The 56,122-nt window shown below is 73.2% G+C and carries 54 protein-coding genes and 1 pseudogene (1 of these 55 cut by a window edge); 20 read left to right on the top strand and 35 right to left on the bottom strand.

The features are described 5' to 3' along the window. The 3 genes from J7I94_RS27480 to J7I94_RS27470 form a co-directional block, all read right to left on the bottom strand. A protein-coding gene (locus tag J7I94_RS27480; protein ID WP_215171153.1) for an acetyl-CoA C-acyltransferase crosses the window boundary here: on the bottom strand, positions 1-745 show its 5' portion. It extends 473 nt beyond the left edge of the window; only the first 745 of its 1,218 coding nucleotides appear in the window; its start codon is at positions 743-745; the stop codon falls past the left edge of the window. 100 nt (positions 746-845) lie between these two features. Further along, on the bottom strand, positions 846-1,877 hold the full coding sequence (locus J7I94_RS27475) for a LacI family DNA-binding transcriptional regulator (RefSeq protein ID WP_215171152.1): 1,032 nt from the start codon (positions 1,875-1,877) through the stop codon (positions 846-848). Continuing rightward, entirely contained in the window at positions 1,874-4,243 is a 2,370-nt protein-coding gene (locus J7I94_RS27470; RefSeq protein WP_215171151.1) for a glycoside hydrolase family 2 protein, read from the bottom strand. The genes J7I94_RS27475 and J7I94_RS27470 overlap by 4 nt, the downstream gene beginning before the upstream one ends. A 155-nt stretch (positions 4,244-4,398) precedes the next feature. On the opposite strand from J7I94_RS27470, the gene J7I94_RS27465 reads away from it, so the two are divergent. Genes J7I94_RS27465 through J7I94_RS27455 form a run of 3 tightly spaced genes read left to right on the top strand, consistent with a single transcriptional unit; the run spans position 4,399 to position 7,492 of the window. Further along, positions 4,399-5,721, top strand: a complete 1,323-nt coding sequence (locus J7I94_RS27465; RefSeq protein ID WP_374198426.1) for an ABC transporter substrate-binding protein — start codon at positions 4,399-4,401, stop codon at positions 5,719-5,721. Further along, positions 5,721-6,665 carry a carbohydrate ABC transporter permease gene (locus tag J7I94_RS27460; protein WP_215171149.1) on the top strand — a complete coding sequence of 315 codons (945 nt, stop codon included), beginning with the start codon at positions 5,721-5,723 and terminating at the stop codon, positions 6,663-6,665. The genes J7I94_RS27465 and J7I94_RS27460 overlap by 1 nt, the downstream gene beginning before the upstream one ends. Next, entirely contained in the window at positions 6,662-7,492 is an 831-nt protein-coding gene (locus J7I94_RS27455) for a carbohydrate ABC transporter permease (protein WP_215171148.1), read from the top strand. The genes J7I94_RS27460 and J7I94_RS27455 overlap by 4 nt, the downstream gene beginning before the upstream one ends. Positions 7,493-7,498: 6 nt before the next feature. Here J7I94_RS27455 and J7I94_RS27450 read toward each other — a convergent pair whose 3' ends face one another. The 8 genes from J7I94_RS27450 to J7I94_RS27415 form a co-directional block, all read right to left on the bottom strand. Beyond that, on the bottom strand, positions 7,499-8,782 hold the full coding sequence (locus J7I94_RS27450) for a ribonuclease D (protein ID WP_215171146.1): 1,284 nt from the start codon (positions 8,780-8,782) through the stop codon (positions 7,499-7,501). A 405-nt stretch (positions 8,783-9,187) separates the two neighbouring features. Beyond that, on the bottom strand, positions 9,188-9,703 hold the full coding sequence (locus J7I94_RS27445) for an LpqN/LpqT family lipoprotein (protein ID WP_215171144.1): 516 nt from the start codon (positions 9,701-9,703) through the stop codon (positions 9,188-9,190). An 82-nt stretch (positions 9,704-9,785) separates the two neighbouring features. After that, entirely contained in the window at positions 9,786-10,985 is a 1,200-nt protein-coding gene (locus J7I94_RS27440) for a putative T7SS-secreted protein (RefSeq protein WP_215171142.1), read from the bottom strand. A gap of 9 nt (positions 10,986-10,994) precedes the next feature. Then, positions 10,995-11,309 carry a WXG100 family type VII secretion target gene (locus J7I94_RS27435; protein WP_215171140.1) on the bottom strand — a complete coding sequence of 105 codons (315 nt, stop codon included), beginning with the start codon at positions 11,307-11,309 and terminating at the stop codon, positions 10,995-10,997. Positions 11,310-11,353: 44 nt separating this feature from the next. Next, a complete protein-coding gene (locus J7I94_RS27430; protein WP_215171138.1) occupies positions 11,354-12,049 on the bottom strand; it encodes a hypothetical protein in 696 nt (231 codons plus the stop codon). A 47-nt stretch (positions 12,050-12,096) separates the two neighbouring features. Beyond that, entirely contained in the window at positions 12,097-12,435 is a 339-nt protein-coding gene (locus J7I94_RS27425) for a DUF4333 domain-containing protein (RefSeq protein WP_215171136.1), read from the bottom strand. A 205-nt stretch (positions 12,436-12,640) separates the two neighbouring features. Then, a complete protein-coding gene (locus J7I94_RS27420) occupies positions 12,641-13,303 on the bottom strand; it encodes a response regulator transcription factor (protein WP_003972894.1) in 663 nt (220 codons plus the stop codon). A gap of 311 nt (positions 13,304-13,614) precedes the next feature. Next, positions 13,615-14,301 carry a DUF3000 domain-containing protein gene (locus J7I94_RS27415; protein ID WP_215171134.1) on the bottom strand — a complete coding sequence of 229 codons (687 nt, stop codon included), beginning with the start codon at positions 14,299-14,301 and terminating at the stop codon, positions 13,615-13,617. A 184-nt stretch (positions 14,302-14,485) separates the two neighbouring features. Here J7I94_RS27415 and hemE point away from each other — a divergent pair, with 184 nt between their 5' ends. Beyond that, on the top strand, positions 14,486-15,565 hold the full coding sequence (gene hemE / locus J7I94_RS27410; RefSeq protein ID WP_215171132.1) for a uroporphyrinogen decarboxylase: 1,080 nt from the start codon (positions 14,486-14,488) through the stop codon (positions 15,563-15,565). Positions 15,566-15,656: 91 nt separating this feature from the next. On the opposite strand, the gene J7I94_RS27405 is transcribed toward hemE, so the two are convergent. Further along, positions 15,657-16,481, bottom strand: a complete 825-nt coding sequence (locus tag J7I94_RS27405; RefSeq protein ID WP_215171130.1) for a rhomboid family intramembrane serine protease — start codon at positions 16,479-16,481, stop codon at positions 15,657-15,659. Positions 16,482-16,614: 133 nt separating this feature from the next. Here J7I94_RS27405 and J7I94_RS27400 point away from each other — a divergent pair, with 133 nt between their 5' ends. Next, positions 16,615-16,932 (top strand): hypothetical protein, encoded by a 318-nt coding sequence (locus J7I94_RS27400; RefSeq protein ID WP_215171128.1) that lies wholly within the window; start codon positions 16,615-16,617, stop codon positions 16,930-16,932. A gap of 4 nt (positions 16,933-16,936) precedes the next feature. On the opposite strand, the gene J7I94_RS27395 is transcribed toward J7I94_RS27400, so the two are convergent. Both J7I94_RS27395 and J7I94_RS27390 read right to left on the bottom strand, forming a co-directional pair. Then, entirely contained in the window at positions 16,937-18,334 is a 1,398-nt protein-coding gene (locus J7I94_RS27395) for an FAD-dependent oxidoreductase (protein ID WP_215171126.1), read from the bottom strand. Between the two features lie 38 nt (positions 18,335-18,372). Further along, positions 18,373-19,374 (bottom strand): DUF4349 domain-containing protein, encoded by a 1,002-nt coding sequence (locus tag J7I94_RS27390; protein ID WP_215171124.1) that lies wholly within the window; start codon positions 19,372-19,374, stop codon positions 18,373-18,375. A gap of 305 nt (positions 19,375-19,679) precedes the next feature. Here J7I94_RS27390 and hemG point away from each other — a divergent pair, with 305 nt between their 5' ends. Beyond that, positions 19,680-21,146 (top strand): protoporphyrinogen oxidase, encoded by a 1,467-nt coding sequence (gene hemG / locus J7I94_RS27385; RefSeq protein ID WP_215171122.1) that lies wholly within the window; start codon positions 19,680-19,682, stop codon positions 21,144-21,146. A gap of 4 nt (positions 21,147-21,150) precedes the next feature. Then, on the top strand, positions 21,151-21,882 hold the full coding sequence (gene hemQ, locus J7I94_RS27380; RefSeq protein ID WP_215171120.1) for a hydrogen peroxide-dependent heme synthase: 732 nt from the start codon (positions 21,151-21,153) through the stop codon (positions 21,880-21,882). Between the two features lie 135 nt (positions 21,883-22,017). On the opposite strand, the gene J7I94_RS27375 is transcribed toward hemQ, so the two are convergent. The 12 genes and pseudogenes from J7I94_RS27375 to zapE form a co-directional block, all read right to left on the bottom strand. Next, positions 22,018-23,625: an alpha/beta hydrolase gene (locus J7I94_RS27375; protein WP_215171118.1), complete on the bottom strand. Its 1,608-nt coding sequence runs from the start codon at positions 23,623-23,625 to the stop codon at positions 22,018-22,020. A gap of 127 nt (positions 23,626-23,752) precedes the next feature. Beyond that, the gene (locus J7I94_RS27370) at positions 23,753-24,529 is read right to left on the bottom strand and encodes a TIGR04222 domain-containing membrane protein (protein ID WP_215171116.1); all 777 of its coding nucleotides are present in this window, start codon (positions 24,527-24,529) and stop codon (positions 23,753-23,755) included. Positions 24,530-24,624: 95 nt separating this feature from the next. Beyond that, positions 24,625-25,968 carry a DUF692 domain-containing protein gene (locus tag J7I94_RS27365; RefSeq protein ID WP_215171114.1) on the bottom strand — a complete coding sequence of 448 codons (1,344 nt, stop codon included), beginning with the start codon at positions 25,966-25,968 and terminating at the stop codon, positions 24,625-24,627. Positions 25,969-26,055: 87 nt separating this feature from the next. Continuing rightward, positions 26,056-26,817, bottom strand: coding sequence for a peptidyl-tRNA hydrolase (locus J7I94_RS27360; RefSeq protein ID WP_308114716.1), 762 nt, complete (start codon positions 26,815-26,817; stop codon positions 26,056-26,058). 351 nt (positions 26,818-27,168) lie between these two features. Further along, a pseudogene (locus J7I94_RS38635) lies at positions 27,169-27,388 on the bottom strand (hypothetical protein). A gap of 18 nt (positions 27,389-27,406) precedes the next feature. Beyond that, complete coding sequence (locus tag J7I94_RS27355; protein WP_215171110.1) at positions 27,407-28,243, bottom strand: polysaccharide deacetylase family protein; 837 nt, start codon at positions 28,241-28,243, stop codon at positions 27,407-27,409. Positions 28,244-28,326: 83 nt separating this feature from the next. Then, positions 28,327-29,847, bottom strand: coding sequence for an FAD-dependent oxidoreductase (locus tag J7I94_RS27350; RefSeq protein ID WP_215171108.1), 1,521 nt, complete (start codon positions 29,845-29,847; stop codon positions 28,327-28,329). A 31-nt stretch (positions 29,848-29,878) separates the two neighbouring features. Beyond that, complete coding sequence (locus J7I94_RS27345; protein ID WP_215171105.1) at positions 29,879-31,285, bottom strand: PhoX family protein; 1,407 nt, start codon at positions 31,283-31,285, stop codon at positions 29,879-29,881. Between the two features lie 144 nt (positions 31,286-31,429). After that, a complete protein-coding gene (locus tag J7I94_RS27340) occupies positions 31,430-32,953 on the bottom strand; it encodes a SulP family inorganic anion transporter (protein ID WP_215171103.1) in 1,524 nt (507 codons plus the stop codon). 8 nt (positions 32,954-32,961) lie between these two features. Then, entirely contained in the window at positions 32,962-33,543 is a 582-nt protein-coding gene (locus tag J7I94_RS27335; RefSeq protein WP_215171101.1) for a carbonic anhydrase, read from the bottom strand. A gap of 78 nt (positions 33,544-33,621) precedes the next feature. Then, entirely contained in the window at positions 33,622-33,996 is a 375-nt protein-coding gene (locus J7I94_RS27330; RefSeq protein WP_308114715.1) for a hypothetical protein, read from the bottom strand. Positions 33,997-34,219: 223 nt separating this feature from the next. Next, complete coding sequence (gene zapE / locus J7I94_RS27325) at positions 34,220-35,350, bottom strand: cell division protein ZapE (protein ID WP_374198425.1); 1,131 nt, start codon at positions 35,348-35,350, stop codon at positions 34,220-34,222. A gap of 37 nt (positions 35,351-35,387) precedes the next feature. Here zapE and J7I94_RS27320 point away from each other — a divergent pair, with 37 nt between their 5' ends. The 4 genes from J7I94_RS27320 to msrB all read left to right on the top strand — a co-directional run bounded on the left by J7I94_RS27320 (position 35,388) and on the right by msrB (position 38,850). Next, positions 35,388-36,227: a pyrimidine reductase family protein gene (locus J7I94_RS27320; protein WP_215171096.1), complete on the top strand. Its 840-nt coding sequence runs from the start codon at positions 35,388-35,390 to the stop codon at positions 36,225-36,227. 176 nt (positions 36,228-36,403) lie between these two features. After that, entirely contained in the window at positions 36,404-36,877 is a 474-nt protein-coding gene (locus J7I94_RS27315) for an indole-3-glycerol phosphate synthase (RefSeq protein WP_215171094.1), read from the top strand. A gap of 143 nt (positions 36,878-37,020) precedes the next feature. Further along, complete coding sequence (gene murC / locus J7I94_RS27310) at positions 37,021-38,412, top strand: UDP-N-acetylmuramate--L-alanine ligase (protein ID WP_215171092.1); 1,392 nt, start codon at positions 37,021-37,023, stop codon at positions 38,410-38,412. Positions 38,413-38,436: 24 nt separating this feature from the next. Beyond that, the gene (msrB, locus tag J7I94_RS27305; protein ID WP_215171090.1) at positions 38,437-38,850 is read left to right on the top strand and encodes a peptide-methionine (R)-S-oxide reductase MsrB; all 414 of its coding nucleotides are present in this window, start codon (positions 38,437-38,439) and stop codon (positions 38,848-38,850) included. A gap of 180 nt (positions 38,851-39,030) precedes the next feature. Here the strand turns inward: msrB and J7I94_RS27300 are convergent, their stop codons facing one another. From J7I94_RS27300 to J7I94_RS27285, 4 genes are all read right to left on the bottom strand, one after another. Further along, entirely contained in the window at positions 39,031-42,687 is a 3,657-nt protein-coding gene (locus J7I94_RS27300) for a serine protease (RefSeq protein WP_215171088.1), read from the bottom strand. A gap of 32 nt (positions 42,688-42,719) precedes the next feature. Further along, positions 42,720-43,061 carry a CU044_2847 family protein gene (locus J7I94_RS27295; RefSeq protein WP_215171086.1) on the bottom strand — a complete coding sequence of 114 codons (342 nt, stop codon included), beginning with the start codon at positions 43,059-43,061 and terminating at the stop codon, positions 42,720-42,722. A gap of 65 nt (positions 43,062-43,126) precedes the next feature. Next, entirely contained in the window at positions 43,127-44,593 is a 1,467-nt protein-coding gene (locus J7I94_RS27290; RefSeq protein WP_308114713.1) for a HAMP domain-containing sensor histidine kinase, read from the bottom strand. After that, the gene (locus tag J7I94_RS27285; RefSeq protein WP_215171084.1) at positions 44,590-45,285 is read right to left on the bottom strand and encodes a response regulator transcription factor; all 696 of its coding nucleotides are present in this window, start codon (positions 45,283-45,285) and stop codon (positions 44,590-44,592) included. The genes J7I94_RS27290 and J7I94_RS27285 overlap by 4 nt, the downstream gene beginning before the upstream one ends. A 193-nt stretch (positions 45,286-45,478) precedes the next feature. Between J7I94_RS27285 and J7I94_RS27280 the strand changes: the two genes are divergently transcribed. From J7I94_RS27280 to J7I94_RS27255, 6 genes are all read left to right on the top strand, one after another. After that, positions 45,479-46,762 carry a ferric reductase-like transmembrane domain-containing protein gene (locus J7I94_RS27280; RefSeq protein ID WP_215171221.1) on the top strand — a complete coding sequence of 428 codons (1,284 nt, stop codon included), beginning with the start codon at positions 45,479-45,481 and terminating at the stop codon, positions 46,760-46,762. A gap of 27 nt (positions 46,763-46,789) precedes the next feature. Next, complete coding sequence (locus J7I94_RS27275; RefSeq protein WP_215171082.1) at positions 46,790-47,206, top strand: FMN-binding protein; 417 nt, start codon at positions 46,790-46,792, stop codon at positions 47,204-47,206. 1 nt (position 47,207) lies between these two features. After that, positions 47,208-47,945, top strand: a complete 738-nt coding sequence (locus tag J7I94_RS27270) for an FAD:protein FMN transferase (RefSeq protein ID WP_215171080.1) — start codon at positions 47,208-47,210, stop codon at positions 47,943-47,945. A 196-nt stretch (positions 47,946-48,141) separates the two neighbouring features. Further along, the gene (locus tag J7I94_RS27265; RefSeq protein ID WP_215171078.1) at positions 48,142-49,269 is read left to right on the top strand and encodes an ABC transporter ATP-binding protein; all 1,128 of its coding nucleotides are present in this window, start codon (positions 48,142-48,144) and stop codon (positions 49,267-49,269) included. Continuing rightward, on the top strand, positions 49,266-49,940 hold the full coding sequence (locus J7I94_RS27260; protein ID WP_215171076.1) for an ABC transporter permease: 675 nt from the start codon (positions 49,266-49,268) through the stop codon (positions 49,938-49,940). Before J7I94_RS27265 ends, J7I94_RS27260 begins: the two co-directional genes overlap by 4 nt. Continuing rightward, positions 49,937-50,602, top strand: a complete 666-nt coding sequence (locus J7I94_RS27255; RefSeq protein WP_215171074.1) for an ABC transporter permease — start codon at positions 49,937-49,939, stop codon at positions 50,600-50,602. Before J7I94_RS27260 ends, J7I94_RS27255 begins: the two co-directional genes overlap by 4 nt. Here the strand turns inward: J7I94_RS27255 and J7I94_RS27250 are convergent. Next, complete coding sequence (locus J7I94_RS27250; RefSeq protein WP_215171072.1) at positions 50,579-51,196, bottom strand: TetR-like C-terminal domain-containing protein; 618 nt, start codon at positions 51,194-51,196, stop codon at positions 50,579-50,581. The genes J7I94_RS27255 and J7I94_RS27250 overlap by 24 nt on opposite strands. Positions 51,197-51,355: 159 nt before the next feature. Between J7I94_RS27250 and J7I94_RS27245 the strand changes: the two genes are divergently transcribed. From J7I94_RS27245 to J7I94_RS27235, 3 genes are read left to right on the top strand one after another with little or no spacing between them, the layout of a single operon-like run. Then, positions 51,356-52,603, top strand: coding sequence for an MFS transporter (locus tag J7I94_RS27245; protein WP_215171070.1), 1,248 nt, complete (start codon positions 51,356-51,358; stop codon positions 52,601-52,603). A 55-nt stretch (positions 52,604-52,658) separates the two neighbouring features. Then, positions 52,659-53,480 carry an alpha/beta fold hydrolase gene (locus J7I94_RS27240; protein ID WP_215171068.1) on the top strand — a complete coding sequence of 274 codons (822 nt, stop codon included), beginning with the start codon at positions 52,659-52,661 and terminating at the stop codon, positions 53,478-53,480. Between the two features lie 47 nt (positions 53,481-53,527). Continuing rightward, on the top strand, positions 53,528-54,487 hold the full coding sequence (locus J7I94_RS27235) for an ABC transporter substrate-binding protein (RefSeq protein ID WP_215171066.1): 960 nt from the start codon (positions 53,528-53,530) through the stop codon (positions 54,485-54,487). Between the two features lie 6 nt (positions 54,488-54,493). Here J7I94_RS27235 and J7I94_RS27230 read toward each other — a convergent pair whose 3' ends face one another. The 4 genes from J7I94_RS27230 to J7I94_RS27215 all read right to left on the bottom strand — a co-directional run. Further along, positions 54,494-55,078, bottom strand: coding sequence for an ATP/GTP-binding protein (locus J7I94_RS27230; protein WP_215171064.1), 585 nt, complete (start codon positions 55,076-55,078; stop codon positions 54,494-54,496). Then, entirely contained in the window at positions 55,065-55,424 is a 360-nt protein-coding gene (locus tag J7I94_RS27225) for a DUF742 domain-containing protein (protein ID WP_215171062.1), read from the bottom strand. Before J7I94_RS27225 ends, J7I94_RS27230 begins: the two co-directional genes overlap by 14 nt. Before the next feature lies 1 nt (position 55,425). Further along, positions 55,426-55,845, bottom strand: coding sequence for a roadblock/LC7 domain-containing protein (locus J7I94_RS27220; RefSeq protein ID WP_215171060.1), 420 nt, complete (start codon positions 55,843-55,845; stop codon positions 55,426-55,428). Then, positions 55,842-56,122: hypothetical protein (locus tag J7I94_RS27215; RefSeq protein WP_215171058.1), on the bottom strand; the 281-nt coding region annotated here is incomplete at its 5' end. The genes J7I94_RS27220 and J7I94_RS27215, both read right to left, overlap by 4 nt.

The following is a 56,122-nucleotide window of genomic DNA, read 5'->3' as shown; positions in this document are numbered from 1 at the left end:
TGCCCGCGGTGACCCGGCCGTGCACCCGGAACGGCGTCTTGAGGTTGGCCAGGTTCTCCAGCGTGGTCCCCGGCCGCATCGGCTCGTCGGCGGTGACCAGGCCCCAGCCCGTCTCACCGACGTCGGAGTTGGTACGACGTACGGACACCGGCACCAGGTCGGCCTGGATCTTGCCGTTGGCGTACGCCTTGGCGGCCTTCTCCTGGGAGCGCACCGCGTACTCGTCGGCCCGCCGCTTGGTGATGCTCGGGTAGCGGTCGTGCAGGTTCTCCGCGGTCATGCCCATGAACAGGGCGGACTCGTCGACCAGCTTCTCGGAGACGAACCGCGGGTTGGGGTCCGCGCCCTCGCCCATCGGGTGCCGCCCCATGTGCTCGACACCGCCGGCGATGGCGACGTCGTACGCCCCGAAGGCGACCGACCCGGCCACCGTGGTGACGGCGGTCAGCGCGCCCGCGCACATCCGGTCGATGGCGTAACCGGGCACCGACTGCGGCAGGCCCGCGAGGATGCCGGCCATGCGGCCGATGGTCAGCCCCTGGTCACCGACCTGCGTGGTGGCGGCGACGGCGACCTCGTCGACCTTCTTGGGGTCGAGGCCCGGGTTGCGGCGCAGCAGCTCCCGGATCGCCTTCACGACCAGGTCGTCGGCGCGGGTCTCGTGGTAAATGCCCTTCGGGCCCGCCTTGCCGAACGGGGTGCGGACGCCGTCGACGAAGACGACGTCCCTGACGGTACGAGGCACGATGGCTCTCCTCCAGGGTGCGGGACGCTGAGCGCTTGCTCAAGCCATGCTACTTACCAGTAACGTAGCTGCCCAGTCCCAGGGGGTACAGCGGCGCAGGTCACACCTTTTCGGGGGGAGCGGTTGAGCCGCGCGGAGTCAGCACCGGCGTGGGAACCGGGTGCGACTCGGCGCCCTCCCCGGCGATGACGCCGAACAGTGTCCGGGCCACCTCCGCCCCGAAACCGTGCACGTCATGACTCATCGCCGACAGCGTCGGATGCGTCAACCGGCACAACTGCGAGTCGTCCCAGGCCAGCAGCGACACGTCCCCCGGCACCCGCAGCCCCATCTCCGCCGCCACCGACAGCCCCGCCACCGCCATGATGTCGTTGTCGTACACCACCGCCGTCGGCCGGTCCGCCGGCGCCGCCGTCAGCAGCGACCGGGTGGCCCGCGCCCCCGCGTCCCCCGAGAAGTCCGTGGCGACCTGCCGCGCCCCGGTCAGCCCCAGCGCCCGCGCCGCCGCGTCGAAGGCGGCCGTACGGATCGCGGTGTGCCCGAGCGCCGCCGCGCCGCCGACCCGGGCGATCCGCCGGTGCCCGAGCGCCGCGAGGTACCGCACCGCCTCGGTCACCGCACAGGCGTCGTCGGTCCACACGGAGGTGAGCGATCCGGTCAGCGAGGGGTGCCCGACCGCGACCGCCGGTATGCCGAGCCGCTCCACCGGCTCCACCCGGGGGTCACCGTCCCGGAAGTCGACCAGGATCGCCCCGCCGATCCGCCGCCCCCGCCACCAGGACTCCAGCAGCCCCGCCTCCTCCTCCGCGCCGCGCACCAGCCGCAGCAGCAGCGAGCAGGAGTGCTCCGTCAGGACGCTCTCCACGCCGGACACGAACTCCATGTAGAACGGTTCCAGGCCGAGCAGCCGGGCGGGCCGGCAGATCGCCAGCCCCACCACGTCCACCCGCGATCCCGCCAGCGTCCGGGCGGTGGAGTCCGGCGCCCAGCCCAGCTCCCGCGCGGCGCGGAAGATCCTGTCCCGCGTCGCCTCCGAGAGGCCCGGCTTCCGGTTGAAGGCGAGGGACACGGCCCCCTTGGACACGCCGGCGCGGGCGGCGACGTCCTTGATGGTGACGCGGGGGCTGGTCATCGAGGGGGCTCCAGGCAGTACAGGGCCGACCGGGCGGCGTGCGCGTCGGGAGTCCGCCAGCCGCGCACGCCGATGGTCACCCTCTCGCCGGGGAGCAGGGTGACCAGCCCCCGGTCGGCGCGGGCGGCCGGGTCCAGCCGGTCGGCCTGCAGCAGCAGGTCCCGGACCAGGGTGCGGGCGGTCACCGTGACGCCGCCGGGCGCGAGGGCGACGTCGAACTCCGGGCGTACGTAGGGGATGTCACGGTCGGGCGCGGCAAAGCGCAGGGCACGCAGCCCGTCGGCGTCGGCGACCAGGAACTCCTCGGGCCCGTCGGGCTCCAGCCCCGCAGGAACCGGAACCCGCCCCACCGCCCGCCGCCCCGCCGCGAACGCCACCTGAGCCCGCCCCAGCACCGCGCCCTCGACGGACATCCGCAGCAGCGCCACCGTCCCGGCCCACTCCTCGGCGCCCTGGTTCACCACGGACAGCAGGCCGTCCCGCAGGACCAGCAACCGGTCCGCGTACAGCCGCCGCAGCTCGTGGTAGAGCGGCTTCTCCCGGCCGTCGCCGTCGATCGCCGCCCAACTGGTCACCGGCCAGCAGTCGTTGAGCTGCCAGACGATCGTGCCCGCGCACACCGGCCAGTGCGACCGCCAGTGCTCGATCCCGGCGGCGACCGCGCGGGCCTGGTTGACCTGGGTGAGGTAGTGCCAGCGGTCGAAGTCGCCGTCGTCCGGCAGTACGAAGTGCCGCTCCAGGCCGCGCGCCAGTTTGCCGTTGCCGTCCTCCGCCTTCTGGTGGTGCAGCATCCCGGGGGAGTCCGGCGCGAGCGCCTCACCGGGCAGCGCGCGCCGCAGCGTGGCGTACGCGGGCGGCGCCTGCCAGCCGAACTCGGCCACGAAACGCGGCACGTCGGCCCCGTACTCCGCGTAGTCCTCCCGGTTCCACACCTCCCAGGAGTGGTGCGTGCCGTGCGCCGGGTCGTTGGGGTGACGGTCCCAGGACCCGGACCACGGGCTGCCCGCCGTGTACGGCCGGGTCGGGTCCAGTTCCGCGACCACGCGCGGCAGCACGCCCAGGTAGTACCCCTCGCCCCAGGAGTCCCCGGCCAGCCGCGGCTCCCACCCCCAGTCCCGGAACCCCCACAGGTTCTCGTTGTTGCCGTTCCACAGCACCAGCGAGGGGTGCGGCATCAGCCGTACGACATTTTCCCGCGCCTCGGCCTCCACCTCGCCCCGCAGCGGCTGCTCCTCGGGGTAGGCCGCGCAGGCGAACGGGAAGTCCTGCCAGACCAGCAGCCCCAGTTCGTCGCAGGCGTCGTAGAAGTCCTCGCTCTCGTAGATCCCGCCGCCCCAGACCCGCACCAGGTCCACCCCGGCCCCGGCCGCCTGCGCCAGCCGCTCCCGGTACCGCTCGCGCGTGACGCGGGAGGGGAAGACGTCGTCGGGGATCCAGTTGACGCCCCGCGCGAACAGCCGCTCCCCGTTGACGACCAGGGTGAAGCCGGTGCCGTGCGCGTCGGCGGAGGTGTCCAGCTCCACCGTCCGGAAGCCGATCCGGCGCCGCCACACGTCCAACGGCACGTCCTCGTGCAGCAGCGTCAACTCGACGTCGTACAGCGCCTGTTCCCCGTACCCGCGCGGCCACCACAGCTGCGCGTCCGGCACCCGCAGCCGTACGGTGCCGTGGGTGCCGTCCAGTTCGGCGCGGGCGGTGATGCCGGCCACGCGCGCCTCGACGGTCAGCGGCGCCTCCACGCGGGTGCGTTCGACATCGACGCGGAGTTCGACGTCGCCGGTGCCGTCCTCGACGCTGACCAGCGGGCGGACCCGGGCGAGGCGGGCCGTCGACCAGTGCTCCAGGCGGGCCGGCCGCCAGATCCCGGCGGTCACCAGGGTCGGCCCCCAGTCCCAGCCGAAGGAGCAGGCCATCTTGCGCACGTACTGGTAGGGCTCGGCGTACGCGGCCGGTCGCTCGCCCACCTTCCCCCGTACCGCCTCGGCCTCGGCGTACGCGGAGGCGAACCGCACGGTCAGCCGCCCGCTCAGCCCGGTGACGTCGAAGCGGTGGGAGCGGTGCATGTTCCGGGTCCGCCCCAGCGAGCGGCCGTCCAGCAGGATCTCGGCGACGGTGTCCAGGCCGTCGAAGACCAGGTCGCTCTGCTCGTGCCCGGAGCCCGCGTCGAGACGGCGCTCGTACGTCCACTCCCGGCGGCCCACCCACGCCACCTCGGTCTCGTCGCGGCCCAGGAACGGGTCCGGGATCAGCCCCGCCGCCAGCAGATCGGTGTGCACACAGCCCGGCACCGTGGCCGGCAGCGTGCCACCGGCGCCGTCGGGGTGTCGCAGGGTCCATCCCTCGGTGAGCGGTGTCGCCTGAAGCATGCACACTCCCTTAACCGGTTCACAGCGACGGTCATATGGACGATCACATGTTCTGAGCAGTGTTGGCGGAAACGGGACTTTACCGGTTCAGTACGCGCTGTCAGAGTGCGGAACCGGCCAACCACATGCGTGCTCGTCCGCCCGAAACGGAGCTGATGCACATGAACCGCCGCAACTTCACCGCCGGATCGATCGCCGTCCTCGCCCTGCTGGCCTCGGCCTGCACGGGCACCGGGGGAAGCTCCGAGGGCGCGGACGCCGAGGCGCCCGGCGACCCGGCGAACGTCTCCGGGACCATCACGGTCCTCACCCACCGGACCGACCTGGTGCAGGACGGGACGATGAAGAAGTACGCAGCCGAGTTCAACAAGACCTACCCGAAGGTGAAGGTCGAGTTCGACGGCCTCACCGACTACGAGGGCGAGGTCAAGATCCGCATGAACACGGAGGACTACGGCGACGTCCTGATGATCCCGGCGGTGGTGCGGAAGCAGGACTACCCCCGCTTCTTCGCCTCGCTGGGCAGCCAGGACGAGCTGTCGGAGAAGTACCGCTTCACCGGCTACGCCACCGTCGGCGGCAAGGTCTACGGGCAGAGCTCGATCGGTGTCGTCCCGGGCATGGTCTACAACAAGCGGGTCTGGAAGCAGGCCGGCATCACCGACTGGCCCACCACCCCGGCCGAGTTCCTCGCCGACCTCAAGGCCGTCAAGGCGAAGACCGACGCCGTGCCGTACTACACCAACTTCAAGGACATGTGGCCGCTGACCCAGTGGACCAACGTCAACGGCTCGGTCGGCTGCGACACCGGGGCCACCAGCAGGCTCGCCGAGGGCGACCCGTGGGCCGAGGGCGCCGATCTGCGGGTGGGCGACACGCTGCTGCACGACATCGTCAGCGCCGGGCTGATCGAGAAGGACCCGACCACCACCAACTGGGAGGGCTCCAAGCCGAAGCTGGCCAAGGGCGAGATCGCCACCATGTGGCTCGGCTCCTGGGCCGTGATCCAGATGCGGCAGGCGGCCCAGCAGGCGGGCACCGATCCGGACGACATCGGGTTCATGCCGTTCCCGGCGCAGAAGGACGGCACGTTCTGCGCGGTGACCTCGCCCGACTACCAGCAGGCCGTCAACGTGCACTCCGAGCACAAGGCCGCCGCCCGCGCCTGGATCGACTGGTTCACCGACAAGTCCGGCTACGCGGCGGCCAACCTGGCGCTCTCCCCGCTGAAGGACGCCCCGCTGCCCGACCTGCTGAAGCCGTACGAGGAGGCGGGCGTCGAGCTCATCGACCTCGACGACAGCAAGGGCGCCGAGGTGAAGGCCATCGACAACGCCTCCGAGGTCGGCATCTACCAGCCCGACTACCGCCAGGACCTCGTCGACCTGGCCCGGGGCGCGGCCGACGGTGACCTGGACGGCTTCTTCGAAGGGCTCAGCGAGAAGTGGAACGCGGCCCGCAAGACGGCGGGTTCCTGATGACGGACACCACCGAGAGGATGCCGGTTCCCGTCTCCGGCCCGGTCCCGCGTCCCCGAGGGCGCCGATGGACCCCCACCCCCTGGCTGTTCCTGCTCGCCCCCCTCACCCTCCTGATCGTCTTCACCTACGCGCCCATCGCCAACATGGTCGCGTACAGCTTCACCGACTGGGACGGCGTCAGCCCCGAGCTGCACTTCACCGGCGCCGGCAACTACGCGGAGATCTTCACCCGCGAGGACCTCTTCCGCGTCTTCTTCGTCAGCGGCTACTACCTCGCCGCCTCCGTCGTCCAGATCACCGCCGCGCTGTACTTCGCCACGGTGCTCAGCTTCGACGTCCGCTTCCGGAACTTCTTCAAGGGCGTGCTGTTCTTCCCGTACCTGATCAACGGCGTCGCCATCGGCTTCGTCTTCCTGTACTTCTTCCAGGACGGCGGCACCCTCGACTCGGTGCTGAGCCTCTTCGGCCACGACGGCGACCGCGCCTGGCTCGGGACGTCGACGTCGGCCAACGTCTCGCTCGCCGGGGTGTCGGTCTGGCGCTACACGGGGCTGAACTTCGTGCTCTTCCTGGGCGCCATCCAGTCCATCCCGGGGGAGCTGTACGAGGCGGCCGAACTGGACGGGGCGAACCGGTGGCAGCAGTTCCGGTACATCATCGCGCCGAGCATCCGGCCGGTGATCGGGCTGACCGTGATCCTCTCGGTCTCCGGCTCGCTGGCGGTCTTCGAGATCCCGTACATCATGACCGGCGGGGCGACCGGCACCGAGACCTTCGTGATCCAGACGGTGAAGCTGGCGTTCCAGTTCAACAAGACGGGGCTCGCCTCGGCGGCGGCCGTGGTGCTGCTGCTGATCGTCCTGGCGGTGACCTGGGTGCAGCGGCGGTTGGTGCCGGACGACCCCGACGAGAAGTCCGACCGGAAGGCGGAGCCGGTATGACCCGCCGCGCCGTGGCCCGTGCCCTGGTGTACCTGTCGCTGGCGGGCGCCGCACTGGTGGTGCTGCTGCCGCTGACCGTCGTCCTGCTGACCTCGCTCAAGACGTCCGGGGAGATGGCCGACGGGTCGGGCGCGCTGGACCTGCCCGACGACCCGTTCAACCTTGCCAACTACGTGACCGCCTTCCAGGACGGCCGGATGCTCAGGGCCTTCGGCAACACCGCCTTCGTGCTGCTGTTCGCCATCGGCGGGACGGTGCTCATCGGGTCGATGGCGGCGTACGCGATCGACCGCTTCGCCTTCCGCATGAAGAAGGTGGTGCTGGCGCTGTTCCTGGTGGCCGCGCTGGTCCCGGGGGTCACCACCCAGGTGGCGACCTTCCAGATCGTCAACAGCCTCGGCATGTTCGACAGCCTGTGGGCGCCGGTCCTGCTCTACATGGGCACGGACATCGTGTCGATCTACATCTTCCTGCAGTTCATCCGGTCCATCCCCGTCTCCCTGGACGAGGCGGCCCGGGTGGAGGGCGCCAACGCCTTCACCATCTACCGGAAGATCATCTTCCCGCTGCTGAGGCCCGCGATCGCGACCGTCGTCATCGTCAAGGGGATCACCGTCTACAACGACTTCTACATCCCCTTCCTCTACCTCCCCTCCGAGGATCTTGGCGTGATCTCGACGTCGCTGTTCCGTTTCAAGGGGCCCTTCGGGGCGCACTGGGAGACGATCTCGGCAGGAGCGGTGCTGGTCATCCTGCCGACACTGATCGTCTTCCTCTTCCTCCAGCGGTTCATCTACAACGGCTTCACGCGCGGAGCGACGAAGTGACGGTGGTCAGGATTCCTTCGTCAGCGCCGCCACCAGTACGGGCGTCACCTGCTCCACCTGCCAGGGCCGGGCGCCGTGCGCGGCCAGCGCCGCGGCCACCGACCCGGCGTCGGCCGGCGCCGGGGGCTCCCAGCAGACCCGGCGCACGGTGTCCGGGGTGATCAGGTTCTCCTGCGGCATGTTCAGCTCCTCGGCCAGGGCCGTGATCGCGGCCCGCGCCGCGGAGAGCCGGGCCGCGGCGGCCGGGTCCTTGTCGGCCCACGCGCGCGGCGGCGGGGGACCGGTCACCGGCTGCCCCGGCTGCGGCAGCTGGGACTCCGACAGCTCCCTCGCCCGGTCGACCGCCGCCTGCCACTGCTCCAGCTGCCGGCGGTTGACCCGCCCGAAGCCGCTCAGCTGGGCCAGCGCGTGCACGTTGGGCGGCAGCGCGAGGGCCGCCTCGACGATGGCCGCGTCCCCGATCACCTTGCCCGGCGAAACGTCCCGCCGCTGGGCGATGCGGTCCCGGGTCTGCCACAGCTCCCGGACGACGGCGAGCTGCCGGCGCCGGCGCACCTTGTGCATGCCGGACGTACGGCGCCAGGGGTCCTTGCGGGGCTCGGGCGGCGGCGCGGAGGCGATGGCGTCGAACTCCTGCCGGGCCCACTCCAGCTTGCCCTGCCGGTCCAGCTCCTTCTCCAGCGCGTCCCGCAGGTCGACCAGGAGCTCCACGTCGAGGGCGGCGTAGCGCAGCCAGGGCTCGGGCAGCGGACGGGTGGACCAGTCGACGGCGGAGTGGCCCTTCTCCAGGACGAAGCCGAGGACGCTCTCGACCATCGCGCCGAGGCCGACCCGCGGGAACCCGGCGAGCCGCCCGGCCAGCTCGGTGTCGAACAGCCGCGTCGGCACCATCCCTATCTCCCGCAGACAGGGCAGGTCCTGGGTGGCGGCGTGCAGCACCCACTCGGCGTCCTTCAGCGCGTCGCCGAGCCCGGACAGATCGGGGCAGGCCACCGGGTCGATCAGCGCGCTCCCGGCGCCCTCGCGGCGCAGCTGCACCAGGTAGGCGCGCTGGCCGTAGCGGTAACCGGAGGCGCGCTCGGCGTCGACGGCGACGGGCCCGGACCCGGCGGCGAAGGCGGCGGTCACCTCGGCGAGCGCCTCCGCGTCGGCGATCACCGGCGGAATGCCCTCCCGTGGCTCCAGCAAGGGGATCGGCGCCTCCGTAGCAGAAGTTCCGGTCTCGTCCGGAGGGGCGCCTCCGGTGGTGTGCGGTGCACGGTCTGCTGCGGTTTCGTGGGCGTCGGTCACCTGTCAAGGGTATCTGTACCGGACGCTCTGCTGACCTGCGGTTTCGGTCGAAAGTTCGGCTGACCTGCGAAAACGACTTCTCGGTAGTTGTCGCCGCTATGGGGTGATTCTTGCCCCCGCGAGCCCAGCGGGAGGCCGGTGCCCGGCGTCGGCGGACACCTCCCCGTTCCCGTCAGGCGCGCCGGTCCTCGCCGGCGATCATGCCGACCAGCGTGTCGACGAGATCGTCGGCGCGGATGCCGCCCCACTTCTCATGCGGCAGCCGGCCGCTCGCCTCCGTGCCGACGACGACCCCGAGGAACTCGGTCCGACTGCGCTCGGCCGCACCCGACCGGATCCGGCGGGGCCGCGGCGGCGCGGCACGCGTGACGGGCCAAGTCCGCCGGCCGCCCCCCGCCGCTGACCCTAGGAGCCGGGGGCGGCCGGGCGAAGGGCGGAGACGAAGGCCTGGAAGTCCTCCAGGACGTCCCCGAGCTGGCTCGTCCTCGCCGTCAGCGCGATCTCGATCTCGACGCGTTCACCGCGCTTCCGCTTGTTCTCCAGCACCAGCAGGAACTGGCTCTGCGCCAGCTCCATCGGCTGCCCGTCGACGGTGGCCTGGATACGCACGTTCTGCACGATCCCGGGGGCGTCGATCAGGCCCGGCGCCGGTGAGGTGCCCACCTCGGTGCGCTTGACGACATCGACGGCACCGACGTTCTCGCGCAGCCGCCGCACCGACTCCTCCGCGAGGCCGTGCAGGCTCACCGAGCCCTGGAGGGCGTGGCCGGTGACCGTGATGTTCGGCGTGAAGCCCTGGCCCCGGGAGGCCGTGTGCAGGGCGACGAAGGCGGCCTGCGGGGCGCCGACCTCGTCCGGGGGCGCCGAGTGCCAGCCCGGCGGAAGCTCGATCTCGAGCGGCACCGGAAGTGTGCCCGGCATGGTGGATCAACTCCTTGCGGTACGGATGTCCGACGGTACGGGAAGGGGGTGGGTGAGGTGGGCGGGGCTTCCCCGCGACGGGTCAGTCGCCCCAGTCCCCGATGGCGTCCCAGGCGTCGCCGAGTGTGTCGGTGATCTTGCCCGGGTCGATCTCCACCTGGGCTCCGAGCTTGCCGCCGACGCCGAGACCGACTCCCAGGTCGCCGCCGATGACGAACTTGCCGTCCTTCATCCCGGCGTCCAGGTGCGCCTCGGCACCGGCACCGGCCCATGCTTCCGCCGTGCCGCCGACGCCGACACCGGCGACGGAGGCGTGTCCCTCCGCGGTGGCCTTGGCGCCGGCGAAGGCCTCGCCGCCGACGTGGACGCCGTCCGTGCCGACGGAACCCTTGACGCCGGCCTCGGCGCCTCCGAACACCTCGGCCTTGCCGGAGGTCGCGAACAGACCGGCCTCGTACTTGCCCTCGGCCGTCGCCTGGGCCAGGTACGCCTTGCCGGACGCCTGCGCGGTGGCGTTGCCGTCGAGGAGGCCGACCCCGGCGGAACCTTCGACGCCGAGGAGGTTGACACCGGCCGTGCCGGAGACGTCACCGCCCGCGAACGCGCCGTGGCCCTTGGCCTCGGCGCCCCAGACCTTGGCGTTGCCCGAGGCGGAGGGGCCGGCCACGGCGATGCCCGGTCCCTTGTGCTCGCGCAACGCGTCCCGCTGCTCTTGCGTCAGGTTCCTCTGGTTGCCCCAGGCCCCCAGATCGCGCGGCTCGGGTGCCCTTTCCAGCTCGGCGAACTGCCGAGTGGTCAGACCCGAGTCGTCCTGCGCCGCTTCGGACGCGAAGAAGAGCCAGTCAGGTGCGTCGTCGCTTCCACCGCCCTGCGCCTTGAACTTCCCCGCGGCCGTGTCACCCGCCGACTCGACACGGCCACGCGCCGTCTCCAGCAGTCGCTCGCTGCCGTCCTCGTCGCCCGCCTCGTACAGCAGGATGGCCTGTTCGGCCTGCCCCTGAGCCCACTCCAGTACCCCGGCGTAGTCACGCAGAGCCCGCGCGGCCGCGCCCAGCGCGTCCGCGCTGCGGTACCACTTCGTCTTCTGGCCGGAGAAGTCCTCCCAGAATGCCTCGCTGGCCTGTCCTTGCCATCCGGGGACGCGGACGGAGCCCAGCTCATCCCCGATGCCGTCGAGGGTCGTCGCGTGTCCGTCGAGCCGGTCGGCGTCGCCGCTGAGCTTCGACGGGTTGCCCGGGATCAGTTCGCGCGGGTCCCGGGTCTCGCCAAGTCGTGCCGCCATCATTCCCCGTCAGTGGATGCCGGGGCCGACGATCGCGGGCCCGGTGAAGTTGTTCTGGGACAGTCGCTCGGCCTGCTCGTAGGAGGCGGCGTTGGCGTCGAGCTTGTCCGCCGAGTTGTCCGCGTCCTCCTTCATCGGGCTCTTGATGGCTTCCGTCCAGGTTGCCATCAGCAGACCGAACTCCTCCGCCGCGTCACCGTGGCCGAAGTCGTCGCTGGACTTCCCGAGTTCGGCGAGCTTGACGCCGTCGCTACGGGCTGCGGCGTCCCTGATCTTTTCGGCGGCTGACCGCAGTTCGGACGGCTCGACATCGAACTGGCCCATCCATTTCCCCCTTTTTTGAGCGCGTTGACGATAACGCAGGCGCACTACGGCGCCTGCGCGGGGCGGCCGGGCGCCCTGATCCCCATGACGTTGGCGGCGTCGACGAGATAGTCCAGAGGATCGATGAGAGTCTCGGAACTCAGTGCGGTCCGCTCGCGCCAGGCGAACAGGCGGCCGTCGGACAGGTGGAGCTGTAGTTCGGGAGCACGACGGTCGGACATCAGGAACTCCGCCAGGCCACCGAGCAGTACGGCACGGGCGCGCTCCTCATCGCGGGAGACGATGTGGAAGTCCTTGTCGAGTTTCGGGATGCCCACCTTCATGGCGCGTCCGTGCTCCAGCGTGTCGAGCAAGCCGTCGCGGTGGACGCGCAGGTCCGGAACGTCTGTACCTAGCTCCAGGCACCAGCAGGAATGGACGCTGACTGTCTTGACGGTGTCGTCCATGTCATTGTGGTTCTGATGGACTTCGTAGGCCCGGAAGTCGAAGCCGAGGTGGGTCCCACTGATGACGTTGTTGCCCTGAACGCCTGTGGTCCGGTGCCACCACCGCCCGCCTCCGACGAGGCGCTCCACCACTTCCTCGTAACTCCAGCCCCGTCCCTCGGCGAAGGTCCGCAGCTCCTCGTGGGAGTCCCGTGCCTCCCGCTTCTTGCGGGCCTTGCGCCGGGACACCCACACGACGAGAGTCGCGACACCGGCCCACCACACCAGCATGACGACTGCTTCGATTCCACTCATGCGATCAGCTTCCCCCATGCCCTCTCGCGGAGCCCGTCCGGTCCCGTTCAGGAAACCGTCTCGTCGGCCTGGATGTCGTACTTGATCGTGTCGCCGTCGACGGAGGTGACCTCGACGGTCACGCCGAGACTGGTGCCGTCGGTCGCGGTGAGCTCGCAGCGCATCGTGGTGCCGATCTTGCCGGCCAGGTCCTCGGGGCAGGTGACGTCCGGCTTCGGCTGGCCCGTCGCCGCGGCGAGCTTCTCGGCCACCTGGTCCGCCACCTCGTCCTTGGACAGCTTGGCCTCCGTCCCGAGCGTCACCTCCGCCGAGCAGCCCACCAGCAGTGCGACGCTGGCCGTGGCGGCAAGGCCCCAGCAAGTCGAGACGGACAAGGGTTTGGGCACGACGGCTCCGTTCGGGGTGAGGGCACTGCGAGGGGCTTGAGGTGACGCCCGTCGGTGCGAATTTCTATCAGTTCGCGCGGCCCGCACGACGGGTTTTCACGTCCTCCCGTGCCCGCCTGCCAATGATCTTCACGTCGTGACATGCCTGGTGCCCGCCGACGGAACGTTCCGTCGACGGGCACCAGGTGGGTCGGGGGCGGTCGGGTCAGTGGATGATGCCGGTGCGCAGGGCGACGGCGACCATGCCGGCGCGGTCGCCCGTGCCGAGTTTGCGGGCGATGCGGGCGAGGTGGCTCTTGACGGTCAGGGCGGACAGGCCCATCGAGACGCCGATCGCCTTGTTGGACTGGCCCTCCGCGACCAGTCGCAGCACCTCGACCTCGCGGCCGGACAGTTCGCGGTAGCCGCCCGGGTGGCTCGGGGCACCCGGGGGGCGGCGGTGGAGGCGGGCGGCGGCGGCACCGATGGGGGCGGCGCCGGGTCGGGTGGGGAGCCCGACGTTGGTGCGGGTGCCGGTGACGACGTAGCCCTTGACGCCGCCGGCGAGGGCGTTGCGCACGGCGCCGATGTCGTCGGCGGCGGAGAGGGCGAGCCCGTTGGGCCAGCCCGCGGCGCGGGTCTCCGACAGCAGGGTCAGACCGGAGCCGTCGGGGAGATGGACGTCGGCGACGCAGATGTCGCGGGGGTTGCCGATGCGGGGACGAGCCTCCGCGACGGACGAGGCCTCGATGACGTCGCGCACACCGAGCGCCCACAGATGACGGGTGACGGTGGAACGGACGCGGGGGTCGGCCACGACCACCATGGCGGTCGGCTTGTTCGGGCGGTAGGCGACCAGGCTTGCGGGCTGCTCAAGAAGAACGGACACCAGGCCTCCTGGGTGCGGGGACGGGGCCGGCTCATGGGGAAGAAGCCGGGACGAACCGTGCTTTCAAGGTCACAGTCGTCTTCGGCAATAAACCTGTCCTCCTTTAGAGAATGATCACGATCTGGTGAGTAACAATCCGAGCAATTCGGACATGCGATCGATCATTCGAAGACCGAACGGTTTCGGTCTGCGTCGTTACGCGCCCGAAAGTGGCCGTATCGACAAAGTGACCTGACCTGTTCGAGGGAAAAGAAGGGAAAAAGGAACGGAGGGTACGGCACAAGCCGTACCCTCCGTTCCTTTTCCTCCGGCTAGCGGGACTGCGGCCCCCGGCGCTGCGGCAGTGTCACCACCGACGCGTCGCCCGGACCGGCCGGCGGCAGTCCGCCGACCTGGGCCAGCAGATCGCACCAGGCGCCCAGGTGCGCGGCCGTGTCCGGCACCCCGCCCAGGCCCTCGCGCGGCGTCCAGGAGGCGCGGATCTCGATCTGCGAGGCGGCGGGGCGCGCGGACAGGCCGCCGAAGTAGTGCGAGCTGGCGCGCGTCACCGTGCCGCCGGCCTCGCCGTAGGACAGCCCGCGTCCCTGGAGGGCGCCGGTGAGCCAGGTCCAGCACACCTCCGGCAGCAGCGGATCGGTGGCCAGCTCCGGTTCCAGTTCCGCGCGCACCAGGGTCACCAGCCGGAAGGCGCCCTGCCAGGCGTCGTGCCCGGCCGGGTCGTACAACAGCACCAGGCGCCCGTCCGCCAGGTCCTCGTCGCCGTCGACGACCGCGGCCTCCAGCGCGTACGCGTACGGCGCCAGCCGCTGCGGCGGGCGGGTCGCCTCCACCTCGACCTGCGGGCGCAGCCGCGTCGCCCGCAACGCGTCGACGGCGGCCCGGAACGGCAGCGGAGCCGTACTGTCCGGATATCCGACGCCGTCCGCACCGTCCTTGTCGTCCTTGGGTTCGTCCATTCCGCCCGTGCCGTCCGACAGTCGTCCCTGAGCCGCAGCCATGCGGGGAAGATTAAGCGGAACGCGGCCCCGGCGCAGGGAGGACACCCGCGACGGGGCGCGATGTCCGGATCACGCGGCGCGCGGACGGGGAGGGCGGCGCACGGCCCGGCGCGGCACCGGGGCCGCCCGCCCCGGTGCGCCCCGCGGTCCGGGACGGTGGCCGGGGCGTGCGAGACTTTCCGTCGTGAGTGCCAACCAGAGCCCCGACCAGAGCCCCGTGGGCCAGCCGCCGACCGCCACGTACGACTCCGCCTTCCTCAAGGCGTGCAGGCGTGAGCCGGTGCCGCACACGCCCGTGTGGTTCATGCGCCAGGCCGGACGCTCGCTGCCGGAGTACCGCAAGGTGCGCGAGGGCATCCCCATGCTGGAGTCCTGCATGCGGCCCGAGCTGGTCACCGAGATCACCCTCCAGCCGGTCCGCCGGCACGGAGTGGACGCGGCGATCTACTTCAGCGACATCGTCGTCCCGCTCAAGGCCATCGGCGTCGACCTCGACATCAAGCCCGGCGTCGGCCCGGTCGTCGAGAACCCGATCCGCACCCGCGCCGACCTGGCCCGGCTGCGCGATCTGACCCCCGAGGACGTCTCCTACGTCACCGAGGCGTTCGGCCTGCTCACCGCCGAACTCGGCGAGACCCCCCTGATCGGCTTCGCGGGTGCCCCCTTCACCCTCGCCAGCTACCTCGTGGAGGGCGGCCCGTCCCGCAACCACGAGCACACCAAGGCGCTGATGTACGGCGACCCGCAGCTGTGGGCCGACCTGCTCGACCGCCTCGCCGAGATCACCGCCGCCTTCCTCAAGGTGCAGATCGAGGCGGGCGCCAGCGCCGTCCAGCTCTTCGACTCCTGGGTCGGCGCCCTCGCCCCGGCCGACTACCGCCGCTCGGTGCTGCCCGCCTCCGCCAAGGTCTTCGACGCCGTCGCCGGCTACGGCGTCCCGCGCATCCACTTCGGTGTCGGCACCGGTGAGCTGCTCGGTCTCATGGGCGAGGCCGGCGCGGACGTGGTCGGCGTCGACTGGCGGGTCCCGCTGGACGAGGCCGCCCGCCGCGTCGGCCCCGGCAAGGCGCTCCAGGGCAACCTCGACCCGGCCGTCCTGTTCTCCTCCCGCGAGGCCGTCGAGGCCAAGACCGACGAGATCCTCGCCGCCGCGGCGGAGCTGGAGGGCCACGTCTTCAACCTCGGCCACGGCGTCCTGCCGACCACCGACCCGGACGCGCTGACCCGCCTCGTGGAGTACGTGCACACGCGCACCGCGCGCTGACGTCCCCCCGCCGCCCGCGGACCGCCCCGGCCGCGTCGCCTGCCCGACAGCAGGCGGCGCGGCCGGAGTGTTTCCGGGTGCCCTCGCGTCCTCAGGCCGGCCGCCACCGACGCGCCCGCCTCCCGAAGAGGATGCCGGGCGGGTCCGGGGGCGGGGGAGTGCCGGGCTTGAGGGGCCAGGCCAGCAGCAGGCCGGCCACGAAGCCGACGACGTGGGCCACGTAGGCCACGGTGCCGGCGTCGGAGAGGCCCTGGCCGGCGGAGTAGAACGCCTGGAGGACGAACCACAGGCCCAGGACGATCCAGGCGGGCAGCCGCAGCGGCAGGAAGACCAGGAACGGGACGAGGACCCAGACGCGGGCCCTCGGGTAGAGGAGCAGATACGCGCCGAGGACGCCGGCGATCGCCCCCGACGCGCCGATCAGCGGGGCGCCCGAGCCGGCGTTCAGCAGGGCGAAGCCGTAGGTCGCCGCGTAGCCGCAGACGCCGTAGAAGAGGAGGAACCGCAGGTGGCCCATGCGGTCCTCGATGTTGTTGCCGAAGATCCACAAGAACAGCATGTTGCCCAGCAGGTGCGGCCAGCCGCCGTGCAGGAACATCGCCGTCAGGACGCTCAGCTCCGGGGACTTGTCGTAGTCCGGCGGGGCGATCACGCAGCCGGGCCCCTGGGCGCCGACGCCCACGTCGCCGGTGGGGACGAGCCGGCGCAGCCGGTGGTGGACCAGTTCCTGGGGGACGGCCGCCCAGTGGTCCAGGTACGCCTGGAGATGGCACTGCTGGGCCAGGCCGCCGGCGCCGGTGAGCGAGTCGGCCATGCCGGGCATGGACAGGAACACCGCGAGGTTCGCGGCGATGAGCGCGTAGGTGACCCACGGGGTGCTGCGCACCGGGTTCACGTCATGGACGGGGATGACCACGGATGACTACTGCCCCGGGCGGCGGCGGTGAAGCAGCCGATGGGCTGAACGCCGCCGCCCGGTGACGCGTATGACTCACCGACCGGTCGCGGCACGGCGCAGGCGTGCCGCGCGGACGAGTGAGGAGCAGGCGATGGACGACCGAGTGACTCCCGCGCCGCGGGCCCTGCCCGACGGCGAGGCGGAGATCGCGCTGGTACTGCGGCTGCCCTGGGAGGACGTCGCCCGGCTCGGCCAGGAGGCCGGGCGGCTGGCCGCGCAGCGGCAGCGGCCGGTCACCCTGGACGAGGCCGCGAGCCACCGGCTGCGCTCCGCGCGGGCCGCCGCCCACGCCCGGCAGGCCGGGGAGCAGCCGCCCCCGGTCGCCCAGCCGGCGCCGGTGTCGTCGTTGCCGGCCCGGCCGCCGGAGCAGGCGCGACAGGTCATCGACCGGATCAACGGCACGGCGTGAGGCGTCAGTCCGCCTGCTCGACCGCCCGCGCCGCCTTGCGGGCCGCCACCAGCACCGGGTCCCACACCGGCGAGAACGGCGGGGCGTAGCCCAGGTCCAGCCCGGTCATCTGCTCCACCGTCATGCCCGCCGTCAGGGCCACCGCCGCGATGTCGACCCGCTTGCCCGCGCCCTCCCGGCCGACGATCTGCACGCCCAGCAGCTTGCCGGTGCGGCGCTCGGCGAGCATCTTCACCGTCATGGGGGAGGCGTCCGGGTAGTAGCCCGCGCGGCTGGTCGACTCGATGGTGACCGCGACGAACTCCAGGCCCACCCGGCGGGCGTCCTTCTCGCGCAGCCCCGTCCGGGCGATCTCCAGGTCGCAGACCTTGCTGACCGCCGTGCCGACCACGCCCGGGAAGGTGGCGTACCCGCCGCCCGCGTTGGTGCCGATCACCTGGCCGTGCTTGTTGGCGTGGGTGCCGAGCGCTATGTGCCGCGACTGCCCGGACACCAGGTCCAGGACCTCCACGCAGTCGCCGCCCGCCCAGATGTCCGCGTACCCCCGCACCCGCATCGCCCGGTCCGTCAGCAGGCCGCCGTGGCCTCCCAGGGGGAGACCGGCGGCCCGGGCGAGCGAGGTCTCCGGGGTGACGCCGATGCCGAGCACCACCACGTCCGCCGGGTACACCGCGTCGCCGGCGACCACCGCGCTCACCCGCCCGTCCTCGCCGGTGCGCACTTCGGTGACCTCGGTGTCGTTCACCATCGTGATGCCGAGGCCCTCCATGGCGTCGTGCACCAGGCGGCCCATGTCGGGATCGAGGGTGGACATCGGCTCCCGGCCGCGGTTGACGACCGTCACCTCGTAGCCGCGGTTGATCAGCGCCTCGGCCATCTCCACGCCGATGTACCCGGCGCCGACGACCACCGCGCGACGGCCACGCGCGCGTGCCAGCGTGTCCAGCAGCGCCTGTCCGTCGTCCAGCGTCTGCACGCCGTGCACCCCGGGGGCGTCCGCGCCGGGCAGGTCGGGCCGGACCGGCCGCGCGCCGGTGGCGATGACGAGCTTGTCGTACGCCGTCCAGGACTCGGCGCCGGAATCGACGTCACGCGCGCGTACCCGCCGGCCCGCCACGTCGATCTCCGTGACCTCGGTGCGCATGCGCAGGTCGATGTGGCGGGCGCGGTGCTCCTCGGGGGTGCGGGCGATCAGCCGGTCCCGGTCGTCGACCTCGCCGCCGACCCAGTACGGGATGCCGCACGCCGAGTAGGAGGAGAAGTGGCCGCGTTCGAACGCCACGATCTCCAGCTCGTCGGGGCCCCTCAGCCGGCGTGCCTGCGACGCCGCGGACATCCCCGCGGCGTCGCCGCCGATCACCACCAGCCGCTCACGTCCACCCGTCGCACCGTTCATGTCCATGCGGACACGCTACGGGGGGCGGGGCGTCCGGGTCCCGCTCAGTCCTCCTCCCGCTCCTCCGTACGCGCCTCCTCCGCAGGCCCCACCGGCGAGCGGGCCGGCTGCGGCGCCGGGCGGGCCGTCGGCAGCGGGCCCAGGGCGGTCGTGGCGGGCGCGGGCGCCGGGCGGCGCGGCAGCCGGGGCCGTACCAGCCGCAGCCACAGCAGCACGACGAGCGCCGTCACCGCCGCGAACGGCAGCGCCGCGCCGAACACCACCGCCAGCCAGCGCAGCATCGCCACGAACGCGTCCCAGCCGCCCGCGAGGGCGTCGGTGAACCCGGGGTCGTCGTCCGTGCCGTCCGGGCGGGGCGGTGTCTCGGTGAGGGAGAGGGTGATGGTCGCCAGGGCGGCGCGTTCCTTCAGGGACGCCTGCCGGGCGAGCAGCGACTCCAACTCGGCCTGACGGCTGCTCAGCTCGCCCTCCAGCGTCACCACGTCGCTCAGCCGCTCCGCCCGGTCCATCAGCTCGCGGATCCGGGCGACGCTGGCGCGCTGCGAGGTGATGCGGCTCTCCACGTCCACCACCTGGTCGGTGACGTCCCGCGCCTCGGTGGTCCGTTCCAGCAGCTTGCCGGTGCCCGCGAGGCCGGTGAGGACCCGGTCGTAGGCGTCGGCGGGCACCCGGAGCACGACCTCGGTGTGCTCGTCGCCGTCCTCGTCGCGGCCGGTGGTCTCCTCGCCGACGTAGCCGCCCGCGTCCTCGGTGGCGGTACGGGCCTCGGCGAGCGCCTTGGGTACGTCCCCGACCTGCACGGTCAGGGAGGCGGTACGGATGATGTGCTGCGCGGGGAGCTTCGCCGGGGCGGTCGCCTCGGAGCCCTTCGCGGCACCGCCCCCGGCGCCCTGCTGCGCGGCCCGCTCCTGGCCAACCGCCTTGTCGGCGCTGCCGCTTCCGGCGGAGTCGTCACCGCCGGCACTGCATCCGGTGAGCGCGAGGGCCGCGGCCAGCAGGAACCCGGCCAGGGCCGGAACGGGTCGTACGGAACGGTGTGCGCGCATGCGGGTCTCCCCCGGGGACGTGACGACTGACGCTCCTTCGACGCCGGGCCGGGCCGGAACGTTGGCGTGCGCGGGTCCCGATGAGGTCACGGTCGGGACGCGCGTCGGACAAGGGGGCCGCCGGGGGCCGGCCTCCGGGCTCCGCGGGTGCCGGGCAGGGGCGTTCGTCGGGTGCCGGGCGCCGGGGGCTTCGCGCGCCGGTTGCCGGGGCGGCCCTGCGCGTGGGACACGGGGGCGGCGCCGCTGCGCGTGCCGGACACCGGGGCCCTTCGGCCCCTGTCAGTGGGGTCTGAGAAGGTGGGAACATGTGCGCAAGTCGGACCCGTGCGGGCACGGGGCATGTCGTCGTCATCGGAGCCGGGATCGCCGGTCTGGCCGCCGCCCACCGGCTGTCGGAGCGGGGCGCGCGGGTGACCGTGCTGGAGGCGTCGGACCGCGTCGGCGGCAAGCTGCTGCCCGGCGAGATCGCGGGCGTGCGCGTCGACCTGGGCGCCGAGTCGATGCTGGCCCGCCGCCCCGAGGCGGTCGGCCTGGCCCGTGCGGTGGGCCTCGGCGACCGCCTCCAGCCGCCGGCCACCGCGACCGCCTCGCTGTGGACCCGCGGCGCCCTGCGGCCCATGCCCAAGGGCCACGTCATGGGCGTCCCCGGCACCGCCGCCGCCCTGTCCGGCGTGCTGTCGGACGAGGGACTCGCCCGCGTCGAGCGCGACGCCGAACTGCCCCCCACCGAGGTCGGCGACGACGTGGCGGTCGGTGAGTACGTGGCGGCGCGGGTCGGCCGCGAGGTGGTCGACCGCCTGGTGGAGCCCCTGCTGGGCGGGGTGTACGCGGGCGACGCGTACCGCATCTCGATGCGCTCGGCCGTACCCCAGCTGTTCGAGGCCGTCCGCGCCCACACGTCGCTCACCGAGGCGGTCCGCGCGATCCAGGGCCGTACGGCCGCGGCCCCGGGGCCCGGCGGCCCCGTCTTCATGGGCATCGAGGGCGGCATCGGCACCCTGCCCCCGGCCGTCGCCGACACCGTCCGCGCCCGCGGCGGCGAGATCCTGCTGAACAGCCCGGTGACCGAGCTGCGCCGCGCCGCGCCCGCCGGGTGGCGCGTCGTCGCCGGCGACCGGGTGCTGACGGCCGACGCGGTGATCGTCGCCGTGCCCGCCCCGGCCGCCGCCGCGCTGCTGGGCGCCGAGGCGCCCGCCGCCGCGGCCGAGCTGGCCGCCGTGGAGTACGCCTCCATGGCGCTGATCACCCTCGCCTACCGCCGCGCGGACGCCGCCGCGCTCCCCGAGGGCAGCGGTTTCCTGGTGCCGCCGGTCGACGGACGCACCATCAAGGCGTCCACCTTCGCCTCCCGCAAGTGGGGCTGGATCGACCGCGAGGACCCGGACCTGGTCGTGCTGCGCACCTCCGTCGGCCGCTACGGCGAGACGGAGGTCCTCGGCCGCGACGACGCCGGACTCGTCGCCGTCTCCCGGCACGACCTGGAGCGGGCCACCGGTCTGACCGCCGCGCCCGTGGCCACCCGCGTCACCCGCTGGCAGGACGGCCTGCCCCAGTACCCCGTCGGCCACCACGCGCGCGTGGCCCGCGTCCGCGAGCACCTCGCCAAGCTCCCCGGCCTCGCCGTGTGCGGCGCGGCGTACGACGGCGTCGGCATCCCGGCCTCCATCGCCGGCGCGCGGGAGGCCGCCGACCAGGTCCACGACGGCCTCGGCGGTGTGGAGGAACTCACCACCGACCCGGTGCCGAGCCCACAGAATGGAGCGGGAGAATAAGGTCATGAGTGACGACGCCTCCACCCCCGCGGCCGAGCGCATCCCCAACAAGGGCAAGCTGGCCAAGGACCTCAACGAGGTCATCCGCTACACCCTCTGGTCCGTCTTCAAGCTGAAGGACGCGCTCCCCGAGGACCGCGCCGGGTACGCCGACGAGGTCCAGGAGCTGTTCGACCAGCTCGCCGCCAAGGACGTGACCGTGCGCGGCACCTACGACGTCTCCGGGCTGCGCGCCGACGCCGACGTGATGATCTGGTGGCACGCCGAGACCAGCGACCAGCTCCAGGAGGCGTACAACCTCTTCCGCCGCACCAGGCTGGGCCGCGCCCTGGAGCCGGTCTGGTCGAACATGGCGCTGCACCGCCCGGCCGAGTTCAACCGCTCGCACATCCCGGCGTTCCTCGCCGACGAGACGCCGCGCAATTACATCAGCGTCTACCCGTTCGTGCGCTCCTACGACTGGTACCTGCTGCCCGACGAGGACCGGCGCCGGATGCTCGCCGACCACGGCAAGATGGCCCGCGGTTACCCCGACGTGCGCGCCAACACGGTCGCCTCCTTCTCGCTGGGCGACTACGAGTGGATCCTCGCCTTCGAGGCCGACGAGCTGTACCGCATCGTCGACCTCATGCGCCACCTGCGCGGCTCCGAGGCCCGGCTGCACGTCCGCGAGGAGGTCCCGTTCTACACCGGCCGCCGCAAGGACCTGCCCGAGCTGGTGGCCGGGCTGGCCTGATGCCCGGGGTGGCGTCCGTGGTCCGGCCGGGGGTCCGGGGGGTGTCCCCCGGAAGTCGGGGCACGGGCCGCCGCAAGGACCTGCCCGAGCTGGTCGCCGGGCTGGCCTGACCAGCAGCCGGAATCAGAGGCCCGGTCAGCTCTCCGCGGTGGGCACCGGGGCCGGGCGCGGGGCGCACGAGGCGTCCCGCGCCGGGAGGCGGCCGTCGAGCAGGTACGCCTCCAGGTGCCCGTTGACGCACGCGTTCGGGCCGCCCGCGATGCCGTGGGAGCCGGCGTCCCGCTCGGTGACCAGCACCGAGCCCGACAGCCGGCGCCGCAGCTCCAGCGCCCCGGCGTAGGGCGTGGCCGCGTCCCGCTCGGCCGCCAGGATCAGCACCGGCGGCAGCTCGCCCGGCGCGGTGCGCACGTCCAGGGGCCGCTGCCGGGACGCCGGCCAGAAGGCGCACGGCAGATTGGTCCACACGTTCTCCCAGGTCTCGAACGGCGCCCGGCGCGCCAGCCGCGTGTTGTCCCGGTCCCAGACCGCGAAATCCGTCGGCCAGGGCGCGTCGTTGCACTCCACGGCCGTGTACACGGCGCTGGAGTTCTCCGTCTCCGCGGCCGTCTCCACCAGCGGCCCCGCCAGCTCCACCAGCGGCCCCGGGTCCCCCTTCAGATAGGCCGACAAGGCCCGCGCCCGGTGCGGCCAGTGGTCGTCGTAGTACCCGGCCCGCAGGAACGACTTCTGCAACTGCGCCGGTCCCACCGTGCCGCCCGCCGGCCGCGCCGCCAGCGACCGGCTCGCCCGCTCGTAGCTGTCCCGCACCTCACTCGGCGTGTTCCCGAGCCCGTACACGTCGTCGTGTGCGGCGATCCACGTCCGGAAGTCCAGCCAGCGCCGCTCGAACGCCGCCGACTGGGCGAGGTTGTTGCGGTACCAGATCCCCGCCGGGTCGGGGTTCACCGCCGAGTCGAACACCATCCGCCGCACCCGCCCCGGGAACAGCTCCGCGTACAGCGCCCCGAAGTAGGTCCCGTACGAGGCACCCATGAAGGTCAGTTTCTCCTCACCCAGCGCGGCCCGGATCACCTCCAGGTCCCGGGCGTTGTTGAGGGAGTGGTAGTGGCGCAGCGCGTCGCCCGCCCGCTCGGCGCAGCCACGGGCGTACGCCGCGGCCTCGGCGGCACGTTCCTTCTTGTACGCCGCGGAGGGCCGCGTCGGGGACGGCCGGGGGCCCTGGACGGAGCGTTCCGGGTCCTGGCAGCTCAGCGGCGCGGAGGGGGCGACCCCGCGTGGCGCGTAGCCGACCAGGTCGTACGCCGCCGCCAGCCGTTTCCACTCGGGCACCATGCCGATGAGGGGGAAGTGCAGCCCGGAGGCGCCCGGCCCGCCCGGGTTGTAGACGAGGGCGCCCTGCCGGAGCACCGCCCGCCCACCGCGCTTCGGGTCCTTGCCGGTGGCCCGCACCCGGCCGACGGTCAGCTCGATCCGCTTGCCGTCGGGGCGCGCGTAGTCGAGCGGGACGGTGACCGTGCCGCAGCGCATGCTGCCCGGCAGTTCGTCGGCGTCCGGGCAGTCGCCGAACCTGATGCCGGCCGCCGCGGCGCGGGCGGCGGCCGCCTCGGCGCCCCGCCGCTCGGCCGTACCCGTACCCGTACCCGTACCCGTACCCGGGTCCTCCGGGGCGCCGTCGGCGGGGGCGGCGGTGAGGGCGGCCAGGAGCAAGGAGCCGGCGGCCGAGCAGAGGGTGGCTGCTCTCATCGCGTGTCCCTTCGGTGCGCCAAATTCGACAAAAGGGATGTTTCGTTCGGCGATCGGGGAAGGCAAGCACCCCGGCGGGTGTCGGCGCCGCGTCTTTCCGGGGGCGGCCGGGGGCGGCCCCGATGGGTCAGTCCCGCAGGCCCTCGTACTCCTCGCGGTGCGCGAAGGCCGCGCGCAGGTCCGGTTCGCCGATCGCCCGCACGCCGCGGACGGCGACCGAGGTGAGATCCGCGGCGTCCCCGGGCCGGCCGGCCCGCCGGGCGAACGCGTACAGCAGCCGCTGTCCGGCCGGTGACGCCCACGCCGAGTACGGGTGGACCTCGATGCGGGCTATGGCCAGGCAGCTCAGCGTCAGGGCGAGCGGCAGCGCGAACCACAGGGCGATCAGGTAGCGCGGCACGTCGCCGGAAGCGGGCAGGGCCAGCGCCGCCGCGCCCAGCGCGCACACCGCCAGCGCGGCGAGCCGCACCCGGCGGACGGCGGCGGCGACCGTGCGGACGCCGTCCGGTACCGCCAGGCCCGCGCTGACCAGCCGTTCGGCCAGCCCCCGCACCGCGTCCGCCGCCGCGGCCGAGGCCCGTACCGGCGCGATCCGGGACTGTCCCCCGGGACCTATGGCCCCGATCACGGAGCGCTCCATCTCGTCCTGGCCGCGCGGGTCGACGACGGTCGCCCAGCCGGTGTGCGCGAGCAGGAGCCGGCGCTGACGGGCCATGGACACCATCGTCAGGTCGGCGACCCGCGCGGGGCCGCCCGACAGGAAGGCGGCCTCGTAGAGGTCGAGTTCACGTCCGCGGACCGAGTCCGTGCCGCCGTTCGCCGCGCGGGCGGCGGCCAGACACAGTCGCGTGCACGCCGTACCGGCGACGGCCCAGGCCGGCAGCAGGAGGAGGACCCAGAACATGCCGTTTTTCTATGCCAAAGAGATGGGCCCACGCCACGCCCTGTTCAGCATCCGGACCCAGTGTTGCCGGTATGTGACGTTCCGTTCAGGGAAGTTCAGCGCCCCAGCAACACCCGTCGCGTGGCCCGCACCAGTCGCACCGCCGGACGCCGTGAGGGGGGCACCGGTCCCGACCGCTCCCGCCACCACCGCCGTACCTCCCGCCGGGCCCGGGCGTCCGCCACGGTCCCGCTCCGCACCAGGTGCGCGGCGAAGTCCAGGGCGTCCCGGCGGTAGCCCCCGGTCATCGGCCTCTCCCGGGCGTACGCGAGGAAGGCCGGGCGGTAGGCCGCGCCCAGGATCTCCGGCAGTTCGGGCGCTACCTTCGCCACCACGCCGGCCCGCTTCCCGGCCAGCGCCAGGACCTGCACCTCCAGCCGCGCCCGGTCGAACCCCTCGGGCGCGGGCGTCCCCGCGACCAGCGAGGAGAGCAGTGCGGTCTGGGCGAGCGCGAGCCGCCGACGGGTTCCCTCACCGGCGGGCTGCTTCCCGTCGCCGGCGGTCCGCGCCCCGCCCGGCAGCCGGGCGGCCCCTCGGCCCCCGGCCGCCCGTCCCTTCTCCACCGCCGCCCCGATCGCGGCCAGTTCCCCCTCCAGTTCGGCCGGCTCGGGAAAGTCCTCGTCCCGCTCCAGCAGCACCCCCGGCGGCGCGACCCGCGAGGCGAGGTCGGTCAGCACGTCGAGCACCGGCTGGGTCACGGGGTGGGCGTGGCTGTCGTGCCAGACACCGTCGCGTTCGAAGCCGCCCGCGACATGGACGTAGGCGAGCGCCTCCAGCGGCAGCGCGGCGAGCGCCTCGGCCGGGTCCTCGCCGCGGTTGACGTGGTTGGTGTGCAGGTTGGCGACGTCGATCAGCAGCCGTACGCCGGTCCGGTCGGCCAGTTCGTACAGGAACTGCCCCTCCGTCAGCTCCTCGCCCGGCCAGGAGAAGAGCGCGGCGATGTTCTCCACGGCCAGCGGCACGGGCAGCGCGTCCTGCGCGATGCGGACGTTCTCGCACAGCACGTCCAGGGCGTCCCGGGTGCGCGGCACGGGCAGCAGGTGCCCCGCCTCCAGACGCGGTGAGAAGGTCCCAGGCCCGCCCGCGCGGACGAACGCGATGTGCTCGGTGACCAGTGGTGACCCGAGTACGCCGGCCCGCTCGGCCAGTGCCGCGAGCCGCCCCGCATCGGGCCGGTCCGCGCCGCCGAGGCCGAGGGAGACGCCGTGCGGCACCACGGTGACACCGCGCTCGCGCAGCCGCAGCAGCGAGGCCGGGAGGTGTCCGGGGCAGACGTTCTCGGCCACCACCTCGACCCAGTCGATGCCCGGCATCGCCTCGACGGCGTCCGCGATCTCCGGGCGCCATCCGATACCGGTTCCCAGTCGGTGCACGGCCTCCACCCCCTCTCCTGTGTACATGCCGGGGGTTTCGCCGCCGCGAGCGGCGCCGAACCGTGGAACGCGGGCGTTCAGAGCAAGATTTGAGGTTCAGTGGGTGTCACCACGTCACCGCAGCTCCGGGTGGTCCGCCACCACCGTGCACGACCCGGGCGCGATCTCCGTGTACCCGGCGTCGCGGACCACCGGCAGGCCGCCGGCGGTGAGGCGGGGCCAGTCGGCGGGGGACGCGGTGCGGACGGCGAGCGGGAAGCCCGCGTCGCGCCAGGCGGCGCGCTGTTCGCCGGTCAATTGCCACCAGGCGAGCTGGGCGCCGTGCCCGGCCTGTGCCATCGCCTTGCCCGCCGACATCTCGACCTCGGGACTCATCCACAGCACCGGCCCGGACCGGTCGGCGTCGCCCGGCGGTTCGTGGTCGTCGAGTTCGGTGCCGGAGACCTGGAGCTTGGCCAGTTCCTTGGGCCAGCCGTCCAGCGGGACCGGCGGGAAGACCCGTACCTCCGCCGACTTGCCGGTGACCGTGATGCCGGGCAGCCCCTCGGCCCGCCGCCACTCGGCACCGCGCGCCCGCCGCACCACCTTGCGGATGCGGGCGTCCTGCCAGTCCCGCATCGCCCGCGCCCATTCCCCCTCGCCCGTCGACCGCTCGTCGGCGAGCATCACCAGCACCGCCCGGGCGGCGGTCTCCAGCGCGTCGGTACGGGCCGGCGGCGCCGCGCGCTCGATGCGGACGACCAGCGGCAGCACGAACTGCGGGGCGAGGTCGCGGTCACCGGGTTCGGCGCGGAACGGGCTGTCGGCGGCGGGGCCGCCGGGTGCGGGGCTGCCGGGTGCGGGGCTGTCGGGGACGGGTGTCGCGTCGTTGTTCACGCGCCCAGTCTGCCAAGCCGCCGCGGACCCGGGAGAGTACGGGGCCATGCGACGTGAGGTACGGCTGACGGGTGTGGGCCGCCGCTACGGCCCGCGCGGCCCCTGGGTGCTGCGCGGCGTCGGCCTGACCGTCCCGCCCGGCGCGCTGGTCCGCGTCGAGGGCGCCAACGGCACGGGGAAGTCCACCCTGATTCACCGGGGCGGCAGCCAGAAGGTGGCGGTGGCACAGGCGCGGCTCGCCGAACCCGGGCTGCTCGTGCTCGACGAGGCGCTGCGCTCCCAGCGCTCGCTGCCGCCGGTCGTCCTGTACGCCGCCGCGCTCGCCGTCGGGGCCCAGGGCGGTGGGCCGGTTCACCCTGAACACGCGGTCCGCTGCGCCTCCAGCCACTCGCAGGCCGGGCAGAGGGTGACGCCCTTGTACGACTCCGGGTACTCCGTCGGCTCCCGGCACAGGACACTCCCCCACTCTCGGCTTCGCTCGAGCGGGAGGGACCCCCATCGCGTACGGCGGGCCCTCCGCCTTCGGCGGCCTGCCCGCGTCGTCGATCAGGCAGTAGTCGTTGTCGCTCATGTCTCCAGCGTAGAACCGTCAGGTCCGCCCGTTCGCGGCGCCGACCAGCTCGGACACCTTGACGAAGCGGTAGCCCTGCCGCCGCAGTTCGGGCACGATCGTCCGCACCGCCCGCTCGGTGACGGGGGCGGCGCTGCGGGTGCAGTGCAGGACCACCACCGACCCCGGCCGGACCCCGTCCAGCACCTGCCGGGACACGGCGTCCGCGTCGGTCGCGAAGGCGTCGCCGCTCACCACGTCCCACTGCACGGCGGTGACTCCGGCGGCCGTCAGCTCCTTCAGCGCCGCCGGGTCGTGGCACCCGCCCGGGAAGCGGAAGTACGGCATCGGGTCCTGGACCCCCGCCTTCCGGAACGCCGCGTACGCCCGTTCCACGTCCGCCCGCATCCGGTCGCGGGACACGGTCGGCAGGCCGTAGCAGTCGTCGGTGAAGGCGTAGTGGCTGTAGGAGTGGTTGGCGACCTCGAAGAGCCGGTCCCGGCCGATCGAGCGGGCCTGGTCCGGGTACTCCTCGGCCCACCGTCCGGTCATGAACACCGTCGCCGGCACCTTCAGCTCCCGCAGCGCGGCGATCAGCTCCGGGTTGTCGAACCGCTCGCCCGCCGCCGCCCGGGGCCCCTGGTCGGCGGTCATGTCGGCGTCGAAGGTCAGCGCCACGGTCCGCTCGCCGGTACGCGGGCCGTGCGAGAAGACCGGGGTGAGCCCGGCCGGGCCGGGCGCGAGGGTCGGAACGGACGGCTCCGGAGAAGAGGAGGGAGAGGCGGCCGGGTGCCGCGGTGCCTCGGCGGTGCCGCAGGCGGCGAGGGCGGCGCCCAGGAGAGAGACCAGGACCGCACGCCGTACGAGAGTGATCATCGTACGAACATATGGGCGGCTTCGTCGGTTTTCCTGCCGCCGGGCGCCGACCCGGCCGTACGGTCACCCGGCCGGGCGGCCGGTCAGATCTCCCGCCGCTCCAGCGGCTTCGTCGCCGGGCCCTCGATGACCTTTCCGTCCGTGTCGAAGCGGGAGCCGTGGCAGGGGCACTCCCAGGCGCGCTCGGCGGCGTTGAAGCCGACCAGGCAGCCCAGGTGGGTGCAGCGCGGGGAGACGGCGTGCAGGGCGCCGGCCTCGTCGCGGTACACGGCGACGCGGTCGCCGCCCGCCCGGACCACCGCGCCCTCGCCGGGCGGCAGGGCGTCCACGGGAGGCGCGGGCCTGAGCCGGTCGCCGACGAAGTGCCGGGCCACCTCGGCCTGCGTCTGCAGGAACCGCGGCGCCTCACGGACCTGGGTGCGCAGCCGGCGCGGGTCGTACAGCTCGCTCCACGGGCTGCCGGTGCCCGTGATCTGCGCGGTGAGCAGCAGGCCCGCCATCATGCCGCCGCTCATCCCCCAGCCGCCGAAGCCGGTGGCGACGTAGGTGTGGTGCGCGCCCGGGTGCAGCGGGCCCACCATCGGCACGGTGTCGGTCGGGTCGATGTCCTGGGTGGCCCAGGCGTGGGTGAGAGTGACGCCGGGGAAGTGGCCGCGGGCCCAGCCGGACAGGCGCTCGAACCGCTCCCGGGTGTCGCCCGTGCCGGGGGTGAAGTGCTCCCCGGTGACGATGAGCAGACGCCGGCCCGTGTCGTCGAGGGGGGCCGTGCGGGCCGAGCGGGTGCCCTCGTCCGGGGTGATGTACATGCCGTCGATGTCCCGGCCGGCCTCGACGGGACCGGCCACGACCAGCTCGCGGCGCGGGGAGAGCCGGGTGAACAGCAGCGCCCGGTCGAAGATCGGGTAATGGGTCGCCACCACCACGTCCCGGGCCCGCACCGTCGCTCCCGTGTCCGTCGACAGCCGGCAGGGCTCGCCCTCGTCCAGCCCGTGCACGACGGTGTTCTCGAAGATCAGGCCGCCGCGTGCCAGCAGGTCCCCGGCGAGGGCCAGCAGGTACTTGCGCGGGTGGAACTGGGCGCCGCCCGCGACCCGCACGGCGCCCGCGACCGGGAACGGCAGCCCGGTCTCCGTCACGAACTCGGCCGGCAGCCCCGCCTCCTTCGCCGCCGCGGCCTCCGCCCGCACCTCGTCCACCCGGCCCGCGTCGCAGACGTAGGTGTAGGCGCTCCTGGGCTCCCAGTCGCAGTCGATGCCCAGCTCGTCCACCAGCGCCGCGGCGCGCGCGATCGCCTCGGTCTGCGAGCGGGCGTACAGCCGGGCGCCCTCGGGGCCCCGGGTGCGGCGCAGCTTGTCGTAGACCAGGGTGTGCTGGGCGGTGAGCTTGGCGGTGGTGTGGCCGGTGACGCTCGCGGCGATCCGCCCGGCCTCCAGCACCGCCACGCTCCGCCCGGCCCGCGTCAGCTCGTACGCCGCGCTCAGTCCCGCGACGCCGCCGCCGATCACGGCGACGTCGACGTCGAGATCCTCCGTCAGCGCGGGGTGGGGTTCACCCGGTGCCGTCTCCAACCAGTACGAGCCGCTGGGCCGCGCGTTCTCCGTCATGCGGCTCCGGGTACCCCGCGCCGCGCCGCTGTCACCCGACGGGTGCCCGCCAGGGTCCCGTCACCGCGAACGTCGTCCCCGGCGTGTAGCAGTTGACGTACATCGTGTCCCCGTCGGGGGAGAACGTCACGCCGGCGAACTCGCCCCACTCGGGTTCCCCGGCCGTTCCGATGTTCTGCCGGCCGCGGGCCATCGCGTACACCTCGCCCTTGCGCGTCACCCCGAAGACGTGCTGGGCGCCGCCCCCGTCCTCGCAGACCATCAGGCCGCCGGAGGGCGCCAGGCAGATGTTGTCCGGGGACTCGCCGGGCAGCCGTACGTCGGTGTCCGGGCCGAAGACGATCACCAGGGTGAGCCGGCGCCGCTCGGGGTCGTAGCGCCAGATCTGGCCGTGGTGGTCGGCCGCCGAGCCGTCCGCGCCGCGGGCGAAGGACGACACGAAGTACACGCAGCGCCCACCCCAGTAGCAGCCCTCCAGCTTCTGGGCGTGGGTGATGCCGCCCCGGCCGAAGTCCTGGAAGCGGATCGGGGTCCCGGCGGCCAGCGGATCGGGGACGTCCACCCATGCGATGCCGTCGAACGTCGTGCCCGTCTCCTGGACCGTGGACAGGTCGGGTACGCCCGGCACCCGCATCGCCTGGAGCCGGCCGCCCGCGCGCAGCGATCCGGTGCCGCCGAGCGGCTTGTCGGGCAGGAAGCGGTAGAAGAGGCCGAAGGGGTGCTCGAAGGCGTCCTCCGTCTCGTAGACCACGCCTCTGCGCGGGTCCACGGCGACCGCCTCGTGCTGGAAGCGGCCCAGCGCGGTCAGCGGTACCGCGCCGGTGCGGTGCGGGTCGGCCGGGTCGACCTCGAAGACGAAGCCGTGGTCCTTGGTGTAGCCGTCGGTGCCTGCCTTGTCCTCGGTCTCCTCGCAGGTCAGCCAGGTGTGCCAGGGGGTGGGCCCGCCCGCGCAGTTCACGGCCGTACCGGCGATCGCGACCCGTTCGGACAGCACCCGGTTGCGGGAGTCCAGGGTCAGCGCCGTGCAACCGCCCTGGCCGGCCGGGTCGTAGGTGAGGCCCTCGACGGCGGGGACGGGGACGCGGCCGTCGGCGCGGTTCTCGTGGTTGCGGACGAGGTGGACGCGGCCCCGGGCGGCGGGGAAGGCGGACATGCCGTCGTGGTTCGAGGGGACCGGGCCTTCGCCCGACCGCAGGGGCTCGCCCTCCCGGGACAGCACGCGGTAGCGGAAGCCGGCGGGCAGGTCGAGCAGCCCGTCGGGGTCGGGGACCAGCGGGCCGTACCCGGTGTGGCCCAGGGACTGCGCGGCGGCGGTGCCGGCGAAGAGTTCGGTCAGGGCGCCGGAGAAGACGATGCCCGCTCCCAGGGCACCGGAGCGGGCGAGGACTTCACGTCGGGACGCCGGACGAGGGTTCGCCGGACGCGGAGACACGGACATGGGGAAACCTTCCTGCTGGCGGACAGGACTGTGACCCGCTGTGTTTATCACTTCACAGAAGACCCGGGAACCACGTGCGGCGCGGGTGGCATGTCCGGGCACCCCACGGGGGCGCGTGGAGTGCCCGGACGTCTCAGGCGGACGTCACCCCGCCGGTTCGGTCACCCCAGCCGGTTCCTTCACCTGTGCCTGTGCCGTCACCTGCGCCGGTTCCGTCACCTTCACCGGATCCGTGCCGGTGGCGCTGTGCCGCTCGGCCCAGTTCTCCAGGGCGGTACGGCAGGCGTGGTCCAGGTGGTGCAGTCCGGACAGGTCCAGCTCGATGGGCCGGTCCTGCGGGAGGGACTCCAGGCTGTCGAGGATCTTCGGCAGCCGCAGGAAGGTGGCGTTGCCCGACAGGTACACCTGGATGGGACCGGCGCCCTTGTCGACGATCTCCGTCTTCAGGTGCGAGGCATCCCAGGCGGTCTTGACCACCGACAGGGCCAGACCGATCAGCACGCCCTCGAACATGTTGACGGCGACGATCGACACGGCCGTGACGATCAGGATCAGCGCCTCGCCCCGGTGCGTCCGCCACAGCGCCACCAGCGGACGGAACGGGATCAGCTTCCAGCCCGCGTGGACCAGGATGCCGGCCAGCGCGGGCAGCGGGATGTAGGCCAGCGCGGCCGGGAGCAGCGCCGCGAAGAGCAGCAGCCACACACCGTGCATGACCCGGGAGGCCTTGGTCTTGGCGCCCGCGTTCACATTGGCCGAGCTGCGCACGATGACCGCGGTCATCGGCAGCGCGCCGAGCACTCCGCAGATCGCGTTGCCCGCGCCCTGCGCCATCAGTTCCTTGTTGTACTCGGTGCGCGGACCGTTGTGCAGCCGGTCCACCGCGGCGGCGCTGAACAGGCTCTCGGCGGAGGCGATCAGGGTGAAGGCGATGATCGTGCCGATGATGCCGACGCTCGCCAGTTCGCCGAAGGCGTCGGCGCCGGGCGGCTGGATGGAGTCGAACAGGCCGTTGACCTCGACCGTGGCGACCGGCAGCCCGAAGGCGAGGACGGCGAGCGTGGCCAGGACGACCGCGGCGAGCGCGCCCGGCACGGTCTGGGCCTGCTTCGGCAGCTTCTTCCAGCCGACCATCACCGCGATGGTGCCCGCGCCGACCGCCAGCGAGGCCAGCGCCTCGGTGGAGCCGAACGCGTCGGCCGCCGCCCCCGGCAGCCCGGCGATCTTGCCGAGCCCGGAGGCGGGCGCCTCCAGGCCCGCCGCCGCATAGAGCTGGCCCGCGATGATGACGAGCCCGATGCCGGCCAGCATGCCCTCGACCACCGACAGCGAGATGGCCCGGAACCAGCGCCCCAGCTTCAGGGCGCCCATGACGAGCTGGAGCAGCCCGGCCGCCAGCACGATCACGCCGAGCGCGGGCAGGCCGTAGGTGTCGACGGCCTCGTAGACCAGGACGGTCAGCCCGGCGGCGGGGCCGGACACCTGGAGGCTGCTGCCGGGCAGCAGACCGGTGACGATGCCGCCCACGATGCCGGTGATCAGGCCGAGTTCGGCCGGGACGCCGGAGGCGACGGCCACGCCCACGCACAGCGGCAGGGCGACCAGGAACACGACGAGGGAGGCGGCGAAGTCCTGCCGCAGGAACGGGTACTTGGATATTCGGGACACGGGGGCGCTCACAGGACGTCGAACGTGTCGGTGTCCGCCTGGTGCGCGCGCACGGTCCCGGTGTGCACCTCGTAGTACCAGCCGTGCAGCCGGAGGCTGCCCTCGGCCAGACGCCGCTCGATGCACGGGTAGGAGCGCAGGCGCAGCAACTGGGCCAGTACGTGGTTCTGCACGGGCTCGGCGACCGCCGGGTCGGCCGGGTCGGAGCACTTCGGCTGGTCCGCGCCGTAGCTGAGCCAGTCGCGTACGGCCGGTACGGAGGTCAGGTCGTCGCCGCGGACCATCGCGCCGACGGCGCCGCAGTGCGAGTGGCCGCAGACCACGATGTCGTCGACGCCGAGCACCTGCACGGCGTATTCGATGGTGGCCGCCTCGCCGGTGGGGCGCTCCGCGGTGTACGGCGGGACGACGTTGCCCGCGGTGCGCAGCTCGAAGAGCTGGCCGGGCCGGGCGCCCGTGATCAGCGCGGGTACGACCCGCGAGTCGGAGCAGGTGATGAACAGGACGTCGGGGGACTGGCCTTCGGCGTACCTGGCGAACTCCTCAGGGCGCTGTCCGTACGTGCGGGCGTGGTCGATGAGGGGTTGCATGAGGGTGTTTTCCTCCTGGCGCGCAGTGGGGGCGCGTCGGACGGTCAATGACAGAGGTGGGGCTGCTGCTCCGGACTGTCAGCAGCGGAACACCTGGAGTGCCGCGGGGGAACGGTCCGCCGAGGGTCTCGGCGGACGTGAGTGCCCGATGCCGGGCTGGACCTGCTCGAAGACGGCCGGGATGCGCTGCCTCAGGAGCGGCCGTTCGGCCGACCGGGGTTCCGGGGCGGTGGCGGTGCGGTGCCGGTCGCGGACCCGTGCGGGACCGGTCGGGTCCCCGGGCCGGCCGGCGTCGTGGCACGTGACGGTCTCGATGCGTGCCACCCATCCGGAGGGGATGGTTCCGGACTGATCGTTGGCCACGACATCACGGCTCGTGTGCGCGGTTGCGAAGGACGCGCTGGGTGCGAACAGCTGGAAGGTGAGCAGGGCGGCGGCGAGGAGTGAGATCACGGTTCTGGCCGTCGTACCTCGTGGCATACGCCCCCCTTCGCTCACCTCGAACGTTTTACAAGAACCAACACTTGGTCAATGGCTGGTCAAGAAAGACGTTAACCCAGCAAAGTCCTTTGCAGGGTTAATTCGGTGTTTCGTGTCTGAGGAGAGCCTGAAAAGAGTGGGCGCCTGGCGTGAACGCCCCCTTGACTTCAGGGGGTTGGGGGTGTGGTCCGCCGCCTCAGCGGGTGTCGGCCAGGCGTGCCGCGTCGCGCGCCAGCGCGGTCAGCCGGGAGATCGCCCGGAAGTACTTCTTGCGGTAGCCGCCCTTCAGCATGTCCTCGCTGAACAGCCGGTCGAAGGGCAGCCCGGAGGCGAGCACCGGCACCTCCCGGTCGTACAGCCGGTCCGCGAGCACCACCAGCCGCAGCGCCGTCGACTGGTCCGGCACCGGACGGACCCCGGTCAGGCACACCGCCGCGAGGCCGTCGGTCAGCGCGCCGTAGCGGCTGGGGTGGACCCGGGCCAGGTGGTCCAGCAGGTCGGGGAAGGCGTCCAGGGAGGCGCCGGCGGTGGCGTGCGCGGCCCGGGTGACCTGCTCGTCGGAGTACGGCGCCGGGGCCTCGGGCAGGCCGCGGTGGCGGTAGTCCTCGCCGTCGATGCGCAGGGTGCGGAAGTGCGCCGACAGGCCCTGGATCTCGCGCAGGAAGTCGGCCGCCGCGAACCGGCCCTCACCGAGCTTGCCGGGCAGCGTGTTGGAGGTGGCGGCCAGCGCCACGCCCGCCTCCACCAGCCGGGAGAGCAGGCTGGAGACCAGGACGGTGTCGCCCGGGTCGTCCAGTTCGAACTCGTCGATGCACAGCAGCCGGTGCCCGGACAGCGTCCGCACGGTCTGCTGGAAGCCGAGGGCGCCGACCAGGTTGGTCAGCTCCACGAAGGTGCCGAACGCCTTGCGGGACGGCTCGGCGTCGGTGGCGTGCCAGAGGGAGGCCAGCAGATGGGTCTTGCCGACGCCGTAGCCGCCGTCGAGGTAGACGCCGCGCGGGCCGGCCGGGGTCTTCGGCGCCTTGCTCCGCCCGAAACCGAACAGACCGCGCCTGCCGCCGCCCGCCGGTGCCGCCTGGCCGAGCCCGGCCGCGAAGCCCTCCAGCACCCGTACCGCCTCGCTCTGGCTGGGCTGGTTCGGGTCCGGTACGTAGGTGTCGAACCGGACCGAGTCGAACCGCGGCGGCGGCACCATCTCGGCCACCAGCCGGTCGGCGGGGACGTGCGGCTCACGGGCGCACAGGGACAGCGGGGCGGTGCCCGCGGTGCCCGCTATGGGCGCGGATCCGGAGGCGGCGGGGCCGGAGGCGGGGGAGGGAGACGACACGGTTCATCATGGTAGATGCCGTGGAACACTGCACCGCATGCGACGCCTGTTCCCTGTGACCGACCAGACAGCAGCGGCAGAGACCACCGAGGGGGCCCCGGGAGGGGGCGACCGGGAGTGGAGCCTGGCGGAGCTGGCCGCCGCGTACGCCTATCCGGAGCCGGAGCCGGAGCCGGAGCCGGAGCCGGACCACGGCCCCGGTGGTGGCGGACCGGGCGTGTGGCTGCGGGCCAACATGGTCTCCACGCTCGACGGGGCCGCCCAGCACGACGGCCGCTCCCAGCCCATCTCCAGCGCCGCCGACATGCGGATCTTCGGCACGCTGCGGGCGCTGGCGGACGTGGTCGTCGTCGGCGCCGAGACCGTACGCCAGGAGGGGTACCGCCCGGCACGCGCGCGTGCCGAGTTCGCGGCGGCCCGGCAGGCCGCCGGACAGGGCCCGGTGCCCGCGATCGCGGTGGTCAGCGCCGGCCTCGGCCTGGACTTCTCCCTCCCGCTGTTCACCTCGCCCCTGGTCCCCACGCTGGTCCTGACCGGCGCCGCGGCGCCCGCCGACCGCGTCGCCGCCGCCGAGCGGGCGGGCGCCCGGGTGGTGGTCGCCGGGGACGGGCCCGGCGTGGATCCCGCGCGTGCCGTGGCGGCCCTCGCAACCCTCGGCCACCGGCGGCTGCTGACCGAGGGCGGGCCGCGGCTGCTCGGGCAGTTCGTCGCGGCCGGGGTGCTGGACGAGCTGTGCCTGACCGTCTCCCCGCTGCTGACGGCGGGGGACGCGCAGCGGATCGCCGGGGGGCCGTCCGTCGCGGTGCCGCGACGGTTCGAGCTGGCCTCCCTGCTGGAGGAGGAAGGCTTCCTCTTCAGCAGGTACCGGAGGGTGTGACACGACGTGGATACGACGCGGCAATAATCGGAATATTCCGTTCCGCTTAGCTGGGGACGGGCACACTGATTCCGGCAGTACCTGCGCGATCACGGGGCAGGATGGTTTCGGCAGGGCCGGACACGGCTCACGGAGGGTTTGGGGCCCGCGGGCCCGCGAGGGAGAAGGGGCGCCTGGTGTTCACAAGCGTTTTGATGATCGAGAAGGCCCTGACGTCCGCCGACGTGGAGTTCGTCACCACCTTGCACGGGGACGAGGCCGTCTCCTTCTACGTGCTGCTCCAGCCGCGCGGCGACCAGGCGGACCGGCTGCTGCGCGCGATCGACGACATCGCGCTCGGCGAGCTGGACGAGGCCGTCCGCGAAGGGGAGACACCCGAGGGCGAGGAGGCGCTGACCACGGGACAGCGGGCCCTGGAGGTGTCCCTCACCGCGCTGCGCGCCTCGGGCAACGAGGCGGTGGGCCGGCTGATCGACGAACACCCGCTGGACGCGCTGAAGACCCTGGTGGAGGAGATCGGCGCCGACGAGGTGATCGTCCTGACCGACCCGCACTACGTGGAGGAGTTCTTCCACCGGGACTGGGCCTCCCGGGCCCGGCACAAGGTCGGCGTGCCGGTGCTGAAGCTGTTCTCGCACAGCAAGGCGTGAGCCCCCCGGCCGGTCGGCGGGCGCGCGGGGAGCCGCGCACGGCTGCGCGGCGTGCCCTGGCCAGGTCGGCGTCCGCGCCCGGCACCGCATAGGCTGACCGGCGCAGACAGGCACGTACAGAACCGCACGCACAGGGAGACAACATGGCACCCGGCCTCCCCACCGCCATGGACCGACCGCACTTCATCGGCATCGGCGGCGCCGGAATGTCGGGGATCGCCAAGATCCTCGCCCAGCGCGGCGCCAAGGTGGCCGGCAGCGACGCGAAGGACTCCGCGACCGCCGAGGCGCTGCGCGCGCTGGGCGCCACCGTCCACATCGGGCACGCCCCCGCGCACCTCGCCGACGACGCGAGCTGCGTCGTCGTCTCCTCCGCCATCCGCGCCGACAACCCGGAGCTGGTCCGCGCCGCCGAGCTGGGCGTCCCCGTCGTCCACCGCTCCGACGCCCTCGCCGCCCTGATGGACGGCCTGCGTCCGCTCGCGGTGGCCGGCACCCACGGCAAGACGACCACCACCTCGATGCTGGCGGTCGCCCTGTCCCACCTGGGCCTGGATCCGTCGTACGCGATCGGCGGCGACCTGGACGCGCCCGGCTCCAACGCCCTGCACGGCGACGGCGAGATCTTCGTCGCCGAGGCGGACGAAAGCGACCGCAGCTTCCACAAGTACGCCCCCGAGGTCGCGATCGTCCTCAACGTCGAGCTCGACCACCACGCCAACTACGCCTCGATGGACGAGATCCACGAGTCCTTCGAGACGTTCGCCGGCCGGATCGTGCCCGGCGGCACGCTGGTGGTCTCCGCCGACCACGAGGGCGCCCGCGAACTGACCCGCCGCCTGGCCGGCTCGGTGCGCACGGTGACGTACGGCGAGGCGGCCGACGCCGACGTCCGCATCCTCTCCGTCGTCCCGCAGGGACTGAAGAGCGAGGTCACCGTCGCGCTCGACGGCACGGAACTGACCTTCACCGTCTCCGTCCCCGGCCGCCACTACGCCTCCAACGCGGTGGCCGCCCTGGCCGCGGGCGCCGTCCTCGGCATCCCTTCCGCCGAACTGGCCCCCGCCCTCGCCGCCTACACCGGCGTGAAGCGGCGGCTCCAGCTCAAGGGCGAGGCGGCCGGCGTCCAGGTCGTCGACTCCTACGCGCACCACCCCACCGAGATGACCGCCGACCTGGAGGCGATGCGCGCGGCGGCCGGCGACGCCCGCATCCTCGTCGTCTTCCAGCCGCACCTGTTCTCCCGCACCCAGGAGCTGGCCAAGGAGATGGGCCAGTCGCTCGCCCTCGCCGACGCCTCCTTGGTCCTCGACATCTACCCGGCCCGCGAGGACCCGATCCCCGGCGTCACCAGCGACCTGATCGTCGAGGCCGCCCGCGCGGCCGGCGCCGACGTCACCCCGCTGCACGAGGCGGCCGGGGTACCGGAGGCGGTCGCGGGAATGGCACGGCCCGGTGATCTCGTTCTCACCATGGGCGCGGGCGACGTCACCGACCTCGGCCCGCTGATCCTGGACCGTCTCAAGCAGCAGTAGAAGAAGTAGGGGAGCTGAGCACTCATGGCGTACGACGTCGAGAAGCCGGACGAGCAGTGGCGCGCGGAGCTGTCCCCGGCCGAGTACGCCGTCCTGCGGCAGGCCGGCACGGAGCCCGCGTTCACGGGTGAGTACACCGACACCAAGACCAAGGGCGTCTACTCCTGCCGCGCCTGCGGAGCGGAACTGTTCACCTCGACCACGAAGTTCGAGTCGCACTGCGGCTGGCCGTCCTTCTACGACCCGAAGGACTCCGCCGCGGTCGAGCTGATCGAGGACCGCTCCCACGGCATGGTCCGCACGGAGGTCCGCTGCGCCCGCTGCGGCTCCCACCTCGGCCACGTCTTCGAGGGCGAGGGCTACCCGACCCCGACCGACCAGCGGTACTGCATCAACTCGATCTCGCTGCGGCTGGAGCCGGCCGAGAACGCGGGCTGATGCGGGCACGGGGAGTGAGGCGGGCCCACACGGTCATGCCGGACGGCGGGTACGGGGCCGTGCCCCGGAGGCCGGCCGGCGTCGCCACCCAGGCCCCGGCCCGACTCCGCGGTGGCGTCGAGGCCGGCGCGCAGGGGCATCCGGTTCGCCGCCGGGCGCTGACGTCTCGCAGCCGTCCCGTCAGGTTTCGAGTACCGGACGGTCGGGTGCCTCCCCGCCCATGGTCTCGTACATCCACGGGTCGGCGCGCGGAACCTTGTTGAAGGTCAGGGCGCGGAGCAGGGGACCCACCTGGCGGCGGGCCTCGCCCACTGCCGATTCACCGCTGCGGAACCGGTCCAGGGCGGCGCGGGCCTCCTCCAGCTCGGGGGGCTCGTCGCCCTCCGTCTCCGCACGCGTCCGGTAGGAATCCGGCACCTCTCCGGTGGCCCACAGGCAGCTCGCCGCGCGGCGCACGGACACCTCCCCGCGCAGGAGGGCCGGGGCGTCCCGGGCGGGACCGAGCGCGGCCTCCTCCGCCTCGGCGAGCACGCGATGCGCGTGCTTCCAGGAGTCCTGGGACGCGTGCACCGCGCTCAGGTCGACGAGTGCCTCCAGTGCCCGGAGGTGCTCCTCGGCGCGCTGCCACAGGTGGGCTGCGCGGTGGAACTGGTGCGAGGCGGTGACCGGGTCGTCCAGGCGGCGGGCCGTATAACCGGCGTTGGAGTGCTCGTTGGCGGCGTTCGACGTGTTGCCCACCGCTTCCCACAGCCCGGCCGCGTCCTGGTAGAGCGCGAGGGCGGCGGCGTGGCCGCCCGCGTCCTCCTCGGCCAGACCGCACTGATTGCGGGCCATCGCCCGGTGGGTGCCGGTGCTCCACCGGTCGGCCAGCTCCACGGCCCGTCGGCCCCACCGCAGCGCCTTCTCGGTGTCGCCCAGGTGACGGGCGAGGCGGCTGTTGTTGATCGTCAGGGGAACCGCGGCGGACGGGCGGCCGGCGCTTTCCAGCAGGGCGACCGCGCGTTCGCCGGCCGCCAGCGCGCCGGCCCGGTCCGCCAGGTCCCACAGGGCGAGGCTGAGCTGGAACTCGGCCTCGGCGGCATCCTCGTCGAGCCGGTACTCACGGGCGAGGCGGACCGCCTGGCGCGCGGCGTCGGCCGCCGGGCCCGCGGCGTCGGCGGAGCGCAGCGTCTCCGCGTTGAGCAGGCACGCCTTGACGGCTTGCGCGGGCTGCCCCTGACGCAGAAGCAGGCCGATCCGGTCCTCGTTGACGGCGACCACGGCGTCGAGTTCGCCCCGGGCGCTGTACAGGACGTGCAGGCCGACGGCGAGGTCGGTGGCGAGGTCCAGCCACCCGTTGGCCGCCGCGAGCCGTTGCGCGGCGTGGAAGCGGCTGGGGTCCAGCTCCCCCGACAGCTGCGCGCCGGACGTCTGATCGGTGATCTCCGTCAGCCGTTCGCACAGGTAGGAGACCGAGTCCCGCTGGAAGGCCCGTACGACGTCGCTGTCCTCCTCCAGCTCCAGGCGTTCGGCGGCGAAGAGCCGCACCAGGTCGAACAGCCGGAAGGTGGCCAGCAGACCGCCCTCGGGCATGCGGACGAGGTCCTGGTGCGCCAGGCTGTGGTCCACCAGGCGGTTGAGCATCAGTTCCTGCCGCAACGCGGGCTGCCGCAGGCAGTGGCCGAGTTCCGCGCCGGTGACGGCGGAGCCCGGGGCGGCGGTGATCAGCCGCAGCACGCGGCGGGCCGGGGGGTCGAGGGTGTCGTGACTGAGCCGGATCGCCAGCCGGACGGCCCGGTCGCCCCAGGACAGGGTGTCCAGCCGAGCCTCCTCCAGCAGGTGGCGGAGGTAGGCCGGATCACCGCCCGAGGGCTGCGCCAGCCGGGCGCCGACGATCCGCAGGGCCAGCGGTACGTCGTCACAGAGGTGCGCCAGTCGGTGCAGCTCGGCCGACGTCCCGCCGTCCGGCGAGCCGGAGCCGCTGTCCTGCGCGCACCGCCGGAGCACCTCCACCGAGGCCTCCCGGTCCAAGCGCCCGACCTCGAACGTCAGCCCCGGACCGGCGTAGTCCTGAGCCCGGTTGCGTGAGGTGACGACGACCGCGCAGCCGGCGGGCGCCTTCACCAGCGGCCGGACGTGGGCCGCGTCGCGGGCGTTGTCCAGCACCAGCAGGACGCGCCGGTCGTGCAGCCGCGCCAGGAACGACGCGATCGTCCGGGCGTCGTCCCGCAGCGAGACGTCGGCGTCGAGGCCCAGGGCCTCGCTGACGATCCGCACCACGGTACGGACGCTCAGGCAGGCGTCCGGGACGAGTCCCTGGAGGTCGACGTAGAAGACTCCGCCGGGGAAGGCGGGCGCGAGCGCGCGAGCGGCCTCGACGGCGACGACGGAGGTGCCGACGCCGGGCTGCCCGGACAGGAACGCGGTCGCCGACCCGTACCGCGTCATGTTCCGGTCGATCTTGGAGACGATCCCGGCCACTTGTGCCGCGCGGCCGGCGGTGCACGGGTCCGCGAGGGGCAGGCGGCACATCTGCGCCGCGACGGAGACGAGTCCGGGTCGTTCGGCGGGCCGTCCGTGGCCGATCGCTCGCCGCCCCGGTCCGCTCGGTCCTGCCGTGGTCCGCTCACCCGGTCCGTTCCCCGCCGGACCACGGCCGGGCAGCCACACGGCCTCCACCGCCGCGGAGCGCGGCGCCGGGAGCCGGGCCGACAAGGCGTGCAGGAAACCGGAGAGCGGCAGCGCGTCCCCGTCCTCCAGCGCTTCCAGCAGGTAGCCGCGGCACGAACCGGCGATCCCCACGAGCACCCCGTCGCGCAGCGCGCCGGCGAGCGTGCGGCGGACTCCGGTGAGCAGCGCGCGGGCGACGTGGCCGGTCACCTCACCGGACCCGCCGGGGAACGGCCGCGACCACTGCCGTACCGCCTCGTCGTGGTCCGGGAGGCGGGGCAGCAGCGCGGCCGGCTCCAGGCCGTGCGACCGGAGTCTTCGCCGCAGGTCCTCGATCACCTCGGTGCTCCAGCCGCCCGCTGCCATCCGCGTCGCGAGGAGGTCGACGAGCCCGACGAACGGGCCCGTGCCCCGGCACGAGCCGTCCAGCGCGGCGAGGACCACCTCGGCCTCCCGGGCCGCCTCCGCCGGGCCGGCCGCCGGGACCGGGGCGAGCGGGGCCGGGGCCGGTCCGCCGCCGTCCGCGGACAGCTCGATGCCCACGGTGTCCCCCAGTACCAGCCGCTGCCGCACCGTGACCTGGCCGTGGGCCGTCAGCAGCCGGGTGAGGTCCTCCGTCCTGGCCACCCAGACCGTGTCCCGCAGCCAGCCGCCGGCGCTGTGGTACCGCTCCGACACGACGCCCACGACCCGCCCGTCGTCCCCGCGCAGGACCGGCGCGCCGCTCATACCGGTGAGCACGGCGGAGCACGACAGCCGTCCCAGCGCGACGCCGTCCCGTTCGGTCGCGCCCTGCCACTCGCCCGTGGCCTGCAGGAACTCGTAGCGGTGGCCGGGATCGTCCACCTCCGCGACGCCGCTGACCACCACCTTCGTCCCCGGCGGCACCGAGTCCGTCGGCACCCACCCGGGAACCGACTCCGCCAGCGGCTCCGCCCGGCGCAGGACGGCCAGGTCCCCTACGGCGTCGACCGCGGCGACGGTCGCGGGGGCGGGGCCCGCCGACCCGTCGAGCGCGTCGACGGCGACCTCCTGGCCCGCCGCGCCGCGGCCCAGGCCCTCCAGGACGTGCCGGGCCGTGACGAGCAGGCCGGGCGTCACCTGGAAGCAGGTGCCGGCCGGGTCCCCGCCCGGCCCCAGCACCCGCCCCAGGCTGCCCGGGACCCCCGGACGCCGTGCATGGTCCATACCCACTTCCCCCTGTCCGCGGGCGGCGGAACCTACGGCCTGCTCTCCGCCTCCGGCGCCCGGTACGTCATCCGCACGACCAGGGACGCCTCGCCGGAGGAACCGACCAGGACTACGTTCCCCTGCACGGACAGGCGCAGTCCGAACTCGACCTCGACCTGTTCGGGGCGTACCGCCTGCGCGCGCAGCCGGCCCACCGCCTGGGCCGCCGAGGTGCCGATCTCCACCACGGCGTCGCGGACCTGGTCGAAGGAGTCGGTGACCCGCCGGCCCGCCTCGCCCAGCCGTGACGTGGGTTCGGAGCCGGCCACGGGCACGGTTTCCACCAGGAGTTCGACGTCGCCGACGCGCACGGGAAGCATCCGGTTGCTCATGCGGCCAACCTGCCACAGAGCGGCCCGCGCTGTCCGTCGATCGGCGTATGGGGGGGGTGCCGGGGTCACCGGCCGCCGGTGGCCCTGCCGCCCAGCGGCAGCGTCACGCGGAACACCGTCGCCCCCGGCTCGCTGTCCAGCTCCACCGTGCCGCCGTGGGCGAGGACCAGGGAGCGGACCACCGCCAGGCCCAGCCCGCTGCCGCCGCGGTCGCGGGTGCGGGCCTTGTCGACGCGGTAGAAGCGGTCGAAGACCCGTGCCCGGTCGGCGGGCGGGATGCCCGGTCCCGCGTCGGCCACCTCGACCCGGGCCGCCTGCGTGTCGTGGGTGACGCGCAGGGTCACCTCCGTGCCGGGCGGGGTGTGCACGGCCGCGTTGGTGAGGAGGTTGTCCAGGACCTGGCGGATGCGTTGCGGGTCGAGCCGGAGCCGCACCGGGTCAGGACCGGCGGACACCGTCAGCTCACGCCCCGGGTGCGAGGCGCGGAACGCGTCGGCGGCCTGGCGGGCCAGGTCGGTCAGGTCGCTGTCGGCCATCCGCAGCGGGGTCTCCACCTCGGCCGCGTCCAGCCGGGCGAGGAGCAGCAGGTCGTCCAGGAGCACGCCCATCCGGGCCGCCTCGGCGCGCAGCCGGGCCAGGTGCTTCTCCCGTTCGCCGGGTTCGTTGGCCGCCGCGTACTGGAAGAGGTCGGCGTAGCCCCGTACCGACATCAGCGGGGTGCGCAGTTCGTGCGAGGCGTCGGCGACGAACCGGCGCAGCCGCCGCTCCGCCTCGGCGCGTACCGCGAGGGAGTCGTCGATGTGCTCCAGCATCGCGTTGAACGCGGTGCGCAGCTCCGCCACCTCGCGCCCGCCGTCCCGCCCGGAGTCCCGCAGCGGCAGCCGGGCCGCCGACTCGGTCAGGTCGTGCGAGGCGATGCCGTGCGCGGTGTGCGCCATGTCGCTCAGCGGCTGCAGCCCGCGCCGCAGCATCCGCCGCCCGAACACCACCAGCGCCAGCAGCGCGAGGCCGAAGGCGACGACCTGTACGGCGATCAGATGGTCCATGGTGTTCTCGACGTCGCCCAGCGGCGCGGCGCTGACCAGCACCACCCCCGGCTCCACCTCGCAGGCCCGCAACAGGTACGGGCCCCGCCCGTCGATCCGGACGGTGCGCGTGATGTCCTCGTCCGCGTCGGCCATCTCCTCGGCCAGCGTGGTCAGCGCACCCGGGTCCGAGGGCACCTCGGCGGGCTTGCGCAGGTCGGCCGAGGAGCCGGAGACGTCGTAGACGGCCGTGTACCAGCCGTAGTACGGCTTGCGCTGCACCGTGCCGTGCTCGGCCGCGTCCTTGGTCTGCACCACCTGCGCCAGCTTCATCTGGTCGACGAGCCGCGCCTCCAGGTAGTCCCGCATGTACGTGGTCAGCGCCGTGCCGACCACGGCGAACGCCAGCAGCGACAGCGCGCCCAGGCCGAGGGCGAGACGGGTGCCGAGCCGCGAGCCGTGGTAGGCCCGCCACAGCCGCCGTACCGGCCGGGCCGGCCGTATCACGGGGCCGCCCGGCGCAGCGCGTACCCGAAGCCGCGCACCGTGTGGATCAGCGGACCGCCGCCGCCCGCCTCGTCCAGCTTGCGGCGCAGCCGGCTGACGACCAGCTCGACGACGTTGGACCGGCCGCCGAAGCCGTACTCCCACACGTGGTCCAGGATCTGCGCCTTGGTCAGCACGGTCGGGGACTTGCGCATCAGGTAGCGCAGCACCTCGTACTCGGTGGGGGTGAGGGACAGCAGGGTCTCGCCGCGCCGCACCTGGCGGGTGTCCTCGTCCATCGTCAGGTCGGCCACGCTCAGTACGGAACGCTGGAAGCCGGGTCCGGCGCTGCGCCGCAGCACGGTCCGCAGCCGGGCCATCAGCTCCTCCACCGCGAACGGCTTGACCAGGTAGTCGTCACCGCCCCGGGTCAGCCCCGCCACCCGGTCGGCGACCTGGTCGCGGGCGGTGAGGAACACCACCGGCACCTGCGTCCCCGAGCGGCGCAGCCGGTCCAGGACGCCGAAGCCGTCGAGGTCCGGCAGCATCAGGTCGAGCACCACGATGTCCGGACGGAACACGGCGGCGGTGCGCAGCGCTTCCTCGCCGGAGTTGGCGGTGACCGCCTCCCAGCCCTCGTACCGGGCGACCGTGGCGACCAGGTCGGCGATGGGCGGGTCGTCGTCCACGACGAGGAGTCGTACTTTTTCCACCCGCCCATAGTGCGTCACCCGGGACGCACAGCCGAGTCCCAGGTCATCGCCGTACCGGGATCGATAACCAGTCGAAAGCCGTCCGACAGGAAAACGACAGGGCGCGCGGGTCAAGCTCAGGGGCGTGACCACTGCCCCGCGCGCTCCCCGTGTCGTCCAGCCGCCCCCCGCTCCGGCTCTCCGCCCCCGGGTGGTGGCCCGTACCGGCCTGTACGCGTTGCTCGCCGCCAACGCGGCCGTCGTGGCCGTCCTCTTCGTCCAGGGCGGCTTCGCCTCCAACGCGCTGATCGTGCTGGGCCGGCTGGCCGGGCTGTACGGCGCCCTGTTGATGGCGTTCCAGCTGCTGCTGGTCGCCCGCCTGCCCTGGCTGGACCGGCGGATCGGCATGGACCGGCTGACGTCCTGGCACCGCTGGACCGGCTTCGGCGTGCTGTGGACGCTGCTCGCCCACGTCGTGCTGATCACCTTCGGGTACGCGCAGGCGTCCTCGCTGGACCCGCTGAACCAGCTCGTCGACCTCGCGGAGACCGTCGAGGGCGTGCTGCGGGCGGTGGTCGCCTTCGCGCTGCTGCTGGTGATCGGCGGCGCCTCGGCCCGTGCCGCGCGGCGCCGGATGGCGTACGAGACCTGGCACTTCCTGCACCTGTACACCTACGTCGCGGTGGTGCTCGCCTTCACCCACCAGGTCGCCGTCGGGACCAGCTTCGCGTCCTCGTCGTGGGGGACGGCGTACTGGTACGTCCTGTGGGGCGGCGCGCTGGGCGCGGTCTTCGTCGGGCGGCTGGCGCTGCCGCTGTGGCGCAACGGGCGGCACCGGCTGCGCGTGACGGCCGTGGTGCCGGAGAACGACCAGGTGGTGTCCGTGTACGTCACCGGGCGGGACCTGGAGCGGCTGCCCGCGCGGGCGGGGCAGTTCTTCCTGTGGCGGTTCCTGACCCGGGACCGCTGGTGGCAGGCCAACCCCTTCTCGCTGTCCGCCGCGCCCGACGGCCGCACCCTCCGGCTCACCGTCAAGACGGCCGGGGACGGGACGGCGGCGCTACGGCACCTCGAGCCCGGCACCCGGGTCTTCGCCGAGGGCCCCTACGGAGCCTTCACCGCGCTGCACCGCACCCGCCCGGACGCCGTGCTCATCGCGGGCGGCGTCGGCGTCACGCCGATCCGGGCGCTCCTTGAGGAGCTGGACGGGCACGCCGTCGTCGTCTACCGGGTCGGCGCCGACCGGGACGCGGTCCTGTACGACGAACTCCGCGACCTCGCCGCCGCCAAGGGCGCCGAGCTGCACCTGGTGACCGGGCCGCCGGTGCCCGACCGGCTGGCCCCGGCCGAACTGGCCCGGCTGGTCCCCGACATCACCGGCCGCGACGTCTTCCTGTGCGGACCGCCGCCCATGATGAACGCCGTACTGGGCAGCCTGCGCGAGCTGGGCGTGCCCGGGCCGCAGATCCATTTCGAGCGCTTCGGCCTGGCCGGCTGAGGCGGCGACGAGAGACGAGAGCACGCCGTGAAACGAGCCATTCCCGTTCTGGTCCTCAGCGTCGCGGGGCTGATTCCCGTGTGGCGGTACGCGCCGTCGACCGAGACGGCGACCACGACGACCACGACCACCGAGGCCGCTCCCGCCCCGACGCCCACGGTGTCTTCCTCGGGCGGTACCACCGAGCGGACCGTCGCCGGTTCGACCGTGAACACCGAGAAGGGGCCCGTGCAGGTCCAGGTGACCTTCGAGGGCGAGCGGATCACCGCCGTCACCATGCTCCAGCAGCCGAACCACCCGCAGACCACGGCCGCCGTGCCGCAGCTCGTCCAGGAGACGCTCCAGGCACAGAGCGCCGACATCGACACCGTCTCCGGCGCCACCGTCACCAGCGACGGCTACCGCGAGTCCCTCCAGGCCGCCCTCGACGCCGGCGGCGCCTGAGATGCGGCGCGTCGAGCACGTCATGGGGTTCCCGGTCTCCCTGCGGGTGGACGACGAGGACGTGCCCGAGCGGGCCGCCGACGCCGTCTTCGCCTGGCTGCGCGAGGTCGACGCCCGGTTCAGTCCCTTCCGGGCCGACAGCGAGGTGTGCCGGCTGGACCGGGGCGAGTCGTTCCGGACGAGCGACGACCTGCGGGAGGTGCTCGCGCTGTGCGAGGAGTACCGGGCGGCCACCGGCGGCGCGTTCGACGCCCGGCTGCCGGGGCGGGGGCTCGACCCCTGCGCGGTGGTGAAGGGCTGGTCGGTGCAGCGGGCGGCCGGACTGCTGACGGCGGCCGGGGCACGCCGCTTCTGCCTCAACGCCGGCGGTGACGTGGTCGCCGCCGGCGGCCCCTGGCGGGTGGGGATACGGCACCCCGAGCACGCCGACCGGCTGTGCGCGGTGCTCGACATCACCGACGCGGCGGTCGCGACCTCCGCCCGCTACGAGCGCGGCGACCACATCATCGACGGGCGTACCGGGGCACCGGCGACCGGCCTGCTCAGCCTGACGGTGGTGGCCCCCACCCTCACCGAGGCCGACCCGGTCGCCACCGCCGCCTTCGCGCTCGGCCCCGAGGGCGTCACCTGGGCCGCGGCACGGGCGGGCTGCGAGGTGTTCGCGGTGGACGCGGAGCGCCGGGTGCTGCGCTCGCCGGGACTGCCGGTGGTGGAATCCGGCCGGGGGGCGGTGGCGTGACGGGCCGACAGCCGGGCGGCCGGGAGCGGCGCGGGTCAACGGGCGTGAGGGCGGCGGCGTAACGGTCCGCAAGCCGGGGCGGGTGAGCGGGGCGGCCGCGTCTAGACTCACCCGGCAGCCGCGCACGCGACTGCCCGTACGACCTCTGGCCGGCACTTCCCGGAATGTCCGCCCCACCCGAAGGGTATTCGGCGCTTTGATACGGATGGAATCAGTCACCAAGCGGTACCCGGACGGCACGGTGGCGGTGGACCGGCTGTCGCTGGAGATACCCGACCGCTCGATCACGGTCCTCGTCGGCCCCTCGGGCTGCGGCAAGACCACGACCCTGCGGATGATCAACAGGATGGTCGAGCCCAGCGAGGGCACCGTCCTCCTCGACGGCGAGGACGTCACGCGGCAGCCCGTCACCACCCTGCGCCGCTCCATGGGGTACGTCATCCAGAACGCCGGTCTCTTCCAGCACCGGACGATCGTCGACAACATCGCCACCGTGCCCCGCATGCTCGGCTGGAGCAAGCAGCAGGCCCGCGACCGGGCGGCGGAGCTGATGGAGCGGGTCGGCCTCGACCCCTCCCTCGCCAAGCGCTACCCGTACCAGCTCTCCGGCGGCCAGCAGCAGCGCGTCGGCGTGGCCCGGGCGCTCGCGGCCGACCCGCCGGTGCTGCTGATGGACGAGCCGTTCTCCGCCGTCGACCCGGTGGTCCGCAAGGGCCTCCAGGACGAACTCCTGCGCATCCAGGAGGAACTGGGCAAGACCATCGTCTTCGTCACCCATGACATCGACGAGGCCATCAAACTCGGCACGATGGTCGCGGTGCTGCGCGAGGGCGGTCACCTCGCCCAGTACGCGCCCCCGGCCGAACTGCTCTCCGACCCCGCCGACGCCTTCGTCGAGGACTTCCTCGGCGCCGACCGGGGCGTGCGGCGGCTGTCCTTCTTCCCCTCCGCCGAACTGGAGCTGACGACCGCCCCGGTGGTGCCGGTGGACGCCACCGCCAAGCGGCTCGGCGCCGCCGCGAAGTCCCCGTACGTGCTGGTCACCGACGCCGACGGACGGCCGCTCGGCTGGAGCGAGCCGCGCGGACTCACCCCGGGCGACATCGACCCGGCGCGGCTGCTGCCGTACGGGCGGCCGTTCACGCCCGGCACCGACTCGCTGCGCGCCGCCCTCGACTGCGCGGTGCTGTCACCGACCGGCTGGGCCGTCGCCGTGGACGCCGACGGCAAGGTCACCGGCGTCGTCTCGCAGACGGTCATCGGCGACGCGATCCGCGCCGCGCACGCGGAACACACCGCGGCTGCCGCCGGGGCCGTGTCGTGAACGGCTTCTTCGACATCCCCAGCGACCTCCAGAACAGCTGGCCCGGACTGATCGGCCTGCATCTGCGCGAGGCCCTGCTGCCGGTCCTGGCGGGGCTGGTCCTCGCCCTGCCGCTGGCCCAGCTCTGCGTCCGCTTCCGCTGGCTGTACCCGCCGGTGCTCGGCGTGACGACGGTCCTCTACGCGATCCCGTCCCTGGCCTTCTTCGTCGTCCTCATCGACTACACCGGCCAGACCGAGCTGACCGTGATGACCCCGCTGGCCGTCTACAGCCTGGTCGTCCTCGTCCCGGCCATCGTCGACGGCGTCCGCTCGGTCCCGCAGGAGACCCTGGCCGCCGCGACGGCGATGGGCTTCGGGCCCGTACGGCGGTACGCGCAGGTGCAGTTGCCGATCGCCGTGCCCGCGATCGTGGCCGGCCTGAGGGTCGCGGTCGTCTCCAGCATCTCGCTGGTCAGCGTCGGTGCCCTCATCGGCAACCAGGGCGCCCTCGGCAACCTGCTGGCCGCCGCGCAGAAGTACGACCGGCCCGAACTGGCCGCCAACTCCGTCATCACCACGGCCCTCCTGGCGATCGCCTGCGACGCGGCCCTGGTCGGACTGCGCGCCCTGCTGACCCCGTGGATGCCGCGCGGCACCCGCACCCGCCGCCCGGCGGTGGTGGCCGAGTGAACGTCCTGGACTTCGTCAACGCCTTCTTCAGCGACAGCGCCCACTGGCACGGCTACGACGGCATTCCGCAACGCCTGCTGGAACACGTCCAGTACTCGCTGCTGGCCCTCGGCATCGCCGCCCTGATCGGCCTGCCGGTCGGCCTGGTCACCGGGCACACCGGGCGCGGCGGCAACGCGCTCGCCTTCGTCGCCACCGCCGCCCGCGCGCTGCCCAGCTTCGGACTGCTGGTGCTGATCGTCATCATGATGGGCTTCGGCCTGCTGCCGGTGATGATCCCGCTGGTCGTCCTCGCCGTCCCGCCGATCCTGGTCACCACCTACGAGGCGGTCCGCTCCGTGGACCCCGCCCCGGTGGACGCCGCCCGCGGCATGGGCATGCGCGAGTCCCGCGTCCTGCTCCAGGTCGAACTGCCGGTCGCCCTGCCGCTGATCCTCAGCGGACTGCGCTCGGCGGCCATCCAGATCGTCTCGACGGCCACCATCGCCGCGTACGTCAGTCTGGGCGGCCTCGGCCGGTACATCGTCGACGGGCTCTACCAGCGCGACTACGAGAAGGTGGTGGGCGGCGCCACGCTGGTGGCCGTCCTGGCCCTGGTCACGCTGGCCCTGTTCTGGGCGGCCGGCCGGCTGGCGGTGTCACCGGGGGTCCGCAGGCGCTGAGGCCGCCGAGGAGGCCGCCGCCTCGTCCGGCAGCAGGTGCGCGACGAGGGTGTGGGCCCACTCGGTGGTGAGCGGCAGGCCGGTGAAGACGGCGCGGTAGTAGAGGGGCGCGAGGATGGCGTCCGTGGTGTGTTCGAGGCTCGGGGCGGCGCCGCCCCGGGCCTCTTCCCGTTCCAGGATCGCTTCGAGCTGGCGCCGGCGGTCCGCGGAGCAGGCGGCGGCGCCCTGCTCCCCGCCGGTGCCGATGGTGGCGCGGACCAGGGCGAGGGTGTCCGGGTCGCCGAGGTCCTTGGCCAGGTCGGACGCGTAGCGCTCCAGGTCGCCGCGGAGGCTGCCGGTGTCCGGCACCACGATGTCGCCGGAGAAGCGGCTGGTCATGACGTCGGAGAGCAGGTCGCCGACGGTGCCCCAGCGGCGGTAGACCGTGGTGGCGTGCACTCCGGCGCGGGCGGCGACGACGGGGATCGTCGGGGGCTCGGCGGCGTCGTCGGCGACCAGTTCCTTGACGGCCCGGTGGACCGCCGCGCGGACGCGGGCGGAGCGGCCTCCTGGCCGGCTCCCGGACTGCGGGGCGGGGGAAGCGGTGGTGGACATCAGACCAGTATCGCACTGATCACTGCGCTAGCGAGCCCGCCGGTGAGAGCCGAGAGGTGCGGCCGACGATGATGCAGTGATCACTGCATTAATAATGCAACGATCTATGCGTTTGTGCTAGCCTGCGGCCACTAACGCATAGATCGTTGCGAGGCTTTCATGTCCGTCGACACCGCTGTATCCGCTCTGTCCGCGACGCCGTCCGGCACGGCCCGGCGCCGTGTGGCACGCGGGGGCGCCTTCCTCGCCGTGGCCGCCGTCTTCGTCGCCTTCCTGGCCGCGTCCGCCGTGCCGTCCCCGCTCTACTCCGTCTACCAGGGGCAATGGCACTTCTCGGCCTGGGTGCTGACCGTCGTCTTCGCCCTGTACGTGGCCGGTCTGCTGGGCTCGCTGCTCGTCGTCGGCGCGCTCTCGGACCACGTCGGCCGCCGGCCGGTGCTCGCCGCGTCGATCGCGCTGGAGGCGGTCGCGCTCGTCCTGTTCCTCACCGCAGGGAACGTGTACGTCCTGGCCGCCGCCCGGATCCTCCAGGGCGTCGCCACCGGGGCGGCGAGCACCACCCTGAGCGCCGCCCTCGTCGACCTCGAACCGTCGCACGCCCGGGGACGCGCCGGCGTCGTCACCTCGGTCGCGCCGCTGGCCGGGCTCGCCCTCGGAGCCCTCGGCTCCGGTGTCCTGGTCGAGTTCGGCCCCGCCCCGACCCGGCTGGTCTACGCCGTGCTGCTCGGCGTCATGGCGGTGGCGGCGCTGGTCACCGCCGTCCTGCCGGAGACCTCACCGCGCCGGCCCGGCGCCGTCGCCTCCCTGCGCCCCCGGGCCGCGCTGCCCGCGCACCTGCGTGCGGACATCGTCCCGGTGGTACCGGTGATGATCGCCGGCTGGGCCCTGGCCGGGCTGTTCCTCTCCCTCGGCCCGTCCGTCGCCGCCCAACTGCTGGGGCTGCACAGCCGTCTGTCCGGCGGCATCGTCGTGACCCTGCTGACCGGCACCGGGGCGCTCGCGGTCGCCGTACTGCGGTCCCGTTCCGCCGCCTCGCTGCTGGCCCCGTCGTCCGCCCTGCTCGGCGTCGGCGTCCTGGCCGCGCTCGTCGGCACGATGGCGGACCTCGTCGGGCTCGCCGCCGCCGGCACGGTCGTCGCGGGCGTCGGGGTCGGCGCCTCGGCGCTGGCCACGATCGGCACCTTCGCCCGGATCGCCGCACCGCACGAGCGCAGCGCGGTCTTCGCCTCCGCCAACATCATCAACTACCTCGGCAACAGCGTGCCCGCCGTGCTCGGAGGCATCGCCGTCACCGCGCTGGGCCTGCGCACCGCGACCGAGATCTACGCACTGGCGATCGTGCTGGTCGTCCTCGCCGCCCTTCTCCTGCACTTCCACCAGCTCCGGACGCGGCGCCGGGCCGCCTGACCCGACCGCGTCGCCCTCACGCCGGTCCACCCCGACGATACCGACAGGAGTCACCATGACCACGTACGAACGCATCACGCACCACCTCCAGGTGCGGCGATCGGACCACACGACGATCCACTACACGGCGAGCGGCCCGGCCGACGGCCCGGTCCTCGTCCTCGTCCACGGCTGGGCGTGCCGCCGCGAGGACTTCGACGCGGTGACCGCCCATCTGCCCGCACACCTGCGCGTCCTCGCGGTCGACCTCGCCGAGCACGGCGCCTCGCGGTCGACGCGGGACGTGTGGACCATGACGGAGTTCGCCCGTGACGTGGCGGCGGTCCTGGAGGCCGAGGCGGCGGACACGGCCGTCGTGGCCGGGCACTCCCTCGGCGGAGCGGTCGCCGTGGAGGTGGGCCGGCTGCTCCCCGGCACGGTCACGCACGTGGTCGCCCTCGACTCACTGGTCTACCTGTCCCTGTTCCCGGCACAGAGCTCGGAGCAGACCGAGGCGATGGTACGGCTGTTCCGCGACGACTTCCCGGGCGCGGTGCGCGGCCTGGTCGAGGCCGGCTCACCGGCCGGGTTCGACCCGGCCCTCAAGGAGGCCTACTTCACGAAGATGGCCGCCGTACGGCAGCCCGCCGGCGTACGTGCCATCGAGGGCCTGGTGCGCTGGGACATGGACGCGGCACTGCGCGACACCCGGCAGCCGGTCACCGTGTTCGCGGTCCGCGACCTCACGGCGCCGGAGGCGATCGAGCGCTACGGCGACCGCCTCGACATCGTCCTCGTCGACCTGGGCAGCCACCACTTCCCGGTGGAGGCGCCCGAGGCCACCGCCGGGCTCCTGGCCGGGGTGATGTCCGGCTCCCGGAGCGTCAGGAAACCGTAATCAGACCGCTCTTGACTGACCGAGAAGCGGCGGGATGGGATCGGTGAATGACTTCTACGGCACGAAGCAGCAGGTCCAGGACGAGGCACACCGGTGCGGCGGCCGTCGCACTCACGGCCGCGGCGGCGCTGCTCGTGGGCTGTTCCTCCGGTGACGACGGCGGCGACAACCCCCTGGACGGGGAGAAGGCGGAGGCCGGCACGGTCGTCGTCGGCTCGAACAACTTCGCCGAGAGCACCCTGCTCGCCGACATCTACGGCGAGGCGCTCAAGGCCAAGGGCATCGAGGTCACCTACAAGCACAACATCGGCAGCCGCGAGACGACGTACGGGCTGATGAAGAACGGTTCCGTCACCGTCCTGCCCGAGTACAACGGCTCGCTGCTCGCCTACCTCGACGCCGACGCCGAGCAGACCTCCGCCGAGGCGGTGAACACGGCGGCCAAGGCCGCGCTCGACAAGAGCCTGACGCTGCTGGAGCCCTCGCCGGCCGAGGACAAGGACTCGGTGAGCGTCAACGCCGCGACGGCGGAGAAGTACAAGCTCACCTCGGACTCGACGCTCGCCGACCTGAAGGACATCGCCCCGGAGCTGGTGATCGGCGGCTCGCCCGAGTTCCAGACCCGGCAGCAGGGGCTGAAGGGCCTGGAGTCGGAGTACGGGCTGAAGTTCAAGTCGTTCAAGGCGCTGGACGCGGGCGGTCCGCTGACCCAGGCGGCGCTGACCAAGAACACCGTCCAGGCCGCGGACATCTTCACCACGGACCCGACCATCGTGAAGGAGAAGTTCGTCGTCCTGAAGGACCCGGACAACTTCTTCGGCTTCGCCAACGTCACCCCGCTGGTCAACAAGGAGGGGCTTTCCGAGGAGGGCGTCGCCGCCCTGAACGCGGTCTCCGCCGCGCTGGACACCGAGACGCTGCTCGACCTCGACGCCCAGGTGCAGCTGGAGAAGAAGGACCCGCTGGACGTGGCCAAGAGCTGGCTGGCGTCGGTGAAACTGGGCTGACCCCGGTCAGCCGTCCGCCGCGGCGATCAACTCGTCCACCAGGGCGATCAGTACGTCCCGTGAGGAGGTCCGCTCGCGCGCGTCGCACAGCAGCACCCGGACGTGGTCCGGCAGTGCCAGCGCGTCGCGGATCTCCTCCGGCGGATACGGGTGTTCCCCGTGGAAGCCGTTGACCCCGACGACGAACGGGATGCCCCGCCGTTCGAAGAAGTCGATGGCGGCGAAACTCGACTCGGGTCTGCGCACGTCCAGCAGGACCACCGCGCCCAGGGCCCCGATCGCCAGGTCGTTCCACATGAACCAGAACCGCTGCTGCCCCGGCGTACCGAACAGGTACAGCACGAGGTCGTCGCCGACGGTGATCCGGCCGAAGTCCAGCGCCACCGTGGTGGACCGTTTCTCCTCGATGCCGGCGAGGTCGTCGACGCCCAGGCCCGTCATGGTGAGCGGTTCCTCGGTGCGCAGCGGGGCGATCTCGCTGACCGACCCGACCATGGTGGTCTTGCCGACGCCGAAGCCGCCGGCGATGAGGATCTTCACCGCGTCGGGGGCGGCGGGCGCTGTCTTCACGGGGTGGTCAGAGCCGGCCAAGGCCTTCCCTCACTTTCCGTAGCAGGTCCAGGTCGGCGGTGGTGTGCGACACCGCGTGCGGCGCCCGTGCGGTGATCCGGCCGTCCTCCAGCAGGTCGCAGAGCAGGATGACCACCACGCTCACCGGCAGGTCGAGCAGGGCCGCCAGCTCCGCCACGGCGACGGGCTCGGCGCACAGCCGCAGGATGCGGGCGTGCTCCGGCTGACCCCGCGCCGCCCGCTCGGGCGGCGGGTGCACCGCGGTCACCGTCGTGATGAGGGTGAAGTCGGCGCGGCTGGGCCGGGTGCGCCCGCCAGTCAGGGCGAACGGCCGGACGAGCCGGCCCTCCGCGTCGCCTTCCCTCATGTCACTCGCCGACGGCCGTGCCGGACCGGGGGGCCGCGCTGAGGTGCTCGCCGATCTTCTTCACCAGCATGTTCATCTGGTACGCCACCACACCGACGTCCGCGTTCGGACCGGTGAGCACCACGAGGTGGGCGCCGGGACCGGCGGAGGTGAGGATCAGGTAGCTGTTGGCCATCTCGATCAGCGCCTGGCGGACCGGGCCGCCCCGGAAGTCCATGCTGACGCCCTTGCTCAGGCTCATCAGGCCCGAGGCGGTCGCCGCGAGCCGTTCCGCGTCGTCGCGCAGGAAGCCGGTGGACTTGCTGACGACCAGACCGTCCTCGGAGAGCACGACGGCCTGGTTCACGTCGGCGACCCGCTCCACGAGTCCGGTGAGCAACTGGTCCAGCTGGGTGTGGGTGGCGGGCGTGGGGCGTGTCATGGCGTGTCCTTCGTGAGCGGGCGGCGGGCGGAGTCCGGGAAGCGGCCGTCCCGCTCCTCGGGCTCCTCGTCATGTGCCTGGAGCGTGCCGCGCTGGAAACCGGCGAGGGAGGCGGCGGCACGCTCGGCGGTGAAGTCGGGGTAGCTGTCGCGGTCCTCGGGCGCGGTGGCGGTCCCGCCGGTTCCGCCGGTCCTGCCGTGGGCGCCGGGGGGCTCCTCGCGCAGCTCGGCGGCGAGACTCGTCTGCGGGACGCGGCGGGGGAGGGGGGAGGGGGAGC

The organism is Streptomyces sp. ISL-12 (assembly GCF_018614415.1).
Classification (GTDB): domain Bacteria; phylum Actinomycetota; class Actinomycetes; order Streptomycetales; family Streptomycetaceae; genus Streptomyces.
This window is presented reverse-complemented; position numbering and strand designations above follow the sequence as displayed.

What these genes read in the sequence shown, in the direction of transcription:
- J7I94_RS27475 (WP_215171152.1), bottom strand. Translation starts at nt 1,877, where the DNA reads ATGACCAGCCCCCGCGTCACCATCAAGGACGTCGCCGCCCGCGCCGGC.
- J7I94_RS27470 (WP_215171151.1), bottom strand. Translation starts at nt 4,243, where the DNA reads ATGCTTCAGGCGACACCGCTCACCGAGGGATGGACCCTGCGACACCCC.
- J7I94_RS27465 (WP_374198426.1), top strand. Translation starts at nt 4,399, where the DNA reads ATGCACATGAACCGCCGCAACTTCACCGCCGGATCGATCGCCGTCCTC.
- J7I94_RS27460 (WP_215171149.1), top strand. Translation starts at nt 5,721, where the DNA reads ATGACGGACACCACCGAGAGGATGCCGGTTCCCGTCTCCGGCCCGGTC.
- J7I94_RS27455 (WP_215171148.1), top strand. Translation starts at nt 6,662, where the DNA reads ATGACCCGCCGCGCCGTGGCCCGTGCCCTGGTGTACCTGTCGCTGGCG.
- J7I94_RS27445 (WP_215171144.1), bottom strand. Translation starts at nt 9,703, where the DNA reads ATGCCGGGCACACTTCCGGTGCCGCTCGAGATCGAGCTTCCGCCGGGC.
- J7I94_RS27440 (WP_215171142.1), bottom strand. Translation starts at nt 10,985, where the DNA reads ATGGCGGCACGACTTGGCGAGACCCGGGACCCGCGCGAACTGATCCCG.
- J7I94_RS27435 (WP_215171140.1), bottom strand. Translation starts at nt 11,309, where the DNA reads ATGGGCCAGTTCGATGTCGAGCCGTCCGAACTGCGGTCAGCCGCCGAA.
- J7I94_RS27430 (WP_215171138.1), bottom strand. Translation starts at nt 12,049, where the DNA reads ATGAGTGGAATCGAAGCAGTCGTCATGCTGGTGTGGTGGGCCGGTGTC.
- J7I94_RS27415 (WP_215171134.1), bottom strand. Translation starts at nt 14,301, where the DNA reads ATGGCTGCGGCTCAGGGACGACTGTCGGACGGCACGGGCGGAATGGAC.
- J7I94_RS27400 (WP_215171128.1), top strand. Translation starts at nt 16,615, where the DNA reads ATGGACGACCGAGTGACTCCCGCGCCGCGGGCCCTGCCCGACGGCGAG.
- J7I94_RS27395 (WP_215171126.1), bottom strand. Translation starts at nt 18,334, where the DNA reads ATGGACATGAACGGTGCGACGGGTGGACGTGAGCGGCTGGTGGTGATC.
- J7I94_RS27390 (WP_215171124.1), bottom strand. Translation starts at nt 19,374, where the DNA reads ATGCGCGCACACCGTTCCGTACGACCCGTTCCGGCCCTGGCCGGGTTC.
- hemG (WP_215171122.1), top strand. Translation starts at nt 19,680, where the DNA reads ATGTGCGCAAGTCGGACCCGTGCGGGCACGGGGCATGTCGTCGTCATC.
- hemQ (WP_215171120.1), top strand. Translation starts at nt 21,151, where the DNA reads ATGAGTGACGACGCCTCCACCCCCGCGGCCGAGCGCATCCCCAACAAG.
- J7I94_RS27375 (WP_215171118.1), bottom strand. Translation starts at nt 23,625, where the DNA reads ATGAGAGCAGCCACCCTCTGCTCGGCCGCCGGCTCCTTGCTCCTGGCC.
- J7I94_RS27370 (WP_215171116.1), bottom strand. Translation starts at nt 24,529, where the DNA reads ATGTTCTGGGTCCTCCTCCTGCTGCCGGCCTGGGCCGTCGCCGGTACG.
- J7I94_RS27365 (WP_215171114.1), bottom strand. Translation starts at nt 25,968, where the DNA reads ATGTACACAGGAGAGGGGGTGGAGGCCGTGCACCGACTGGGAACCGGT.
- J7I94_RS27355 (WP_215171110.1), bottom strand. Translation starts at nt 28,243, where the DNA reads ATGATCACTCTCGTACGGCGTGCGGTCCTGGTCTCTCTCCTGGGCGCC.
- J7I94_RS27350 (WP_215171108.1), bottom strand. Translation starts at nt 29,847, where the DNA reads ATGACGGAGAACGCGCGGCCCAGCGGCTCGTACTGGTTGGAGACGGCA.
- J7I94_RS27345 (WP_215171105.1), bottom strand. Translation starts at nt 31,285, where the DNA reads ATGTCCGTGTCTCCGCGTCCGGCGAACCCTCGTCCGGCGTCCCGACGT.
- J7I94_RS27335 (WP_215171101.1), bottom strand. Translation starts at nt 33,543, where the DNA reads ATGCAACCCCTCATCGACCACGCCCGCACGTACGGACAGCGCCCTGAG.
- J7I94_RS27320 (WP_215171096.1), top strand. Translation starts at nt 35,388, where the DNA reads ATGCGACGCCTGTTCCCTGTGACCGACCAGACAGCAGCGGCAGAGACC.
- murC (WP_215171092.1), top strand. Translation starts at nt 37,021, where the DNA reads ATGGCACCCGGCCTCCCCACCGCCATGGACCGACCGCACTTCATCGGC.
- msrB (WP_215171090.1), top strand. Translation starts at nt 38,437, where the DNA reads ATGGCGTACGACGTCGAGAAGCCGGACGAGCAGTGGCGCGCGGAGCTG.
- J7I94_RS27300 (WP_215171088.1), bottom strand. Translation starts at nt 42,687, where the DNA reads ATGGACCATGCACGGCGTCCGGGGGTCCCGGGCAGCCTGGGGCGGGTG.
- J7I94_RS27295 (WP_215171086.1), bottom strand. Translation starts at nt 43,061, where the DNA reads ATGAGCAACCGGATGCTTCCCGTGCGCGTCGGCGACGTCGAACTCCTG.
- J7I94_RS27270 (WP_215171080.1), top strand. Translation starts at nt 47,208, where the DNA reads ATGCGGCGCGTCGAGCACGTCATGGGGTTCCCGGTCTCCCTGCGGGTG.
- J7I94_RS27250 (WP_215171072.1), bottom strand. Translation starts at nt 51,196, where the DNA reads ATGTCCACCACCGCTTCCCCCGCCCCGCAGTCCGGGAGCCGGCCAGGA.
- J7I94_RS27245 (WP_215171070.1), top strand. Translation starts at nt 51,356, where the DNA reads ATGTCCGTCGACACCGCTGTATCCGCTCTGTCCGCGACGCCGTCCGGC.
- J7I94_RS27240 (WP_215171068.1), top strand. Translation starts at nt 52,659, where the DNA reads ATGACCACGTACGAACGCATCACGCACCACCTCCAGGTGCGGCGATCG.
- J7I94_RS27235 (WP_215171066.1), top strand. Translation starts at nt 53,528, where the DNA reads ATGACTTCTACGGCACGAAGCAGCAGGTCCAGGACGAGGCACACCGGT.
- J7I94_RS27225 (WP_215171062.1), bottom strand. Translation starts at nt 55,424, where the DNA reads ATGAGGGAAGGCGACGCGGAGGGCCGGCTCGTCCGGCCGTTCGCCCTG.
- J7I94_RS27220 (WP_215171060.1), bottom strand. Translation starts at nt 55,845, where the DNA reads ATGACACGCCCCACGCCCGCCACCCACACCCAGCTGGACCAGTTGCTC.